This window comes from Pseudomonas sp. Van50, from assembly GCF_055390755.1.
Map to the genome: position 1 here is coordinate 3,322,704 of NZ_AP024343.1, position 56,374 is coordinate 3,379,077.

51 protein-coding genes and 3 pseudogenes (2 of these 54 only partly in view) are annotated in these 56,374 nt (G+C 61.6%); 24 read left to right on the forward strand and 30 right to left on the reverse strand.

All coding sequences use genetic code 11. The features are described from left to right. A protein-coding gene (locus ACZ5M5_RS14095; RefSeq protein ID WP_464739255.1) for an efflux RND transporter permease subunit crosses the window boundary here: on the forward strand, positions 1-115 show its 3' portion. The gene continues 2,306 nt to the left of window position 1, outside the view; the window shows 115 of its 2,421 coding nt (coding positions 2,307-2,421); the start codon falls outside the window, past its left edge; the stop codon is at positions 113-115. Positions 116-172: 57 nt separating this feature from the next. On the opposite strand, the gene mhpT is transcribed toward ACZ5M5_RS14095, so the two are convergent. Continuing rightward, positions 173-1,396, reverse strand: coding sequence for a 3-(3-hydroxy-phenyl)propionate transporter MhpT (gene mhpT, locus ACZ5M5_RS14100; protein ID WP_060742573.1), 1,224 nt, complete (start codon positions 1,394-1,396; stop codon positions 173-175). Positions 1,397-1,708: 312 nt separating this feature from the next. On the opposite strand from mhpT, the pseudogene ACZ5M5_RS14105 reads away from it, so the two are divergent. After that, positions 1,709-3,015 (forward strand): annotated as a pseudogene (locus ACZ5M5_RS14105) (OprD family porin). A gap of 109 nt (positions 3,016-3,124) precedes the next feature. Here ACZ5M5_RS14105 and ACZ5M5_RS14110 read toward each other — a convergent pair. Beyond that, the gene (locus ACZ5M5_RS14110; protein WP_060742571.1) at positions 3,125-3,610 is read right to left on the reverse strand and encodes a MarR family winged helix-turn-helix transcriptional regulator; all 486 of its coding nucleotides are present in this window, start codon (positions 3,608-3,610) and stop codon (positions 3,125-3,127) included. A 213-nt stretch (positions 3,611-3,823) separates the two neighbouring features. Here ACZ5M5_RS14110 and ACZ5M5_RS14115 point away from each other — a divergent pair, with 213 nt between their 5' ends. The 3 genes from ACZ5M5_RS14115 (at position 3,824) to ACZ5M5_RS14125 (ending at position 8,227) form a co-directional block, all read left to right on the forward strand. Beyond that, entirely contained in the window at positions 3,824-4,654 is an 831-nt protein-coding gene (locus ACZ5M5_RS14115; protein ID WP_003202420.1) for a p-hydroxycinnamoyl CoA hydratase/lyase, read from the forward strand. Positions 4,655-4,759: 105 nt separating this feature from the next. After that, positions 4,760-6,208, forward strand: a complete 1,449-nt coding sequence (locus ACZ5M5_RS14120; RefSeq protein WP_464739256.1) for an aldehyde dehydrogenase — start codon at positions 4,760-4,762, stop codon at positions 6,206-6,208. 141 nt (positions 6,209-6,349) lie between these two features. Then, positions 6,350-8,227 (forward strand): feruloyl-CoA synthase, encoded by a 1,878-nt coding sequence (locus ACZ5M5_RS14125; RefSeq protein ID WP_464739257.1) that lies wholly within the window; start codon positions 6,350-6,352, stop codon positions 8,225-8,227. A gap of 132 nt (positions 8,228-8,359) precedes the next feature. On the opposite strand, the gene ACZ5M5_RS14130 is transcribed toward ACZ5M5_RS14125, so the two are convergent. After that, positions 8,360-8,677, reverse strand: coding sequence for an ElaB/YgaM/YqjD family protein (locus ACZ5M5_RS14130; RefSeq protein WP_060742569.1), 318 nt, complete (start codon positions 8,675-8,677; stop codon positions 8,360-8,362). A 163-nt stretch (positions 8,678-8,840) separates the two neighbouring features. Between ACZ5M5_RS14130 and ACZ5M5_RS14135 the strand changes: the two genes are divergently transcribed. Next, complete coding sequence (locus ACZ5M5_RS14135; RefSeq protein WP_003181187.1) at positions 8,841-9,095, forward strand: hypothetical protein; 255 nt, start codon at positions 8,841-8,843, stop codon at positions 9,093-9,095. A gap of 3 nt (positions 9,096-9,098) precedes the next feature. On the opposite strand, the pseudogene ACZ5M5_RS14140 reads toward ACZ5M5_RS14135, so the two are convergent. Continuing rightward, positions 9,099-10,005, reverse strand: a pseudogene (locus ACZ5M5_RS14140) (LysR family transcriptional regulator). An 85-nt stretch (positions 10,006-10,090) separates the two neighbouring features. On the opposite strand from ACZ5M5_RS14140, the gene ACZ5M5_RS14145 reads away from it, so the two are divergent. Beyond that, positions 10,091-11,014: a carbon-nitrogen hydrolase family protein gene (locus ACZ5M5_RS14145; protein WP_464739258.1), complete on the forward strand. Its 924-nt coding sequence runs from the start codon at positions 10,091-10,093 to the stop codon at positions 11,012-11,014. Between the two features lies 1 nt (position 11,015). On the opposite strand, the gene ACZ5M5_RS14150 is transcribed toward ACZ5M5_RS14145, so the two are convergent. Next, a complete protein-coding gene (locus ACZ5M5_RS14150; RefSeq protein WP_464739259.1) occupies positions 11,016-11,486 on the reverse strand; it encodes an LEA/WHy family protein in 471 nt (156 codons plus the stop codon). Between the two features lie 293 nt (positions 11,487-11,779). Here ACZ5M5_RS14150 and ACZ5M5_RS14155 point away from each other — a divergent pair, with 293 nt between their 5' ends. The 4 genes from ACZ5M5_RS14155 (at position 11,780) to ACZ5M5_RS14170 (ending at position 14,822) form a co-directional block, all read left to right on the forward strand. Next, a complete protein-coding gene (locus ACZ5M5_RS14155; RefSeq protein ID WP_060742566.1) occupies positions 11,780-12,496 on the forward strand; it encodes a helix-turn-helix transcriptional regulator in 717 nt (238 codons plus the stop codon). A 51-nt stretch (positions 12,497-12,547) separates the two neighbouring features. Continuing rightward, positions 12,548-12,889 carry a nuclear transport factor 2 family protein gene (locus tag ACZ5M5_RS14160; protein WP_003202401.1) on the forward strand — a complete coding sequence of 114 codons (342 nt, stop codon included), beginning with the start codon at positions 12,548-12,550 and terminating at the stop codon, positions 12,887-12,889. A gap of 259 nt (positions 12,890-13,148) precedes the next feature. Further along, entirely contained in the window at positions 13,149-14,270 is a 1,122-nt protein-coding gene (gene zapE / locus ACZ5M5_RS14165; protein ID WP_464739260.1) for a cell division protein ZapE, read from the forward strand. A gap of 57 nt (positions 14,271-14,327) precedes the next feature. Further along, complete coding sequence (locus tag ACZ5M5_RS14170) at positions 14,328-14,822, forward strand: GNAT family N-acetyltransferase (protein WP_103308297.1); 495 nt, start codon at positions 14,328-14,330, stop codon at positions 14,820-14,822. Positions 14,823-14,846: 24 nt separating this feature from the next. Here ACZ5M5_RS14170 and ACZ5M5_RS14175 read toward each other — a convergent pair whose 3' ends face one another. Both ACZ5M5_RS14175 and ACZ5M5_RS14180 read right to left on the reverse strand, forming a co-directional pair. Next, positions 14,847-16,586, reverse strand: a complete 1,740-nt coding sequence (locus tag ACZ5M5_RS14175) for a phosphoethanolamine transferase CptA (protein ID WP_464739261.1) — start codon at positions 16,584-16,586, stop codon at positions 14,847-14,849. Positions 16,587-16,956: 370 nt separating this feature from the next. Beyond that, positions 16,957-17,130 carry a DUF6026 family protein gene (locus tag ACZ5M5_RS14180; RefSeq protein WP_013693491.1) on the reverse strand — a complete coding sequence of 58 codons (174 nt, stop codon included), beginning with the start codon at positions 17,128-17,130 and terminating at the stop codon, positions 16,957-16,959. Positions 17,131-17,380: 250 nt separating this feature from the next. Here ACZ5M5_RS14180 and gnd point away from each other — a divergent pair, with 250 nt between their 5' ends. From gnd to ACZ5M5_RS14195, 3 genes are read left to right on the forward strand one after another with little or no spacing between them, the layout of a single operon-like run. Beyond that, positions 17,381-18,385 carry a phosphogluconate dehydrogenase (NAD(+)-dependent, decarboxylating) gene (gene gnd, locus ACZ5M5_RS14185; RefSeq protein ID WP_464739374.1) on the forward strand — a complete coding sequence of 335 codons (1,005 nt, stop codon included), beginning with the start codon at positions 17,381-17,383 and terminating at the stop codon, positions 18,383-18,385. Next, complete coding sequence (gene zwf, locus ACZ5M5_RS14190) at positions 18,382-19,902, forward strand: glucose-6-phosphate dehydrogenase (protein WP_060742561.1); 1,521 nt, start codon at positions 18,382-18,384, stop codon at positions 19,900-19,902. Before gnd ends, zwf begins: the two co-directional genes overlap by 4 nt. Next, a complete protein-coding gene (locus ACZ5M5_RS14195) occupies positions 19,899-20,720 on the forward strand; it encodes an HAD family hydrolase (RefSeq protein WP_103308294.1) in 822 nt (273 codons plus the stop codon). Before zwf ends, ACZ5M5_RS14195 begins: the two co-directional genes overlap by 4 nt. 105 nt (positions 20,721-20,825) lie before the next feature. On the opposite strand, the gene nhaB is transcribed toward ACZ5M5_RS14195, so the two are convergent. The 3 genes from nhaB to ACZ5M5_RS14210 all read right to left on the reverse strand — a co-directional run bounded on the left by nhaB (position 20,826) and on the right by ACZ5M5_RS14210 (position 24,163). Then, a complete protein-coding gene (gene nhaB / locus ACZ5M5_RS14200; RefSeq protein WP_103308292.1) occupies positions 20,826-22,328 on the reverse strand; it encodes a sodium/proton antiporter NhaB in 1,503 nt (500 codons plus the stop codon). A 95-nt stretch (positions 22,329-22,423) separates the two neighbouring features. Continuing rightward, positions 22,424-23,677, reverse strand: coding sequence for a hypothetical protein (locus ACZ5M5_RS14205; protein WP_464739262.1), 1,254 nt, complete (start codon positions 23,675-23,677; stop codon positions 22,424-22,426). Positions 23,678-23,896: 219 nt separating this feature from the next. Beyond that, entirely contained in the window at positions 23,897-24,163 is a 267-nt protein-coding gene (locus ACZ5M5_RS14210) for a hypothetical protein (RefSeq protein ID WP_013693488.1), read from the reverse strand. A gap of 341 nt (positions 24,164-24,504) precedes the next feature. On the opposite strand from ACZ5M5_RS14210, the gene ACZ5M5_RS14215 reads away from it, so the two are divergent. After that, a complete protein-coding gene (locus ACZ5M5_RS14215) occupies positions 24,505-25,830 on the forward strand; it encodes a sigma-54 dependent transcriptional regulator (protein ID WP_060742557.1) in 1,326 nt (441 codons plus the stop codon). An 83-nt stretch (positions 25,831-25,913) separates the two neighbouring features. On the opposite strand, the gene ACZ5M5_RS14220 is transcribed toward ACZ5M5_RS14215, so the two are convergent. The 9 genes from ACZ5M5_RS14220 to ACZ5M5_RS14260 form a co-directional block, all read right to left on the reverse strand. Continuing rightward, positions 25,914-27,197 carry a transporter gene (locus ACZ5M5_RS14220; RefSeq protein WP_060742556.1) on the reverse strand — a complete coding sequence of 428 codons (1,284 nt, stop codon included), beginning with the start codon at positions 27,195-27,197 and terminating at the stop codon, positions 25,914-25,916. Between the two features lie 46 nt (positions 27,198-27,243). Then, complete coding sequence (locus ACZ5M5_RS14225) at positions 27,244-27,990, reverse strand: hypothetical protein (protein ID WP_060742555.1); 747 nt, start codon at positions 27,988-27,990, stop codon at positions 27,244-27,246. A gap of 58 nt (positions 27,991-28,048) precedes the next feature. Next, positions 28,049-28,729, reverse strand: coding sequence for a C39 family peptidase (locus tag ACZ5M5_RS14230; RefSeq protein ID WP_060742554.1), 681 nt, complete (start codon positions 28,727-28,729; stop codon positions 28,049-28,051). Between the two features lie 173 nt (positions 28,730-28,902). Continuing rightward, positions 28,903-29,886 (reverse strand): hypothetical protein, encoded by a 984-nt coding sequence (locus ACZ5M5_RS14235; protein WP_060742553.1) that lies wholly within the window; start codon positions 29,884-29,886, stop codon positions 28,903-28,905. 59 nt (positions 29,887-29,945) lie between these two features. Then, positions 29,946-30,539 carry an adhesin gene (locus ACZ5M5_RS14240; protein WP_464739263.1) on the reverse strand — a complete coding sequence of 198 codons (594 nt, stop codon included), beginning with the start codon at positions 30,537-30,539 and terminating at the stop codon, positions 29,946-29,948. Position 30,540: 1 nt separating this feature from the next. Continuing rightward, entirely contained in the window at positions 30,541-30,987 is a 447-nt protein-coding gene (locus ACZ5M5_RS14245; RefSeq protein WP_464739264.1) for a hypothetical protein, read from the reverse strand. A gap of 321 nt (positions 30,988-31,308) precedes the next feature. Continuing rightward, the gene (locus ACZ5M5_RS14250) at positions 31,309-31,833 is read right to left on the reverse strand and encodes an AAA family ATPase (RefSeq protein ID WP_464739376.1); all 525 of its coding nucleotides are present in this window, start codon (positions 31,831-31,833) and stop codon (positions 31,309-31,311) included. Then, positions 31,830-32,393 carry a nicotinamide riboside transporter PnuC gene (pnuC, locus tag ACZ5M5_RS14255; protein WP_060742550.1) on the reverse strand — a complete coding sequence of 188 codons (564 nt, stop codon included), beginning with the start codon at positions 32,391-32,393 and terminating at the stop codon, positions 31,830-31,832. The genes ACZ5M5_RS14250 and pnuC overlap by 4 nt, the downstream gene beginning before the upstream one ends. 311 nt (positions 32,394-32,704) lie before the next feature. Then, positions 32,705-34,339 (reverse strand): methyl-accepting chemotaxis protein, encoded by a 1,635-nt coding sequence (locus ACZ5M5_RS14260; RefSeq protein WP_060742549.1) that lies wholly within the window; start codon positions 34,337-34,339, stop codon positions 32,705-32,707. 273 nt (positions 34,340-34,612) lie between these two features. On the opposite strand from ACZ5M5_RS14260, the gene ACZ5M5_RS14265 reads away from it, so the two are divergent. Then, on the forward strand, positions 34,613-35,443 hold the full coding sequence (locus tag ACZ5M5_RS14265; protein ID WP_060742548.1) for an undecaprenyl-diphosphate phosphatase: 831 nt from the start codon (positions 34,613-34,615) through the stop codon (positions 35,441-35,443). After that, positions 35,440-35,868, forward strand: coding sequence for a DUF1294 domain-containing protein (locus tag ACZ5M5_RS14270; RefSeq protein ID WP_060742547.1), 429 nt, complete (start codon positions 35,440-35,442; stop codon positions 35,866-35,868). Before ACZ5M5_RS14265 ends, ACZ5M5_RS14270 begins: the two co-directional genes overlap by 4 nt. 70 nt (positions 35,869-35,938) lie before the next feature. Here ACZ5M5_RS14270 and ACZ5M5_RS14275 read toward each other — a convergent pair whose 3' ends face one another. Further along, positions 35,939-36,289: an MmcQ/YjbR family DNA-binding protein gene (locus ACZ5M5_RS14275; protein ID WP_464739265.1), complete on the reverse strand. Its 351-nt coding sequence runs from the start codon at positions 36,287-36,289 to the stop codon at positions 35,939-35,941. Then, positions 36,286-37,194: a LysR substrate-binding domain-containing protein gene (locus tag ACZ5M5_RS14280; protein ID WP_092164794.1), complete on the reverse strand. Its 909-nt coding sequence runs from the start codon at positions 37,192-37,194 to the stop codon at positions 36,286-36,288. Before ACZ5M5_RS14280 ends, ACZ5M5_RS14275 begins: the two co-directional genes overlap by 4 nt. Before the next feature lie 129 nt (positions 37,195-37,323). Here ACZ5M5_RS14280 and ACZ5M5_RS14285 point away from each other — a divergent pair, with 129 nt between their 5' ends. Next, positions 37,324-37,932 carry an FMN-dependent NADH-azoreductase gene (locus ACZ5M5_RS14285; protein WP_060742544.1) on the forward strand — a complete coding sequence of 203 codons (609 nt, stop codon included), beginning with the start codon at positions 37,324-37,326 and terminating at the stop codon, positions 37,930-37,932. A gap of 184 nt (positions 37,933-38,116) precedes the next feature. Continuing rightward, on the forward strand, positions 38,117-39,154 hold the full coding sequence (locus tag ACZ5M5_RS14290) for an alpha/beta hydrolase family protein (RefSeq protein WP_060742543.1): 1,038 nt from the start codon (positions 38,117-38,119) through the stop codon (positions 39,152-39,154). Here the strand turns inward: ACZ5M5_RS14290 and ACZ5M5_RS14295 are convergent. Further along, on the reverse strand, positions 39,148-40,341 hold the full coding sequence (locus tag ACZ5M5_RS14295; protein WP_060742542.1) for an MFS transporter: 1,194 nt from the start codon (positions 40,339-40,341) through the stop codon (positions 39,148-39,150). The genes ACZ5M5_RS14290 and ACZ5M5_RS14295 overlap by 7 nt on opposite strands. 377 nt (positions 40,342-40,718) lie before the next feature. Further along, entirely contained in the window at positions 40,719-42,308 is a 1,590-nt protein-coding gene (locus tag ACZ5M5_RS14300) for an ABC-F family ATPase (RefSeq protein WP_003181279.1), read from the reverse strand. Between the two features lie 404 nt (positions 42,309-42,712). Between ACZ5M5_RS14300 and lpxO the strand changes: the two genes are divergently transcribed. Next, positions 42,713-43,612, forward strand: a complete 900-nt coding sequence (lpxO, locus tag ACZ5M5_RS14305) for a lipid A hydroxylase LpxO (RefSeq protein ID WP_464739266.1) — start codon at positions 42,713-42,715, stop codon at positions 43,610-43,612. A gap of 127 nt (positions 43,613-43,739) precedes the next feature. On the opposite strand, the gene ligD is transcribed toward lpxO, so the two are convergent. Together ligD and ku are read right to left on the reverse strand one after the other, a co-directional pair. After that, positions 43,740-45,728, reverse strand: a complete 1,989-nt coding sequence (ligD, locus tag ACZ5M5_RS14310) for a DNA ligase D (RefSeq protein WP_464739267.1) — start codon at positions 45,726-45,728, stop codon at positions 43,740-43,742. A 33-nt stretch (positions 45,729-45,761) separates the two neighbouring features. Next, positions 45,762-46,652: a non-homologous end joining protein Ku gene (gene ku, locus ACZ5M5_RS14315; protein WP_464739268.1), complete on the reverse strand. Its 891-nt coding sequence runs from the start codon at positions 46,650-46,652 to the stop codon at positions 45,762-45,764. 199 nt (positions 46,653-46,851) lie between these two features. Here ku and ACZ5M5_RS14320 point away from each other — a divergent pair, with 199 nt between their 5' ends. From ACZ5M5_RS14320 to ACZ5M5_RS14335, 4 genes and pseudogenes are all read left to right on the forward strand, one after another. Next, positions 46,852-47,193 (forward strand): hypothetical protein, encoded by a 342-nt coding sequence (locus ACZ5M5_RS14320; protein ID WP_464739269.1) that lies wholly within the window; start codon positions 46,852-46,854, stop codon positions 47,191-47,193. Between the two features lie 47 nt (positions 47,194-47,240). Next, complete coding sequence (locus ACZ5M5_RS14325; RefSeq protein WP_464739270.1) at positions 47,241-48,389, forward strand: PQQ-dependent sugar dehydrogenase; 1,149 nt, start codon at positions 47,241-47,243, stop codon at positions 48,387-48,389. 342 nt (positions 48,390-48,731) lie between these two features. Beyond that, a pseudogene (gene ilvA / locus ACZ5M5_RS14330) lies at positions 48,732-49,736 on the forward strand (threonine ammonia-lyase, biosynthetic); the annotation flags it as partial. A gap of 389 nt (positions 49,737-50,125) precedes the next feature. Further along, positions 50,126-50,407: a DUF1652 domain-containing protein gene (locus tag ACZ5M5_RS14335; protein WP_060742536.1), complete on the forward strand. Its 282-nt coding sequence runs from the start codon at positions 50,126-50,128 to the stop codon at positions 50,405-50,407. 84 nt (positions 50,408-50,491) lie between these two features. On the opposite strand, the gene ACZ5M5_RS14340 is transcribed toward ACZ5M5_RS14335, so the two are convergent. The 5 genes from ACZ5M5_RS14340 to ACZ5M5_RS14360 all read right to left on the reverse strand — a co-directional run. Further along, positions 50,492-51,430 carry a carbohydrate kinase family protein gene (locus tag ACZ5M5_RS14340; protein WP_060742535.1) on the reverse strand — a complete coding sequence of 313 codons (939 nt, stop codon included), beginning with the start codon at positions 51,428-51,430 and terminating at the stop codon, positions 50,492-50,494. 12 nt (positions 51,431-51,442) lie between these two features. Beyond that, positions 51,443-52,930, reverse strand: coding sequence for a xylulokinase (xylB, locus tag ACZ5M5_RS14345; protein WP_464739271.1), 1,488 nt, complete (start codon positions 52,928-52,930; stop codon positions 51,443-51,445). A 101-nt stretch (positions 52,931-53,031) separates the two neighbouring features. After that, complete coding sequence (locus ACZ5M5_RS14350; protein WP_464739272.1) at positions 53,032-54,513, reverse strand: mannitol dehydrogenase family protein; 1,482 nt, start codon at positions 54,511-54,513, stop codon at positions 53,032-53,034. Positions 54,514-54,528: 15 nt separating this feature from the next. After that, positions 54,529-55,632, reverse strand: coding sequence for an ABC transporter ATP-binding protein (locus ACZ5M5_RS14355; protein WP_060742532.1), 1,104 nt, complete (start codon positions 55,630-55,632; stop codon positions 54,529-54,531). A 39-nt stretch (positions 55,633-55,671) separates the two neighbouring features. Then, positions 55,672-56,374 carry the 3' portion of a carbohydrate ABC transporter permease gene (locus ACZ5M5_RS14360; protein WP_060742531.1) on the reverse strand. The gene runs 128 nt beyond the window's last position, so only the last 703 of its 831 coding nucleotides appear in the window; the start codon falls outside the window, past its right edge; the stop codon is at positions 55,672-55,674.

A 56,374-nucleotide genomic window follows, 5' to 3' on the forward strand; every position in this document is an offset into this window, starting at 1 on the left:
GAACATGCTTGGGGCCTTGATCCTGTTGCCAGCCCTGGCCTGGTGGCTGCTGCCGCAGAGGGTCTTCGTAAAAAAGCCTGAGTCGAGTCGGCAGGCGGGGTGGGTGAGGGGCTGAGGGCGCTCTAGGATGGGGGCGCATATCCGTTACCTGATAACGGATATGCGCAGTGACTCAGGAATGCTCCACAACCGGATTCGTAGCCCTCAACCGCGGCCCCGCCGAATAACGAATCACACTGAGAACAGCCAACGTCGCAACCACCAATCCAGGAGAAGTCGCCAGCAATACAGCAGTGGTCCCACCCCCGGCCGCCAGGATCTGCCCGGCGGCCAAAGGTCCGGCCACCGAGCCCAGGCGCCCGATGGCCACCGCAGCACCAACCCCCGTTGCACGCACGGCCGTAGGGTAGGAGGGCGGTGCCAAGGCATAGAGAACCAGTTGCGCGGCCATGACGAACAACCCGGCAGCAAACCCGGCGATGCCCATGGGCACGATGCCGACCGACAAACCGACCCCGGCCAGGGCGCTCAGCAGGCCTGCATAGACAAACAGCACCACCTTGATGCCATTGCAGCGGTCCAGCAACAGGCCGCCCAGCAACGAACCAAGGGCGCCACCGATGTTGAACAGCATCTGCACCAGGCCCGCCTGGGGTTTGCTGAAGCCCTGTTCCAGCAACAACGATGGCAGCCAGTTGAGCAACATGTACATCACCGTCAGGGTGAAGAAATAGCTCAACCACAGGGCCAAGGTGGTACGGCCGCGACCTTCACCGAACAGCGCCTGGGCGGTGGAGCCGCGCGAGGAGCCGCCATCCTGCACCTGGCGAAAGGCGCTGGATTCGGGAAGCCACAGGAGCATCAGCGGCACCACCAGCAATGGCGCCAACCCACCGATGAAAAACGTCATCTGCCAGTGTTCGCCAAACAGCATGGCGACCACGGCGGCCAATGCGCCGCCCAACGGCACCCCCGCATACATCACGCTGATGGCCGTGCCCCGGCGCTGCTCACCCACGGCTTCGGCACACAGGGCAATGAGGTTGGGCAGGGCGGCGCCCAGGCCCAGGCCGGTCATGAAGCGCACCAGCAACAGGCTGGAGAAGTGTTCGACATAAGCGGTGCTGAGGGAAAACACGCCGAACAGCAAGACAGCGGCGATGAGGATTTTCTTGCGGCCGATGCGATCAGCGATCCAACCACCGAAGAAGGCCCCCGGCAGCAACCCGATGATTCCGGCGCTGAACACCCAGCCCATCATTTTCGGGTCAAGGGCAAACGTCTGCCGTAGTCCTGCGGCGGCGGTACCGGCTGACTGCAGGTCGAAACCCTCGATCAACGCAACAATGAAACACAAGGCAATGGTCAGCGTCGCACGACGCGCCGGACGGTCCATGGCAAATCCTCTTATTGTTTTTGTGAGGGGACACCGCTCGGAGGAAAACCGGCGGGTGTGTTTAAGATTAACAAAGCTAACTAAAAAATGAAGGGTGCCAGAAGGGCGTCCATAAGTGGCCAGTTCAGTATGCAAATCAGAGGCTTGGCAAGAATTCACGGGTGAATTGGTAAATTAGTTAATTACATTAATGTTCGATTATCGGACGCTAGCGATTGACGAAGCGCCCGTACGGTTTCCATTCTTTGTCCGCACGGCCCCCGTCGCCAAGCTCGGGCCGATCAAAACAACAACAATAAATGGACACCGAACATGCCAAACCTTGCTCGGGGCACGCTGACGGCGCGCCCTGTTTCATCTCTCGTCCCTCTGCTGGTCGGTCTCGGGCTGAGCCTCGGTTCTCCCGTATCGTGGGCGGAAGGTTTCATCGACGACAGCCACGGTACGCTGACCCTGCGCAACTACTACATGGACCGCGACTACAAGGACGACGGCGCCAAGACTGCAGCCCGGGAATGGGCTCAGGGTGTGTTCATGAACATGGAGTCGGGGTTTACCCCGGGTACGGTCGGATTCGGCCTGGATGTCAGGGGGTTGCTGGGCATCAAGCTTGACTCGTCGCCGGATCGCAGCGGCACTGAACTGTTGCCGGTGTCCAGCAGCGACAAGCGCGCGGCGGATGAGTATTCGCGCCTGGGCGTGACCGGAAAATTGCGTTTCGCTCAAACCACGGTGAAGACCGGCGATGTATCGATCTTCCTGCCGTTTGCCTTTGCCAGCCCGTCGCGGCTGCTGCCGCAGACCTTTCGCGGAACGACGCTCAGTTCCAAGGATCTCGACGGTTTGACGTTGAACACCGGGTATATCGATCGCATCGCTCGCCGCGATTCCACCGATTACCAGCCGATGAGCATCGCCTCGCCCAACCGCCGGTTCAACGGCGCGGCGACCTCTTCTCATATGGCGTATGTGGGGGGGACTACCAGGTCAACAAAGACCTCAGCCTGCGGGCTTACCACGCCGAAGTGGCGGATCTGTACCAGCAGAACACCCTGGCGTTGTTGCATAACCTGCCCCTGGGCGATGGCGTCCTGACCACCGACCTGCGCAGTTTTTTCAGTGACGACGACGGTGCGGCCAAGGCCGGAAAGGTGGACAACCGCAATGTCTCGGCGCTGGTCGGCTATCGCCTGGGCGGGCATCGCGTGAGCCTGGGCTACATGCACGCCAGTGGCGATACGGCCACGCCTTATGTGTCCGGCACCGAGTTGATGGGCTTGAGTGAAATGACCATGAGCTCGGACTTCCTCAATGCCAAGGAGCGCACCTGGCAGGCGATCCATGACTACGATTTCGCCGCCGTGGGCGTGCCGGGCCTGAGGACTCGACTGCGTTATGTGCGTGGCGATCACATCGAGCTGGCGGCCCTCAATGCCGAGGATCGCAAGGAGCGTGAGTTCCAGATGGAGTTGGGGTACGTGATCCAGGGCGGCCCATTGAAGAACGTCGGGTTGCTGGCGCGCAAATCGATCTATCGCAACAACTTTCCGGGTACGGCGGCGTTTCGCGACGAGAACCAGACCCGGTTCCTGGTGACGTACAGCGTGCCGATCTGGTGAGTTTCAAGTCGGTTGGCTAGCGCTTGTGGGAGCAAGCTTTGCTCCCACATAGCGGGGAGGTGCGACGATTCGCTAAACCCTCTCGCCGCAGGGACCCGCGCCAGGCTTGCTACTGGTAGACCTTCTTCAACAACCGCAGCAACTCCTCGCGCTCAGCCCCTGAGAGGGCAGCGGTGGAGTCAAGGTCGCTCTGGGCGGCGATTTGCTTGAGCTCCTTGAGCAGGGTTTCGCCGGTCTTGCTCAGGAAGATCCCATAGGAGCGCTTGTCCGGCTTGCAGCGCACGCGCACCGCCAGGGCCCGGCTTTCCAGCTTATTGAGCAGCGGCACCACTTGCGGCGGTTCGATCGCCAGGGCCTTGGCCAGGTCGGCCTGCATCAGGCCGGGATTCTGGTCGATGATTGCCAGGGCCGAGAACTGGGCGGGCCGCAGATCGTGGACGGCGAGCCGGCCAATCAGGTTCTGGAACAGCTTCAGCTGGGCGCGGCGCAGGGCGTAACCGATCAGGTCGTCCAACGCGGAGTCCAGCGGCACCTGTGCGTCGGTACCGGCGACCAGGGGCTCGGCGGGTTCGGCAAGCTTGGAAGACTTGGCCATCGAAGTGAGTGTCCTCAAGGTAAGTGGTTAACAAGGCTATCCAGTTTGCCGGGGTTGCGGCGCCCTGGCTACGGGCTTGTGCATATTCGAATTTTTTTACCTTCGATCTCGCCTCTGAAAAATACAGATAAACCGATTAATAGTTAATTGACATAACTAAATTTCCGGTTTAGTTTTTGATCATCTTCAGCCAAGAACAAGAGAGCACGCATCATGAGCAATTACGAAGGTCGCTGGAAAACCGTCAAGGTCGATATCGAGGAGGGCATCGCCTGGGTAACCCTCAATCGCCCGGAAAAACGCAACGCCATGAGCCCGACCCTCAACCGCGAGATGATCGACGTGCTCGAGACCCTGGAGCAGGATCCGGCCGCAGGGGTGCTGGTGCTGACCGGGGCCGGTGATGCCTGGACCGCTGGCATGGACCTCAAGGAATACTTCCGCGAAGTGGATGCCGGGCCGGAAATCCTCCAGGAAAAAATCCGTCGCGAAGCCTCGCAATGGCAGTGGAAATTACTGCGCATGTACGCCAAGCCAACCATCGCCATGGTCAATGGCTGGTGTTTCGGTGGTGGTTTCAGTCCGCTGGTGGCGTGCGACCTGGCGATCTGCGCCGACGAAGCGACCTTCGGTCTCTCGGAAATCAACTGGGGCATCCCGCCGGGCAACCTCGTCAGCAAGGCCATGGCCGACACCGTGGGCCATCGCCAATCGCTGTACTACATCATGACCGGCAAGACCTTCGGTGGGCAGAAAGCCGCCGAAATGGGCCTGGTCAATGAGAGCGTGCCCTTGGCGCAGTTGCGTGAAGTCACCGTGGAACTGGCCCGCAACCTGTTGGAAAAGAACCCGGTGGTGCTGCGGGCGGCCAAGCATGGCTTCAAGCGTTGCCGCGAACTGACCTGGGAGCAGAACGAAGACTACCTGTACGCCAAGCTCGACCAGTCGCGCCTGCTCGATACCGAGGGTGGCCGCGAGCAGGGGATGAAGCAATTCCTGGACGACAAGAGCATCAAGCCGGGCCTGCAGACCTACAAGCGCTGAGACAACCGCGCGGCGGGCGCCATCGTGCGCCCGCGGGCTGTTCGTCCAAGGCCCTCGGCGCTACTGTGAACGTGTTCCCGATAAAGACAATAAAGAGGAATCACCATGCTGGACGTGCCCCTGTTGATTGGCGGCCAGTCGTGCCCGGCCCGCGACGGCCGGACCTTCGAGCGCTGCAACCCGGTGACCGGTGAGGTGGTGTCTCGCGTGGCCGCCGCCACCCTGGAAGATGCCGATGCCGCCGTGGCCGCCGCCCAAGCGGCGTTTCCTGCCTGGGCCGCGCTGGCACCCAACGAACGCCGCACGCGTCTGCTGCGGGCTGCCGAGCAGTTGCAGGCCCGCAGTGGCGAGTTTATCGCCGCGGCCGGCGAGACTGGCGCCATGGCCAACTGGTACGGTTTCAATGTGCACCTGGCGGCGAACATGCTGCGCGAAGCGGCGTCCATGACCACCCAGATCAACGGCGAAATCATTCCATCCGACGTGCCAGGCAGTTTCGCCATGGCCCTGCGTCAGCCCTGTGGCGTGGTGTTGGGCATCGCGCCCTGGAACGCCCCGGTGATTCTCGCCACCCGCGCCATCGCCATGCCCCTGGCCTGCGGTAACACCGTGGTGCTCAAGGCTTCCGAGATCAGCCCGGCGGTGCACCGGTTGATCGGCCAGGTGTTGCAGGACGCCGGGCTGGGTGACGGTGTGGTCAATGTCATCTGTAACGCACCGGCGGATGCGCCGGCCATTGTCGAACGGTTGATCGCCAACCCGGCGGTGCGCCGGGTCAATTTCACCGGTTCGACCCACGTCGGACGCATCGTCGGCGAACTCTCGGCGCGCCATCTCAAACCAGCGTTGCTGGAACTGGGCGGCAAGGCGCCGTTGCTGGTGCTGGATGACGCCGACCTGGACGCCGCCGTGCAAGCGGCCGCCTTCGGAGCCTACTTCAACCAGGGCCAGATCTGCATGTCCACCGAGCGATTGATCGTCGACGCCCGCGTGGCGGATGCGTTCATCGCCAAGCTGACCGCCAAGATCGCCACCTTGCGTGCCGGTGATCCGGCGACTGGCGATTCGGTGCTGGGCTCGTTGGTCGATGCCAGTGCCGGCCAGCGCATCAAGGGACTGATCGACGATGCCTTGGCCAAAGGCGCAACGCTGGTCACCGGGGGGCAGTTGGAAGGCAGCATTCTGCAGCCGACCTTGCTCGACGGTGTCACTGCGCAGATGCGCCTGTACCGCGAGGAATCCTTCGGGCCAGTGGCGGTGCTGTTACGCGGTGAGGGCGATGAAGCGCTGTTGCGCCTGGCCAACGATTCCGAGTTCGGCCTGTCGGCTGCCATCTTCAGCCGCGACACCACCCGCGCGTTGGCCTTGGCCCAGCGGGTCGAGTCGGGTATTTGCCACATCAACGGGCCGACCGTGCACGACGAAGCGCAGATGCCCTTCGGCGGGGTCAAGTCCAGTGGTTATGGCAGCTTTGGCGGCAGGGCGTCCATCGAGCATTTCACCCAGTTGCGTTGGGTGACCTTGCAGAACGGTCCCCGGCATTACCCGATCTGAAACCCATCGCATCACGGGCGGCCGGGCCTCGAAAGCCGCCGCCTGGATGCAGGCCAGAATAACAATGACAAGGCCGCAGCCCCGCGCTGCCACGCTCCGCTCGCATTGCGACCCGAGCGTGCCTTGGTGGAGGAAATGTACGTGAGTTCCGAGTCCAGATCGTCCTCCCGACCCGAGGCCGGGCGTTATCGCCAGGTGTCGATTGGTCATCCAGCCGTCGAAGTCCGGGAAGAGCGCGGCATTTTGCACATGCGCTCCCTGGAATCCCTGGCCCCGTTGCCGGCGCGTTTACTCGAGCGCCTGGTGCACTGGGCCGAGGTGCGCCCGCAGCAGACGTTCATCGCGGCCCGTGAAGCGGGCGGTGACTGGCGTCGTGTCAGCTATGCGCAGATGCTCGACAGTGTCCGGGCCATCGCCCAAAGCCTGCTCAGCTATGGTTTGTCAGCGGAAAAACCCTTGGCGCTGCTCTCCGGCAACGACATCGAACACCTGCAAATGGCCCTCGGCGCGATGTACGCCGGCATTCCCTATTGCCCGGTGTCGCCGGCTTATTCATTGCTGTCCCAGGATTTCGCTAAGCTGCGCCATGTCTGCGATCTGTTGCAGCCGGGGTTGGTGTTTGTCAGCGAAGCCGCGCCGTTCGAACGAGCGATCAATGCCGTATTGCCGGCGAACGTTCCCTTGGTCACGGTGCGCGGCGAGATGGCGGGCCGCTCCAGGACAAGCTTCGCCAGCCTGTTGGCCCAACCCGGCGGCGCGGAGGCCGAGCAGGCGTTCGCCGCCACCGGCCCGGACAGCATCGCCAAGTTCCTGTTCACCTCGGGCTCCACCAAGCTGCCCAAGGCCGTGATCACCACCCAGCGTATGTTGTGCGCCAATCAGCAGATGCTGCTGCAAACCTTTCCGGTGTTCGGCGAGGCACCGCCGGTGCTGGTGGACTGGCTGCCGTGGAACCATACGTTCGGCGGCAGCCACAACGTCGGCATCGTGCTGTACAACGGCGGCACGTTCTACCTGGACGATGGCAAACCCACCGCCCAGGGCTTCGCCGAGACCCTGCGCAATCTCAAGGAAATTTCCCCCACCGCCTACCTGACCGTGCCCAAGGGTTGGGAAGAATTGGTCAGCGCCTTGGAGCAGGACGGTGAGTTGCGCGAGCGTTTCTTCAAGCGCATCAGCCTGTTCTTCTTTGCCGCGGCGGGCTTGTCCCAAAGTACCTGGGATCGGCTCGATAAGGTTGCCGAGCAGCATTGCGGAGAACGTATCCGCATGATGGCGGGCCTGGGCATGACCGAAGCGTCGCCGTCCTGCACCTTCACCACCGGGCCCTTGTCCATGGCCGGCTACATCGGTCTTCCGGCGCCCGGCTGCGAGGTCCGGCTGGTGCCGGTGGACGGCAAGTTCGAAGGACGTTTTCGCGGGCCGCACATCATGCCTGGCTACTGGCGTTCGCCGCAGCAGACCGCCGAAGTGTTCGACGAGGACGGTTTCTATTGCTCGGGGGATGCGATCAAACTGGCCGATGCCAGCAATCCGCAACTGGGGCTGATGTTCGACGGGCGGATTGCCGAGGACTTCAAATTGTCTTCCGGTGTCTTCGTCAGCGTCGGGCCGTTGCGTAACCGGGCTGTGCTGGAGGGCACACCCTACGTCCAGGATCTGGTGATCACCGCACCGGATCGTGAGTGCCTGGGTGCGCTGGTGTTTCCACGACTTGCTGAATGTCGGCGCCTGTCAGGCCTGGGCGCGAACGCCAGCGACGCCCAGGTCCTCGCCAGCCCGCCGGTACGCCAATGGTTTGCCGCCTGGCTGCAACGCCTGAACCGCGCAGCCAGCGGCAACGCCAGTCGCGTGGAGTGGATAGCCTTGCTCGATGAACCGGCGTCCATCGACCGTGGTGAAATCACCGACAAGGGATCGATCAACCAACGGGCGGTGTTGCAGTGGCGGGCGGGGAAGGTGGAGGCGTTGTACCGCGGGGAGGATGCGTCGATCCTGCGGGCGGGACCTGCCGCTTAAGGCAATAACAAGTCCCTGTGGGAGCGAGCTTGCTCGCGATGGCGGTGGTTCAGCGGCAGAGATGTTGCCTGACACACCGTCATCGCGAGCAAGCTCGCTCCCACATCAGGTCCGGGGGCTGGTTGCTATTGTTTAACGCCGTCCCAGCAGCAAACCCACCACCAGCCCGAACCCCGCGGAAATCGCCACGGTCTGCCAGGGGTGGCCGCCAATATAGACCTCAGTGGCATCGACCATTGGACGGGTACGCTCCCGGGCGCTGGTGACCGAGTCGAGCGCCTGTTGCAGTTTCTGGGATATCTGGCCTCGCAGGTCTTCGGCCTCTTCTCCCACCAGCGAGGCACTGCTTTTGAGCAGCTTTTCCGATTCTTCAATCAGCGCCGTCAATTCGCTGAAGGCTTGATCCTTGATTTGCTCTCCGTTCGCTTGCACGGTGCCTTTACGGGCCATGGAAGTACTCCTTGTGTGGATGATGGCATTGAACAATGGAGTGCTGCGCCGGTTAAAAAGTTGCAACGCCTAGGCCTTGGCAGGGCAGTCAATCGCAAATCGTGGTTAAGACGTTTCCCCGCAAGGTGTAAGATGGCGCCTATTTACGCAACAGGTAATTCCCATGAGCTTCAATCTGGCTGACAAGCCCCTGGCCGAGCGCGCCGCGCTGGAAGACGAAAAATCCCGACTCTTTGAACTGTGGCAAAACAACCTGGGCAAGGCCAAGGGCGATGCCGCCCGCCTGTTTGGCGAGCGCTCCAAGCGCAAGGGCAAGTGGGCCGAGTGGGTGCGTGCCGAACTGGACGGCATGTCGCCGCCGGAATACGCCAACATGGTGCGCAGTGAAGTCAATCGACTGATGGCCGCCAACAAGTAAACCTCAGGCAAACGTCGCGCTAATGGCCTCGCGCACCTTGAGCATTGCCGGATCCATTTGCGTGTGGGTCCGCCAGCCCAGTTCGATGGGGTAGCGAGGCAAGGCCAGGGGCAGGGCAGCAAGGCCAGGCCGCTGAGGTCGGCAATGGCCCGGGCAGCGTGGGCGGGAATCGTCGCTACGGCCTGGCTGCCCTTGAGCAGGAATGGCAGCGCGGCAAAGTGGGTGGTCGAGGCACAGACTCGCCGACTCAGGCCAAGCCCGGCCAATCCTTCGTCGGTGATGCCGATGAAGCCCCCGAAGACACCAGCAGATGCTCGCGGGCCACGAACGCCTCCAGGCTGAGGGATTGTTGGCCGTGTGTGAGGCTCGCCGCGTCCAACAGGCAGGCGTAATCGCCTTCACCCAATACCTGGCGGCTGAGCAACCGCTGCGCGAAACCACCCGCCGTGATCGCCAGGTCGAGATCGCGCTCCATCAAGGCCCGGCCGACGATCTGGCTGTGGGTCTGACGGAAAATCAAGCGCAGGCCCGGCGCACGTCGGGCCACTTCGTCGATCAGGCGCCGCCCATGGGCAATCTCGAAATCATCCGACAGGCCGACGATGACCGAGCGGCCGTCATAATGGCTGGCATCCGGGTCGACCATCGCCAGGCTCTGGCGACATTTGTCCAGTGCTTCGCTGATCACCGGTTTCAGCTGGTTGGCCCGCAGCGTCGGCGCCAGCCCCCGACCCGTGCGCACGAATAGTTGATCGTCATACAACCCGCGGAGCCTGCGCAATGCGGCGCTGATGGCCGACTGGGTCACGCCCAGGCGCAGGGCGGCGCGGCTGGCGCTGGATTCGTCATGCAGGGCTTCGAAAGTCTTGAGCAGATTGAGGTCGATGTCGGCGATATTCATGAGGCTCATATCATTTAGCAGCATTCAGGGCTTTATTCATGATCGGCCGCTCCTTGAGAATCAGCAACACCTGATGATCACGGAGTTGAAAACCATGCCCAAATCCATTGTGGCTGCCCTGCAGATCGGCTCGTTGCCTGGCGGCAAGGGCGAGACCCTGGCGCAGATCCTTTCCTACGAAGACGCCATTCGCCAGGCCGGCGCGCGCCTGGTGGTGATGCCTGAAGCGTTGCTCGGTGGTTATCCCAAGGGCGAGGGGTTCGGGACGCAACTGGGTTACCGGCTGCCGGAGGGGCGTGAAGCGTTCGCCCGCTATTTTGCCAATGCCATTGATGTGCCCGGCGTGGAAACCGAAGCGCTGGCCGGGCTGTCGGCGCGTACGGGGGCGAGCCTGGTGCTGGGCGTCATCGAGCGTGTCGGCAGCACCCTCTACTGCACTGCGCTGTATTTCGAGCCCGATGCGGGCCTGGTGGCCCGGCACCGCAAGTTGATGCCCACCGGTACCGAACGGCTGATCTGGGGCAAAGGCGATGGTTCGACCTTGCCGGTGATCGACAGCCAGGTTGGCCGGGTCGGCGCGGCGGTGTGCTGGGAAAACATGATGCCGCTGTTGCGCACCGCGATGTACGCCAAGGGGGTGGAGGTCTGGTGTGCGCCCACGGTGGATGAGCGGGAGATGTGGCAGGTGACCATGCGGCATATCGCCCACGAAGGGCGTTGTTTTGTGGTCAGTGCCTGTCAGGTCCAGGCTTCGCCGCAGGCGTTGGGTATCGACGTCGCGCACTGGCCGGTCGAGCGGCCGCTGATTGCCGGTGGCAGCGTGATTGTCGGGCCCATGGGCGATGTGCTCGCCGGACCACTGAAAGACACTGCCGGGCTACTGACCGCCGAAATCGACACCGATGACCTGGTGCGGGCGCGCTACGACTATGACGTGGTCGGGCACTACGCCAGGCCGGATGTGTTCGAGTTGGTGGTGGACGAGCGCGCCAAGCCTGGCGTGCGCTTTACGGCGTGATTCACCACGTCGCCGCGGAGCTCGGCAGTGCGAGGGTCCCGCGGTCGACGAAGCGCATGGTGCCGAACACGCCGCCGGCGAGTTTGCCCTTGAGCACATAGGGCAGGTTGTCCAGGCTTTGGGTCTGGCTCAGGCCCAGGGTCTGGCGCAGCACGGAAAACGCCGAAATGCTCACCGGGACGCTCACGATCGTTTCGGAAAAGCGCGGGATCGAGCCGGTCTGGTCACTGACCCCTGTCGCCAGCGTACGGCCGTTGACCTCCAGGTCCAGCGCCACGCCGTTGTAGTCGATGGCGGTTTCGTTGGGGTTCTGCACGCGCAGCTTCACGGCGAAGCGTACTTCCAGGCCCTGGTTGGGCAGCGGTTCGATGCCGACCACGTTGATGTTCAGCGGGTCACGGTTCGGGAAGAGGGCGCAGGCGCTGAGGCTGAGCAGGATCAGGAATACGGAAAGGCCGAGGATTCTGCGCATGGATTGACTCTCAAAGAATGAAAAAAACCGGAAGCGAGTGAGCACGATACCCCACAGGTGCCCAACGGCAACCCACGAACCCTTGGATAGGGCGATTTTGTGGCGAGGGAGCTTGCTCCCGCTCGGTTGCACAGCAACCGCAGAAGCTTGGGGCCGCTACGCAGCCCAGCGGGAGCAAGCTCCCTCGCCACAAAAGCCCATGCCACAGCGATTGGATAGTAAGGGGGCTCCTGACAGTTTCTGACACCAGCCTCTGCTAATCTGCGCCATCTTTTCTTTGCGGACAGTCCATCGTGTCGCGTACCACTCGGCTGCTCACTTTGCTGCAAGTCTTGCGGGGCAAGCGTTGCCCGGTCACCGCTGCGACGTTGGCGGGTGAACTGAATGTATCCGAGCGTACCTTGTACCGCGACATTGCCGAACTCACGGCCCTCGGCGCGCCGATCCAGGGCGAGGCGGGCATTGGTTATGTATTGCGCAGCGGCCTGTTCCTGCCGCCGCTGATGTTCACCGCCGATGAAATCGAAGCCATTGTGCTGGGTTTGCGCTACGTGGATCAGCGCGCCGACGAGGTGCTGGGCAAGGCGGCCGCCGACGCCCTGGCGAAGGTCGCCGCCGTGCTGGCCCCGGATGTGCGGGATGCGTTACGCAACCCGACGGTACTGCCTGGCCCGCCGGGTTATGGTTATCCGCAGAACACCGTGGAACTGAATGTCTACCGCCAGGCCATTCGTGCCCAGGCCAAACTGCACATCGACTACGCCGACGTGAACAAGACCCCGAGCCAACGCCTGATCTGGCCGCTGGCCCTGGGCTTTTTCAACGAGGCGCGGGTGGTGGTGGCCTGGTGCGAGTTGCGCGGCGCCTATCGGACCTTTCGCACCGACCGGATTGCCTCGGCCACCGAGCAGGGCGAGCGGTATCCGGGCCGGCGCAGCGATTTGTTGCGGGACTGGTTTGCGTTGATGAAGCTGGACGAAACCGGGCGGTTCACTCCTGACAAAAACTGACACAACGCTGTTCTAGCATGGTGCCAGATCGATAAAACAAGGAGCCATACCATGTCCAATCCCGTCTCTTCCCTGGCCCCGGCCATCGCCGGCTACATCGCGGCTGCCAATGCCCGTGACAGTTCGGCGGTGACGCGTTTCTTCGCCGAGGATGCCAACGTGTTCGATGAAGGCCAGCACCGCGTTGGCACCCAGGCCATCGCCCAATGGATGGAAGACACCGCCCAGCGATTCCAGCCGCGGGTGGAAGTCCTCAATGTGCAGCAGCGCACTGGCAAGGTGCTGGTGCAGAACCTGATTTCCGGAACATTCCCCGGCAGCCCGCTGGAGTTGCGTTATACCTTTCGGCTCGATGAGCAGGGCAAGATCAGTCGGTTGGATATCTCGATTTAAAGTTCCGTACCCAGGTCTGTGGGAGCAAGGCTTGCCCGCGATAGTCGCGCCGCGGTCCAACAGCCAAACCGCGTTATCGTTCATCGCGGGCAAGCCTTGCTCCCACAGGGCATGCTTCCACAAGACCTTGCTCCCACAGGGCATGCTTCCACAAGACTTTGCTCCCACAGATAAACCCCTTCGTCACGGCTCTGTGCAGGGTTCCTGCAATCGCCCGTCATGGCATACTCCCCACCTTCGTTTTCCGGACCCGGGCCGTATGACTTTCGACTCCCCCTTGACTGCCTGGCAGCATGCCATCGAACACCACGGCTTCGTCCAGGACGAGGCCCAGGAATTGGCCATCATGGCGCTGGAGCAATGCCACCAGGCGTTGCACGAAGGGCGCAAGTCGATCAAGGGCGTCTATCTCTGGGGCCCGGTGGGACGTGGCAAGACCTGGCTGATGGACCGCTTTTATGAAAGCCTCAAGGTGCCGGCCCGCCGTCAGCACTTCCATCATTTCATGGCGTGGGTGCACCAGCGCTCGTTCCAGCTCACCGGCACGCCGGATCCTTTGCAAGCCCTGGCCCGGGAGTTGAGCGCAGAAGTACGGGTGCTGTGTTTCGATGAGCTGTTCGTCAACGACATTGGTGACGCGATCATCCTCGGGCGCTTGTTCCAGGTGATGTTCGAGCTGGGCATGGTGATGGTGAGCACCTCCAACCTGCCACCGGAAGAACTCTATGTCAACGGCCATAACCGTGAGCGTTTCCTGCCGACCATCACCGCGATCAAGCAGCACATGCAGATCGTGCCGGTGAACGGCTGGCAAGACCATCGCCAGCACCCAGGCCAATTGCAGCAGCGTTATTGGCTGCGCGATCCCGGACAGCCCGATCCGCTGGGTGATGTCTTCAGCCTGTTGACCACAGGGCAGGTGTCGAGCCGCGTGCCGATTGACGTGGGCCATCGCCTGCTTGAACCGGTCCAGGCCAGCGATACGGTGCTCTGGAGCCGTTACGCCGACCTGTGTGAACAACCGTTCTCGGCGCTGGATTTCATGGCGCTGTGCGACCGCTTCAGCGTCATTCTACTCAGTGATGTGCCCTGCCTGAGCGCCGAACAGCGCGAGGGGCGCATCGCCCGTGGCACCGAGGACGGCGTTGCGCGGGTCGTGGCCGGTGACCGTGAGTTGCCGCAGTTGTCGGTCCACGACGACGGCGTGCGACGGTTCATCGCCCTGGTCGATGAATGCTACGACCGCAAGGTACCGTTGTGCCTTTCGGCTGCGGTGCCGATGGATGAGTTGTACACCGAGGGCTATCTGCAATTCCCGTTTCGCCGTACGCTCAGTCGCCTTCAGGAAATGCAAATGCAACGTTTTGGTCAGCCAGCCTGACCTGTATCCCGCCGACGGCATCGAGCCGCCGGTACTACCGAAGTGAGATGGAAGGTCATGGAAGAAGCCAAGGACATTCTTGTTCTGCAAGCCAGCTACACCAACCCGGTCCACGCCGAAGCGATCTGTCATGTGCTCAACGGTTATGCGCTGGACCCGATGGGCGGGGGACATCCGTTGCCGGCCGAGGTCCTGCTGCACCTGCCCGAGGAACTGGCCAAGCGTCCTCATGCCTTCAGCGTGCTGGCTTTCGTCAACGGCGAGCCAGCGGGGCTGGTCAATTGTTTCGAAGGTTTTTCAACCTTTGCCTGCCGACCGTTGGTGAACATCCACGACGTGGTGGTCATGCCGGAGTTTCGCGGCCTCGGGTTGAGCCAGAAGATGCTGCAGAAGGTCGAGGATATTTCCCGCCAGCGCGGTTGCTGCAAGATTACCCTGGAAGTGCTCCAGGAAAATGCCGTGGCACAGGGCAGCTACGCCAAGTTCGGCTTTGCCCCCGGCATGTTCGACCCCGCCCACGGCCCTATGCAGTTCTGGATCAAGCCCCTGTAAAAGCGGGCATCCGATCAGTTTCGATTATTCCTGCACGACTTCGGCCAAGGGCGCCTTGGGCTGCATCAGGCTGAAGTCGATCAGGGCCTTGCGTGGGGTTTGATACGGGTTGCCGATCAGCAGTGGACGGGCCTTGAAGTCATCGCTGACCAGGCTCTTGCTACGATCCAGTTCGTCAAAACTCAAGCCGGCCAGGTCCGCCCAGGTGTGGATCAGGTGTGAACTGCTGTAGGGGCGTGACAGGTCGCCGGCAAAGTTCCAGTCATGGTTTTCGCGCCACTTGGGCGAAGCCCAGGCCATGAAAGGAATGGTGTACATCGGTGCGGTCGGTTTGCCTTCGTTACGGCCCAACGTACCGTGACCCGGCGAGTCGAACACGTCTTCGCCGTGGTCCGAGAGGTACAGCAGGAAGCCGTTGGGATCAGTCTTGGCGTAATCCTTGATCAGGCTGGACACCACGAAGTCGTTGTACAGCACCGCGTTATCGTAGCTGTTGTAGGTCGGGACCTGGTCATCACGCAGGCCCGCCGGTACGCCCTGGCGGTCAGTGAATTTGTTGAACGTCGGCGGATACCGGTACTGATAGCTCATGTGGGTGCCGAGCAGGTGCACCACGATCAGCTTGCGCGGGGCGCTGTCGGCCAAGGCCTTGTTGAATGGCTCGATCACGTCGCCATCGTATTGCGCGGCATTCTGGTTGCGGTTGTTGTTCAGGTACACCTGTTCGTCGGCCTGTTGGGAAAAGGTCGTGAGCATGGTGTTGCGTTTGGTCATGGTCTGCTGGTTGGTGATCCAGAAGGTCTTGTAGCCGGCCTGCTTCATCATGCTGACCAACGATGGTGTGCTCAGGTACAGGTCTGGACTCTCCTCGTCGGCGAACGTCAGCACCTGCTGCAGCGCTTCGATGGTGTAGGGGCGCGGGGTGATGACATTGTCGAACACCGAAAGCTGGTCCTTGAGCTTGTCCAGCTCCGGCGTGGTTTCCCGCGGGTAACCGTACAGGCTCATGCGCTGGCGGTTGGTGGATTCGCCGATCACCAGCACCAGGGTGGCTGGCTGTTCTGCGGTGGCATCCTTGAGATTGCTCAGGGGAGCAATCTTGCTGGCGCTGTGGAGCATGCCTTGCATGTTTTCCAGCTGTTCACCGTAGCGACGATAGGCCACCAGCATCTGCCATGGCACGGCTGGCTCGATGCGATCTTCGAACTTCTCCAGGCCACCGGCGAAACTGCCGGTGCGCAGGGTTTGCTTGACCAGCGGATAACCGGCCACGGCGAGCACGATGACGGCTGCGGCGACCATGGCCTGGCCCCGAGGCAGGTACACCGGACGCAGACGGGTCCAGATCCAATAGCCAACCGCGGTGTGGGCCAGGAACGCCGCCACCATCCACCAGGCAAAATACTGGGTCAGGTACTCGCCGGCTTCAGACACGTTCGATTCGAACATGATGAAAATGACGCTCTGGGAAAATTCCTGCTGGTAAATGAAGAAGTAGCCCAGGCTGGCCATGGAGCAAGCCCACAGCACCACGCCGATCAATGCCGCGAGCACGCGTGTACGGGCGGGGAAGAGCAGCATGGGCGCCAGCCACACCGCACTCATCACGAACGCTTGGCGAAAGCCGGTAAAACCGGAGGTGTCGCTCAGCAGGATGAGCAGTTGGGTGATGCCCGAGAAATACCAGAAGAACAGAAACAGCCAGCCGAGTCCGGCCCAGTCGAAACCTTTCGCAGTCGTTTTGCTGCGTTTGAACAAGCTCATCAAGCGCTCCAGCCTTTATCGACGAAGCTGCCGGCACCGGATTGGTGACTGCAGGCCTGCGTCGAGCAACCCTAAAGGCGGGGAGTATTACGAGCCGGTTGTGAAAACTTTGTGAGTTTTTCGGATACAAAATGCACGTGAGGTGCGAATGCACCTGTGGCAAGGGGGGGCTCTAGGGGCGGGACCCGTGGGAGCAAGGCTTGCCCGCGATAGCCGCGCCGCGGTCGAACAGCTGAACCGCGTTATCGTTCATCGCGGGCAAGCCTTGCTCCCACAGATAAAATTCTCGCCTCAAGTGGACACGGCAGGACTTGCATGGAAGTGACCCTGTTTGACCAGCGTCACTTCTTCGACTGTGCCTCTGGAGCGGTTACCGAGCCAGGGACTGGCTCTGGTGGGACAGCTGTGCGTGCTGCAGCTGCATGCGCAACTGCGTCACTTCATCGAGCAGCAGATCGCGTTCTTCCTTGAGTAGGCGCAATTCATCGCGACGAATGGTCACATAAAGGGTTTGGGGAGGACGTGCGGTAACGACAGGGCCCATTGCTCACCTCGCAAATGGCGTACATCAACTATAGAGATGTCGCCATGATTTGGTCGACACCTCTACTATCGGCGCCGATTCTGATTTCTTTTGCTTGTGATTGGAACTTTTTTATTTTTCATGGTCGTTGTGTCTTCGGCCGGATCTTGAACGTTATCCCTTGTGGTCGCTCGAATTACCCGGAAACTATGCAGCAATGCTCTGGACTAACCTCCATTAGTCGATAGTGTTAAATCTTTGACACACCTTTATTTGTAGTAGGGAGCATCAGCACATGCAACTCGGGATCATTGGACTGGGCCGCATGGGCGGCAATATTGCGCGGCGCCTGATGCTCAATGGGCACACCACCGTCGTCTATGACCGCAATGCCGCTTTTGTCGAAAACCTGCGCCAGGAAGGCGCCACGGGCGTCGCAGACCTGCCGGCGCTGGTCGCCGGCCTCGAAAAACCACGGGCGGTCTGGGTCATGCTGCCGGCCGGAGCACCCACCGAAGACACCATCAACGTCCTCAGCGAACTGCTCGAGCCGGGCGACGTGATCATTGATGGCGGTAACACGTATTACAAGGACGACATCCGTCGCGCCCAGGCCCTGTCGGAAAAAGGCCTGAGCTACATCGATGTCGGCACCTCCGGTGGTGTTTGGGGCCTGGAGCGCGGTTACTGCATGATGATTGGCGGCGAGGCCGAGGTGGTGAAGCGCCTGGACCCGCTGTTCGACAGCCTGGCGCCGGGCATGGGCGACATCCCGCGCACCCGTGACCGCAAATCCGACGATGACCGTGCCGAGCGTGGCTATATCCACGCGGGCCCGGCGGGTTCGGGGCATTTCGTGAAGATGATCCACAACGGCATTGAATACGGCATGATGCAGGCCTTCGCCGAGGGCTTCGACATCCTCAAGACCAAATCCAGCGAAAGCCTGCCAGCGGAGCAGCGTTTCGACCTGAACGTGGCCGATATCGCCGAAGTCTGGCGTCGCGGCAGCGTGGTGTCGTCCTGGTTGCTGGACTTGACCGCCGACGCGTTGGCCAGCGATCCGAAACTGGATGGCTTTTCCGGTGAAGTCGCCGACAGTGGGGAAGGGCGCTGGACCATCGAGGCCGCCATCGAGCAAGCCGTGCCGGTTCCGGTCCTGTCCAGCTCGCTGTTCGCCCGTTTCCGCTCGCGCCAGCAAAGTACCTACGGCGACAAAATGCTCTCGGCCATGCGCTTCGGCTTTGGCGGCCACGTGGAGACGCCGAAGAAATGACCTCGATCGCCAGCAAATCCAAGGCAGAACCCGCGCCGCCGACCACGTTGTTCCTGTTCGGCGCCCATGGCGATCTGGTCAAGCGCCTGCTCATGCCGGCGCTTTACCACCTCAGTCGCGACGGTCTGCTGGACGATGGGCTGCGTATCGTCGGGGTTGACCACAACGCCATCAGCGATGTGGATTTTGCCAAGAAACTCGAAGATTTCATCCGTAACGAAGCGGCGAGCAAGGGCGGTGATGCCGACCGCGTGCTCGACCCGGCGCTGTGGGCCAAGCTGGCCCAAGGCATCAGCTACGTCCAGGGTGACTTCCTCGATGACGACACCTACCAGGCGCTGGCGGCGAAAATCGCTGCCAGCGGCACCGGCAACGCGGTCTTCTACCTGGCGACCGCGCCGCGCTTTTTCAGTGAAGTGGTCAGCCGCCTCGGTGCGGCCGGGCTGCTTCAGGAGCAGGAGGGGGCTTTCCGGCGGGTGGTGATCGAAAAACCGTTCGGTTCCGATCTGCAAACCGCCGAAGCGCTGAACGCCTGCCTGCTCAAGGTCATGAGCGAGAAACAGATCTATCGCATCGACCATTACCTGGGCAAGGAGACGGTGCAGAACATTCTGGTCAGTCGTTTTTCCAACAGCCTGTTCGAGGCGTTCTGGAACAACCACTACATCGACCACGTACAAATCACCGCCGCCGAAACCGTCGGCGTGGAAACCCGTGGCAGTTTTTATGAACACACCGGCGCCCTGCGGGACATGGTGCCCAACCACCTGTTCCAACTGCTGGCGATGGTGGCCATGGAGCCGCCAGCGGCGTTTGGGGCCGACGCCGTGCGTGGGGAAAAAGCCAAGGTCGTCGGGGCGATCCGGCCCTGGTCGGTGGAACAGGCCCGCGCCAACTCGATCCGCGGCCAGTACACCGCCGGTGAAGTCGCTGGCAAGGCAGTGACCGGTTATCGCCAGGAAGCCAACGTCGCCGCCGACAGCAACACCGAGACGTACGTGGCCCTCAAGGTCATGATCGATAACTGGCGTTGGGTGGGCGTACCGTTCTACCTGCGCACCGGCAAGCGCATGAGCGTGCGAGACACGGAGATCGTCATCTGCTTCAAACCGGCGCCTTACGCGCAGTTTCGCGACACTGAAGTCGACGAATTGCAACCCACGTACCTGAGAATCCAGATTCAGCCCAATGAAGGCATGTGGTTCGACCTGCTGGCCAAGCGGCCGGGGCCGGCGCTCGACATGGCCAATATCGAATTGGGCTTTGCCTATAAGGACTTCTTCGAAATGCAGCCGTCCACGGGTTACGAAACCCTGATCTACGATTGCCTGACCGGTGACCAGACGCTGTTCCAGCGCGCCGACAACATCGAAAACGGCTGGCGCGCCGTGCAGCCGTTCCTCGACGCCTGGCGGCAGGACGCAACGGTCCAGCCCTACAAGGCCGGTGAAGATGGCCCGGCGGCGGCCGATGACTTGCTGACCCGCGACAATCGCGTCTGGCATGGCCTGGGATGAGTGATCTGGTGAAGCACCCCATCCGGTTTTTACTCAGCGACATGGACGGCACACTGCTGCTGCCTGATCACAGTCTCAACCAGCGCACCATCGCCGCGGTTCGCGCATTGCGTGAGGCCGGTGTGCTGTTCAGCCTCGCCACCGGGCGGCCGCCGCGGGCCATGCTGCAGCAGATCGAGGCCCTGGGCGTCGACCTGCCCACGGCGGCGTTCAATGGCGGCACGCTGGTTCATCCCGACGGCAGTTTCCTCGCTGTCCACTACCTGCCGCCGGAGGCTGCACTGGCCACCCTGGCGCTGTACGCCGATCAGCCGGGCATCGAAGTCTGGGTATTCGCCGATGGCGACTGGCTGGTGCGCGACGCCCACGGGCCGATGGTGCCGGTGGAGACGCGGGGCCTGGGCTACCCGCCGGTCGAAGTCGAGAGTTTCGAGCCTTACCTGGAGCGGATCGACAAGATCGTCGCCACCAGCGCCAACACCGACCTGCTGGTGGAGCTGGAGGCTCGGCTGCATCCGCTGCTCAAGGGCCAGGCCCAGGTGTCGCGTTCGCAACCGATCTACCTGGATGTGACGGCGATGAAGGCGAACAAAGGGGAAGCGCTGTCGACCCTGGCCGCCTTCCTCGACGTGCCGCTGGAGCAGACCGCGGCCATGGGTGACGGTGGCAACGACCCGGCGATGTTTCACCGGGCGGGGTTGTCGATTGCCATGGGCCAGGCGGAGGAGGCGATCAGGCGCCAGGCGGATGTAGTGACCTCCGCCGTGACCGAAGACGGCGCAGCCCTGGCGATCGAGCGGTACATCCTGCCGCGATAGACCGCCTGACCTCTTGTGGGAGCGAGCTTGCTCGCGATAGCGGTCTGTCATTCAACATGAATGCTGGCTGAAACCTCATCGCGAGCAAGCTCGCTCCCACAAGGGTTACAGCCAGTAAGTCACCGCATACCAGCCCAAACCGCCCATCACCACGGTGTAGGGCAGGGCCATCCAGACCATCCGGCCATAGGACAGGCGAATCAGCGGCGCAATCGCCGAGGTCAGCAGAAACAGGAACGCAGCCTGGCCGTTCGGTGTCGCGACACTCGGCAGGTTGGTGCCGGTGTTGATGGCCACCGCCAGGGTCTCGAACTGTTCGCGGCTGATGTGGCCGGAGACGAAGGCCTGCTTGACCTCGGTGATGTAGATGGTCGCCACGAACACGTTGTCGCTGATGGCCGAGAGCAGGCCGTTGGCAATGAACAGCATGCCGGGCTGCTGGTCGGCGGGCAGGGCCAGGACCCACTGGATCAGCGGCGTGAACAACTGCTGGTCGTGAATGACCGCCACCACTGCAAAGAACACCACCAGCAGCGACGTGAACGGCATGGCGTCCTTGAACGCATTGCCCAGCCGATGCTCGTCGGTGATGCCGGTGAAGGCGGTAATCAAGACAATGACCATCAAGCCGATCAGGCCGACTTCGGCAATGTGCAAGGCCAGGCAGACGATCAGGATAAGCGCGGCAAGACCCTGGACGATCAGGGCTGCGCGCTGGCGTGCGGTGCGTTCGCGATTGTCCTGCTCGGCGTAGTCGGCCAGTACCGCGCGCACGTTTTGGGGCAGGAGCGTGCCGTACCCGAACCAGCGCAATTTCTCCAGCGCCACGCAGGTCAGCAGCCCGGCAACCAGCACTGGCAGCGACACTGGAGCGACTTTCACGAAGAAATCAGCGAAATGCCAGCCCATCTCATGGCCGATCAGCAGGTTCTGCGGTTCGCCCACCAGGGTGCAGACACCGCCCAGCGCCGTGCCGACGGCACCATGCATCAGCAGGCTGCGCAGGAATGCCCGGAACTGTTCCAGGTCGCCATGGTGCAGCGACGGCAGGTCGTGGTCTTCATCGACGCTGCTGTCCTGGCGCGGATCGTTGCCCGATGCCACGCGGTGGTACACCGAATAAAAGCCCACCGCGGCGCTGATGATCACCGCCGTGACGGTCAAGGCATCGAGGAATGCCGACAGAAATGCCGAGAGAAAGCAGAACATCAAGGCCAACAGTGCCTTGGAGCGCACACCCAGGAGCAGGCGTGAGAACAGGAACAGCAGCAGGTCCTTCATGAAGTAGATTCCGGCCACCATGAACATCAGCAGCAGGATGACCGGGAAGTTGTGCAGCAATTCATCGTACAGCGCCTTGGGGCTGGTCATGCCCAACAGCAGGGCTTCGACCAGTAGCAGCCCACCGGGCATCAGGGGGTAGCATTTGAGGGCCATGGCGAGGGTGAAGATGAACTCCACGACCAGCATCCAGCCGGCGACCACCGGGCCGAGGGTCCACAGCACCAAGGCATTGAGAATCAGGAACGTGATGATGCACGCCTTGTACCAGCGCGGGGAATGCCCAAGAAAGTTGTGCGCGAAAGCTTGAGCCATCGAACCGGACATCGGCTGCTCCTTTTAATTAGAAGCGCGCAACTTGCCGTAACAAATGGGGAATATCAAGCCTAGGCATGAATACCGTTCGCCCACGACGATCTGACTCAGGCCCAATACCGCGCAACCACCGCCCGATAATGCCCCTGGAGCGAGTAGCCGCCCACCAGGATTCTGCCATCAGCCTGCAGCGCCAGGGCGGTGGCGGTGTCCAGGCTGTAACCGAGTCGAGTGCGAACCCAGCCTTTGCCTTCACCGAAATCCGGATCGAGGCTGGCATCCGGCAAATGCCGGGCGAGCACGAAGTCGGCTTCGATGCCGCCAATGGTCGCGCCAGCGGTCACGAGCTTGCCGTCCGGTTGAAGCTGGGCCGCCGTCCACTGGCTGGCGTTGCGCCCGATTGCCATGAGCTGGCACTGGCCTTGGTTGCAATGACGGTCCGGCGTGCCGTCCAGGCGCACTTTCAGGGACAGGCTATGCATCGGATCGCGGCTGCTGCCAAAGGCTTGTAGATTGCCGCTCGCATCCTGAACGATCTGGCTGACCATCACGCTATGACCCTGCGCCAGGATGGACAGGAAGCCCTCTTCGCCGAAGCTGTCATCGAGCTTGCCGCTGCTGTCATAACGGGCGATCAAGCCATGCTGGGGCAAGTCAATGGCGCCGCCGACGACGATATGGCCGTCAGCCTGGAGCATCAGGCAGCCGAGCCAGGTATTTTTCAATGCCCGTCGGACCATCACGAAACCGCGACCGTTGAACGAGGTATCCAGGGCCCCGTCCGGCAGGAGTCGGATCAATACACCGACATGGTCGGACAATTGATAGTGATGGTTGGCGAGCAAGAGAATCCGGCCATCGGCCTGCACTTGCATGTCGCAGGCCTCGAGGCCTGGCACGCCGGGCGGCAGCCAGGGATCGCGCAGGCCTTGGGAGAGGTGGCCGCAGAGCCGGATGAGGTGTCGGCCAGCATTGCCGAAGCTCTGGACGGCATGGCCCTGCTGATCGAACAGCGCCAGGGCGGGAAGGGTGTGTTCGTTGTTTTCATAGTGCAGGCCGGACAGCAGGATGTGCCCGTCGGGCAGCTCGATCACTTTGCCCGCCGTCGCTTCGAAGCCCTGTTCGAATGCGCCGATCACGCAGCCGTGGCTGCCGAAACCGGGATCGGTGGAGCCGTCATGGTTGAGTCGCGCCAGCCCGAACCGGCTGCCATGGGCGGTCTCGATCCTGGCCGCGACGAGGATTCGGCCGGCACGGTCGAGGGTCAAGCCGGTGATCAGGCTCGAGGTGCTGCCTTCGAAATGAACCCAGGCTTTGCCGTTGGCGGCAAAGCCTGGGTCAAGTTGCCCGGCGTGGGTCATGGCCGGGGGAGTTCAAACGCGAACTGATCGAGCATGCCTGCCTCTCCTTGCGTGTCGACCGGCCCGAAGGGGCGATGACTGCATGAGGGCAACATTCAATCCCTGAATGTGACAATGCACAACTGTCAGGTACAGCAGTTACAGGGGCGATGCGTGCCATAACAATGGCTTTACAACCCAATGCCAAGCCTGCAATCGATAACAGGCTCTACCGGCGGTTTATTCGGGCATCGACCAGGATTGCAAGGTATAGCCTTCCTGGCTCAATTCGGCACGGGCCTGTTTCAACAGATCGGCCAGTTGGACCGGGTCGGTATAGGCGCTGCTTGGAATCTGAGTGCGGCCAATATGGGTATTGGTACGGTCGATGACGGTCAGGCTAAGTTCGCCGTTACCGTCTTGTGGAGCCCAGGCCACGCATTGGAAAGGACGGAATGCGCGGTCGGCAATCAAAAGAGCTTCGTTGATACGGAGCGGGGCGTTCATGGCATTTTCTCTCAAGTGTGCCCAAACAAATGATGTGCCGTCGGTTGGGCGTACCGTGCGGCTGGTTACTTGTACTGATGTCCCGAACCGGTAGGCGGGTCACACATTATTTAAATAAATTTCGATTTTCTTTCAGACCAGGCTTTTGCTCTTTTGTTTGAAAGCCTCCTGAAAGAAAAGCGCCCATAACAACTAACGAAACGCTCGCTTATAACCAGTTTGAGGCGATCTCGATAATCAATTGATACAAGGGTGCGTCAACTTCTTGCTACTGTTACATGCAGGTCAGCCAAACGACTGTTTCTAATCATATTTCTTTATTTTGGCGCCAAGGATCAGTCATGGTCGAAGCCAGTACGTCACGTCGTCTGCTCGTGGTTGATCCCTGCGACGATTGCCATCGCCTGTTGCCAGCTCTGCGCACCATTGGTTGGGACGTGGACAGCTGCGCCCTCGAACACGCCGGCGATCGAACCTGTGACGTCGGCCTGTTGCGCTTGCAGCCTTTTCACCTGGAGCGTCCGGAAGCGGTCAAGGAGTTGATCAGCCGGAGCGGCACCGAATGGATCGCCGTGCTCAGCCAGGAAGTATTGCGCCTGCAAAACGTCGGTGATTTTGTCTGCGAATGGTTTTTTGACTTCCATACCTTGCCGTTCGACGTGTCCAGGGTCCAAGTAACACTGGGCCGGGCGTTTGGCATGGCGCGCTTGCGGGGGCAGGGCTCGATTCACATCGAACGGCCCGAACATGAACTGCTGGGCGACAGCAAGCCGATCCGCGAACTGCGCAAGTTATTGAGCAAGTTGGCGCCTGCCGAGTCGCCGGTGTTGATTCGCGGCGAGAGCGGCACCGGCAAGGAACTGGTGGCGCGCACCCTGCATTGTCAGTCTCATCGGCGCAACAAGCCGTTCATCGCCATCAACTGCGGCGCCATTCCTGAACACCTGATCCAATCGGAGCTGTTCGGGCATGAAAAGGGCGCGTTTACCGGCGCTCACCAACGCAAGATCGGACGGATCGAGGCGGCCCACGGGGGCACGCTGTTTCTCGATGAAATTGGCGACCTGCCGTTGGAATTGCAGGCCAACCTGTTGCGTTTCCTGCAGGAAAAACACATTGAACGGGTCGGTGGCAGCCAGCCGATTGCGGTCGATGTGCGGGTCTTGGCGGCCACCCATGTGGACCTTGAGGCGGCCATCGAGCAAAAGCGTTTTCGCGAGGATCTCTACTACCGCCTGAACGTGCTGCAAGTGGCGATGGCGCCCTTGCGCGAACGCCATGGCGACCTGGCGATGCTCGCCAGCCACTTTTCCCATTTCTACAGCCAGGAAACCGGCCGCCGCCCCCGCAGTTTCAGCGAGGATGCATTGGTGGCGATGGGCATGCACGACTGGCCCGGGAATGTGCGGGAGCTGGCCAACCGCGTCCGTCGCGGGCTGGTGCTGGCTGAAGGGCGGCAAATCGAAGCCCGGGACCTCGGCCTGGCCAGCCACCAGGGCGTCGCGGCACCGATGGGCACGCTGGAGGATTACAAGACTCGCGCCGAGCGCCAGGCCTTGAGCGATGTGCTCAACCGGCACAGCGACAACCTGAGCGTGGCCGCCCGGGTACTGGGCGTATCCCGGCCGACGTTCTACCGTCTGCTGCACAAGCATCAGATTCGCTAGAGCAGCCTACACACAACCCATTGCTCCCACAGTAGTTGTGCAGTGCCCTTGGGATAGGTGTCCATCACATATCCCTGAGCGCATCAGAAGTAATACGGGAATTTCAGGCTAAAGGTGAAGTCCGGCGCATCGTCGGTCAGCCCGATGGACAGGTTGGGCACGATGGTCAGGTTGTCGGACGCGGCGACGGTCATGCCGATGTTGAAGTAACCGGCGTTGGCGTCGCTGGAGGTCACCGACTCCCAGTCGCCACCGTCCTGTTTGAGCTTGCTTTTCTTTTGGATCAGGTCGGAGACCGAGAACGACATGCTCATCTTCTCGTTCAAGGCAAAGGCAATGCCCGCACCGAGCTGGAAGCTGTCGCCGATCCGCACTTTGCCCGGTACCTTCTGGTTGACTGTGGAACTGATGTCGTCGAACGATTCTTCGAAGTTATGGGTGTAGGACAGGGTACCGAACAGGACCGCCGGGTCGAAGGTCTTGACCAGCGAGAGCCCAGGCGTGATCGACCACACGCCATTGCCGGTGGGCAGGTCGTCAGGTACGAACAGGTTGGTGTTGGCCTGGGATTGGCGCAGCTTGATGCCAAACGGGTCCTTGCCGGTGGGCGCCTTGACTCGCAGGGTGACCACCGCGTCTGGAGAGTTGATCGACTCATCCATGAACTTGTAGGCGATGCCGAAGTTGACGTCGCCGATGGTCGGGTCGCGGGTCACGGTTTCTTCGCTGGTGACCCCGGCCGCGCCGTTGTTCGCGCCGCCTGACTGATACGTGGATTCGCGGTAGACCACCGGCACATTGAGGTCGAACTGCCAGCGATTATCGAAGTTATAGCGACCGGTGAGGTCCAGCGTCCAGGTGTCGGCCTTGATCCGGTCGAGGTTGATGTTGCCCAGGAAAATCGAATCCAGGGCCAGGAAGCCGTTGAGGATCAGTTGCCGCGTGTCGTAGCGCGAATAGGTCACGCCGGTCTCGAAACTGAACTTGCCGCCGCCGAAGAAGCCGCTGGCCTCGTCATAGAGATTGGAGACACTCTGGGCCGGCTGGGAGTCATCGGCCAGGGATTGCCCGTAGCCGCTGCCGCCGGCCGTTGTCGCGCCACCGCCGGCCACGGTCTGGTTGCCTTTCATGTCGGCCGGGGATTTGGCCAGGCGCTTGGGCTGCGGCGCGGAGGGTTGGTCCTCTACCTGGCGGACCCGCTGTTCGAGCACCGCCAGGGCTTTCTGCTGGACCTCGTATCGCTGCTTGAGCTCAAGAAGTTCCTGTTTCAGGGCCTCGATGTCGGCGTCCGGGGCCGCCTGCAACACGGCTGCCGGGAACAACGTGCTTAAACAGATCACAGCGCGCAACGATACGGATCGATACATGAAATATGTCGTCCCTATTTGCCCAATGGTCGGAAAACAGCGTAGTTCAATAACCGAGGTTACGGAGGCCGCGCAGTTGGGTCAGGTTGCAGTCCAATGCCCCGGCACTGGGGCCGTTGTTGTTCAGCACCACGTTGAGCTGCGTCATGTTGTTGACCAGGTTGCTATTGCCCAGCAGGCGAGTGTTCTGCAGCAAGCCGCCCTGGGCCACCTGTTGCAGGGTGCCGCCCTGGTTGTGGCTGGCCTGGATCGCCATTTGCACGCCGTTGCCGGTGGCGGTGACCGCGACGCTGCCGGCGGCGTTGCTGCCGCTGATGGTCTGGCCCTTGGTCAGCAGTTGGCCCTGGGAAGGCACGAGCGCCGGCGCCTGGTTGCTCTCTTTCACATTGATGTTGACGTTGTTGTAGGCCGTGTTGCCGTCTCCGGCGGCACGCACGCTCTGGGTCACGCCCTGGCTCGTGCCAAGGCCGGCGCCACCGGTAATGTTGCCGCTGCCCTGTTCCGGGACGCTGCCATTGCCGGTCTGCTTGATGGTGGAGACATAGAACTCGGGTTTGACGGTGGCGGCCTGGATCTGCATGGTGCTGGTAGCGCCGATCAAGTCGCCGCTGGCGTTGCGCCAGGTACTGCTCATGACGATGCCGAAGCTGATGACGCGGCCGGGCATGACATAACGACCGCGCAGCTCGGCAAGCTCCTGGTCCTTGACTTCGATGGGTTTGAAGCCGGCATGGGCATAGCCCGAGGCAGTCGCGAGCAGGCAGGCCAGCGACAGCCAGTGTGACGTTTTCATGTGCTGCTCCCGGAGCGTCCTGCTCCTTTTTGTACTTATTGTTGGCAGTGGTCGGCGATTAGAAAAAGTCGCTCTGTATGAAGCCGAAGTCCATCAGTTCCGCATCCCTGACCGGGTTGAAACCGTCCAGCTTGTTACGGGCTGTCAGGGGTTGAGGAGGGCTGCGTAGTGCATTGGTCTTGTCGTAGCCTGGGCCGACGATCGCAAAGACGATGCCGTTCCAGCCTTTGACGAACTCATCGTGGGTGTAACGCTTGTGCCCCAGCACCGGGTCGCCGATGTAGACCCATTGCTTGTCGGCCCGCTGCAACACCACGAAGTGCTTGTAGCCGCGTATTTCCATCAGGACTACCACCGGAATCGTCACCGCTTCGAGTTTCTCTGGCGGTATGCGGTAGCCTCGGGCACGCATGCCGATGGTCTCCACGTAGCGCTTCATGTCCAGCATGGAAAACCCCTGGGTGCGAACCAGGTTCTGGTCGGCATTGACCAGCATGCCTTTGATGACGTGCTCTTCATCGACGTCAAGCCAATAGGCCTGGCGCAGCACCGTGGCCAGCGCGGCGGCGCCGCAACTGAAGTCGGTTTTCTGCTCGACGATGTCGCTGAATTTACGCTCGCGTACGCTTTGCACCGGTTTGTAGACCAGCATGCCGCCAGGCAGGGCGGCGACCGGCATCTGCGCCGCTTCAGCCATACACGTCAGGCAGAGCAGCAGGGAAACGGCAGTGACACGCATGATCAATACGCCTAGTGGACGTCCAGGAAAAAGCCCCCTGTGGGAGCGAGCCTGTGGGAGCAAAGCTTGCTTGCGATAGCGGTTTTAAAGCCAGCAGAGGGGCCGTACGTGACGACCTCGATCGCGAGCAAGCTGTGCTCCCACAGAGCTACTACCCCCACAGTGGTACTTTTTTACATGCAAGCCTTGCAGCCGGCTGCGATGGACAGCGAGTTGCTTTGCTGGTTGCCCACGCCTGCCGACACGTTGGCGCCGCCGTTACCGGAGAAGCCGTTCATGGAGTTGGTCATGGTGGCGTTGTTGATCACAGGGTTTTTCCAACCGTCGCGGGTCAGCACCTGCTGGGTGTTGCTGCCGGCCAGTTCGAAAGTCCCCACGGCGGAGAACTTGAACTTGTCGTCATCATGACCGCCGCCGTAGCCGCCTTTGTTGCCCCAGCCGCCATGGTCGTTGTCTTCGGCGGTACCGGTACCTTTTGCCTTGAACGTGCCTGAGGCGCTGTAGGTGCTGGTGAGGGTGTCGGTCTTGTAGGTCCGCACGCCTTTGTTGTCGACCACAAGGCCGGTGGAGGACTGGTCAGCCGAGGCCGAGGCCTGGGCGACACGGCCCCCGGATACGGCAATGGCCAGGTTGTTTTTCTGCTGGTTGAAGTTCCCGGCGGTCACGTTGATACCGATGTTGCCGGAGCCGTTGTTGCCCGCATTGGTGAGCGAGGCGTTGTTTTGCGTGGAGTTGTTCTTGACGTAGTTGTTGTTATTGACCTGCGTGGCGCTGGAGGCGGCGACAGCCGAGCCGAAGATGAAGCTTTCGTCGGCGGTGGCCAGGGCGGCGGCGTTGTCCTGCTGGTTGCCGTCGCCACCGGCAATGTTGGCGCCCATGTTGCCGTTGCTGCCATTGAGCGAGTCAGTGGCTTCAGCGGTGTTGCGGGTGGCTTGGTTGGTCACGACGTTGCCGTCGCTGTTTTGCTCATCCAGCACGGTCGCGCCAGCCCCGGCGCTGATAGAGAGCAGTTGCTCGAGCGACGGACCTCTTGGGCCTTGATTGCCGTGGCCGTTACCGTGGCCGTTGCCACGCCCGTTACCATCGGCCTGTGCAGCCATTGCCATGACCGCGGCGAGAGCGAAAACCAATGGTTTGAGTGCCATTGTAGGTTTCATGGTGTTTCTCCTTGCGTGTCGTTGGTTAAGTGTCGGTACTTTCTTATGTAGCCCCCAGGTCAATCAGCGACCCGGATGCTCAGGGTGTTAGCCATTCGGTTCCCCACCCCGGCGCTCTGGTTCACCTGGATTACCCCTCGGCTGCCGGTGAAGGCCTGGTCGCTGGTAACGACCTGGCGACTGCCGGTTGGGGCGCCAGTTGCTCCTGAGTTCGGTAACAACGCCACGTTCTGTTGGGACAGGGCGCTGTCGTCCATGCTCTGCGGATGAGCACTGATGCCCACCCGCATGACATTGGCCATCTGGTTGTTGGCCCCGGCGGACTGGTTGACGCCCAGCACGCCGTTGCCGTTGCTGAAGGAATGGCCACCGATGCGGGCGGTGGCGTTCATGGAAGGGTTGGCCTGGGTGTCGATACGTTGCCGCACGTGGGTGCTTGCCTGGGCGTGGTCGCCAATGGCGATGGCCCGGGTGTTGGTTTGTTGGATCTGGTCGCCGGCCGCCTGGTTGACGTTGAAGTTGCCGGTGTAATGGCTGCCGGAATCCTGCAGGTTGGCGCTGCTGACCACCGCAACACCCGAATCGGCAAATACGGTGAAAGAGCTGAGCAGGGAAAGCATGATCAGGGCGAGTAGAAACAGCACGGGTTTCATGTCACTGACCTCCCGCCAGCCGACCCAGCGGGGCCAGGCCGGAACTCAACGAGCGGTTGATGGTGCCGGAGATCGCTCCACCACTACCGCCACCGTGACCGGCATTCATGCCCGGCATGCCGTTGGGGTTGGTGACCACGTTCAAACCCTGCACGCCGGTATTGGGGGTGACGATGTTGCGGATCGACGAGCCGCTGGCCACGCTGGCGAATTCGCCATCGCTCAGTTCGATGCTGGCGGTCGCTTGGTTGATTCGTTCGGAGGGGTTGGCATTGACGGTGGTCGGGTAGGGGTCTTTGCCGCCGTTGCGACCGATTGCGATGGGTTGTACGTCACGGCTGAGTACGATGACGCCGTTGCCCTCGGCCTGTACTGGCAGGCTGAGCGTTGCGCTGGCGGCGCAGCCGATCACGAGCAGACAGGTCAAACTTCTTTCGAAAGTCCCCACGGCATCGATTCCTTCTTCGGTGGGCTGGCCCTGGTCCAGCGTTGCGAAGTGAGGAAGAGCAGGTGTTGTGCCGTGTTTTGAAATATCTGCCAATTCAATGGGTTGGATTAAGGCAGGGAGCCCCGGGAAGGGATACTGTTTCAGCGTTGAGACAGGCGCCTGGCGGCCAAATGGCCATCAGCCGTTCCAGGGCTCTGGATCCAGGCTTTCAGGCGAGTGTTTCAGCAGCTTGACAGTCTTGATGACAAGGACATGAAACGGGGTTGAATCAGGGTTTGGTACGCGTGCGCTGTTTCAGAAGTGAAACAAATCCAGCGGTGCTCAGGCTTCAAGCAGTCGGGTAACGGCTGCAAACACTTGCTGGCGGCGTTGCACCCAGTTGCCCTGAATGACCTGGAAAGGTTGCCGATGTCGCCTCAGCCAAGTCTCGATCGCCTGGAAAAACGCCAGCCGTTCCGTCAACTCGGGCTGGCAACGCAAACCGTCGCCCGTCCATTCGACCTGCTCAGGGCTCAACAACAGGTGCAGGTCGTAATGACGGGCCAGCAGCGCCGGTTCGAGCCACTCCGGGCAATCGCCGAACAGGGTCTGGCTCCAGAGGATGTTACTCAACAGGTGAGTGTCGAGGATCAGCAGCGCCGGCCGATGGGCACGCGCCTGGTCTTCCCAGGCCAGTTGGCCGGAGGCGATGTCGGTGATGTCGGCCAGGCAGGTATCGCGTTGGGTCTGCTCCATGAAATGGCGCACGTACTCATCCACCCGCACGCCACCGAAGTGTTCCTGCAATTGCGCCGCCAGCCAGCTTTTGCCGCTGGATTCCGGGCCGGTCAGGACCACCACCTTCATGCGCGCAGGGCCGGGTCGGCGCGCCATTCGCGCCAGCCTTGCACGGCCAGCAGGGTGAACAGGGCATAGAGTGCGGCGGTCAGGTGCAAGCCCTTGTAGATGAACAAGCCAACGAAAATCACGTCCAGGGCGATCCACAGCGGCCAGCATTGCACGCGTTTTTGCGCCATCCACCACTGGGCCACGAGGCTGAACCCCGTGAGCGCGGCGTCGAGCCAGGGCTGGGCGGCGTCCGTCCAGTGGGCCATGGCGGCCCCCAACAGCAAGCTGCCCGCCGCGCCGATGGCCAGGCCGAGCAACACCGATGGCCCACCGAGGCGGCTGACCTGGCGCCCATCATGATTGCGCCCGGCACGGGTCCATTGCCACCAGCCGTAGAGTTGCAGCACCGCGTAGACAACCTGCAGCAGCATGTCCGAGTACAACTTCACCTCGAAAAAAATCCAGCTGTACAGCAGCACCATGACCAGGCCGATGGGCCAGCACCAGGGGTTCTGCTTGACGGTCAACCAGACGGCGATCACGCCGAGGGCTGCGGCAAACAGTTCAAGCCCGGACATGGCGATTCCTTGGGAAAGAGGAGAGGGCGGCGATTGTAAACGCTATGGCGTGGAGAGCTCCAATACCAATGTCGGATGGGCTGCCGCTATCGCGAGCAAGCTCGCTCCCACAAGGGATTTGTGGTTGACACCCAACCAGAGACCCATGCCAAACCAATGTGGGAGCTGTGAATACCAAGCTTGGAACCAACACCAAACCAATGTGGGAGCGAGCTTGCTCGCGATAGCGGTGGGTCAGCTTGCATCAATGCTGAATGTGCGACCGCTATCGCGAGCAAGCCCGCTCCCACACAGGGATCATCCACCGATCGTTAGACCCGGAATTGCTTGAGCAACCCGTTCAACTGTTCACTCAGTGCCTTGAGGCGGCTGCTTGCCTGGCTGGATTGTTCGGCGGCCATGGCGGTGCTGTGGGACAGTCCGGCGGCCTGGGTGACGTTTTGGTTGATGTCTTCCACCACATGGGCCTGTTGCAGGGTGGCGCTGGCAATGGAGGCGTTCAGGCTGTTGAGGTTGCGCAGGGCCTGGCCGATGGCGTTGAGGCTGGCACCGGCGAGGCCGGCCTGTTCGATGGTCAGTTGCGAGGCACGGCTGCTGTCGCCGATGACTTTCACGGCGGCTTCGGAATGGGTTTGCAGGCGCTCGATCATCGCCTGGATCTCGGCGGTGGATTTCTGTGTACGCTGGGCCAGCAACCGCACTTCATCGGCGACCACCGCAAAGCCTCGGCCTTGCTCGCCGGCGCGGGCGGCCTCGATCGCGGCGTTGAGGGCCAACAGGTTGGTTTGTTCGGCGATGGAGCGAATCACCTCCAGCACACTGCCGATCTGGGTGCTTTCACTGGCCAGGGTGCGAATCACTTCCACGGCTTGATCGATGGTCTGGGACAGGCGGTCGATCTGCTGCAAGCTGCCATCGATGTTGACCTGGCCTTGCTGGGCCTGGGATTCGGCGTCGCGCATCTCACTGGCCGCGTGCTCGGCATTCTTGGCCACATCCTGCACGCCATAGGTCACTTCGTTGATCGCGGTGGCCACCAGTTCCATTTGCTGCGACTGCTGTTGGCTGCGTTCCTGGGCTTGAGCCGCGTCGTTGCCCAATTCGCTGGAAGATTGCCCCAGTGCACTGGCCGACTCCTGCAACTGGCTCACCACCTGGCGCAATTTGGCGGTAAAGGCGTTGAAGTGCCGGGCCAGTTGGGTGACTTCGTCCTGGCCGTGGGTGTCGAGGGTGCGGGTCAGGTCGCTCTCGCCGCTGGCGATATTGGCCATGGCGTTGACGGTCTCTTGAAGCGGGCGGACGATGCTGCGTACGATCAGGGTCAGCAGCAGGCCCATGACCAGGGTGATCGCCAACCCAATCAACGAAGCCTTGATCAACTGGGACCGGAATTCTGTCTGGACGTCGTCCACGTACACACCGGAACCGATGATCCAGCCCCACGGTTCGAACAGTTTGACGTAGGAGGTCTTGCCGACTGGCGCTTCGGCGCCCGGCTTGGGCCAGAGATAGTCGATGATCCCTGCACCCTTGGCCTTGGCGATGGCGACCATTTCGTTGAACAGCGCAAAACCGTTCGGGTCGCGGATCGCCGAGAGATTCTGGCCTTCGAGTTTCGGGTTGGTCGGGTGCATGACCATGACCGGCGTCAGATCGTTGATCCAGAAATAGTCGCTCTGGTCATAGCGCAGGCCTCGTACCGCGCTGAGGGCTTGCTTCTGCGCCGCCTCGCGGGTCAGGGTCCCAGCGGTTTCCAGGCCATGGTAGTAGCTCAGTACACCACTGGCGGTCTGCACCACATGCTGGGTCTTCTGCACCTTGGCCTGATACAGGTCCGTGTGGATCTGCTTGAGCATGAAGGCGCCGAGCGTGAACAACATCACGATGGCCACGATCAGGATGAGCCACAAGCGTCGGCTGATCGACACACTGCGCAAGCTATTCATACGCTGTCACTCCGGGTTCTTATTCTTGTCATTAACGACGGCCGGCACTTTAGCGCCCGGCGGCTATCCATGATTGATCTGGGTCATAACGCGGCAGCGTTATCAGGGCTTGTCTGATAGGATTTCGGCCCCGCAGCGCAAAACCTGAGCCTGTTCTGATTTTTCATTGGTTTTTTTTGAAAGGTCGCGGTTATCGTGCAGCCGCTGCGTGTACCTGCATGACACTTGAATATTGATAAGACCTGCATGAACAGCGTCTTTTTTGGGGGATGAATGGATTTGTGGACCGCCTTTTCGGCACTGATTCTTGGCGTAGTGGAAGGTTTGACGGAATTTCTGCCGATTTCCAGCACGGGACACCAGATCATTGTCGCCGACTTGCTCGAGTTCGGTGGCGAACGAGCGATGGCATTCAACATCATCATCCAGCTTGGCGCGATCCTCGCGGTGGTCTGGGAGTTTCGGCGCAAGATCTTCGACGTGGTGCTGGGCCTGCCGACGCAACCCGGCGCCCGCCGGTTTACCGCCAACCTGCTGATCGCCTTCCTGCCTGCCGTAGTCCTGGGCGTGCTGTTTGCAGACTGGATTCACCACTATCTGTTCAACCCGATCACCGTAGCCGCCGCGCTGGTGGTGGGTGGTGTGGTGATGCTCTGGGCCGAGAAGCGCCAGCACCAGGTGCATGCCGAAACGGTGGACGAGATCTCCTGGAAGGATGCGTTGAAGGTCGGCCTGGCCCAGTGCATTGCGATGATCCCGGGCACCTCCCGTTCCGGCGCGACCATCATTGGTGGCTTGCTGTTTGGCCTGTCGCGTAAAACCGCTACCGAGTTCTCGTTCTTCCTGGCGATGCCCACCATGGTCGGCGCAGCCGTCTACTCGGGCTACAAGTACCGCGAACTGTTCGTCCCGGCGGATTTCCCGGTGTTCGCCATTGGTTTTGTCACGGCGTTCATTTTCGCCATGATCGCGGTCAAGGGCCTGCTGCGGTTCATCGCCAGCCACAGCTACGCCGTGTTCGCCTGGTATCGCATCGCCTTTGGCCTGTTGATCCTGGCCACCTGGCAGTTCGGCTGGGTGGATTGGACCGCCGCCAAGCCATGAACGATTCAGGCGCCCGTAAACGCGCAGGGGGCAATGCCGGCGGCGCTGTGCAGCACCTGCGGCTCAAGCTGATGGTCTTTGCGCTGCTCTGCGCCTTGCCGCTGTTCGGCTCGCTGCTGTTCGGGCTGCGGGCGGTGTCGTGGGTGCCGATGGCAGCCTACGGTGTCGTCAGTGTGGTGGCGTTCCTGCTGTACTGGAGCGACAAGCGCAAGGCGCGCGCCGAGGCCTGGCGCACCCCGGAGAACGTGCTGCATGCACTGGAGCTGGCCGGCGGTTGGCCTGGAGCCTTGCTGGCCCAGCAGCTGTTTCGCCACAAGACCCGCAAAGTCTCGTTCCAGGTGGTGTTCTGGTTCATCGTACTGTTGCACCAGGTGTTCTGGATCGACCAGTTGTTCCTGGGTGGTTATCTGTTGGCGTTGTCCTAGACAACCAGCTTGACTTCAAACCTGTGGGAGCGAGCTTGCTCGCGATGGCGGCGGGTCAGTCGCGCCGCCACTACAGCAACAACCCGACCTGGGTACGCTTCGGTAACTTGCCGACCACCAATTGGTGCGAGCGTTGCAGCAGGCCACGCAGTTCTTCGGCCCCCAGCGGGTAGGGTAGCTGCATGATGACCCACTGGGCCCGTGCCAGGTAAGGCGCGGGGTGAATGCCTGGCCGGTCGCAGTGACCCAGGAACAGATCCTTGTCGACCTTGAACGCCAACGAGTCGCCCCGCAGGCCCTGGAGGGCGAACATCTTGTTCCCGGCGATGGAAAACACCCGCACGCCGCCCCATTTGTAGTCTTCCCTGGCACCGGGCAAACCCAGGCAAAACTGCGCGACATCCTCTTCGCTCAACCTCATAGTGTTCTATCTCCACAGCCCTCGAAGGCTTCCACCAAATGATCGATCCAGGCGCGGACCGCTGGCAACATGCCGCGCCGATGCGGGTAGACCGCCTGTAGCCAGCCGTCGGGCAACGACCATCCCGGCAGCAGTTCCACCAGTGTGCCGTCCCGCAATTCCTGCTCGCAATACATGCTCGGCAATAAAGTGAAGCCCAGGCCGGCGAGGGTGCAGGCTCGACGCACAATGAAGTCATCGATGCCCAGACGAGCCTCCAGGCTCAGTTCCACACGCTGTCCATCGCTCTTGACCAGACGCAGATGCACCAGGCGATCGGCTTCCAACGCCCCCAGCACCGGCAACGCCTCCAGATCGTTCGGGGTCTCGATCCGCCGTCCTTCGACGAAGGCCGGGCTGGCCACCAGCATCAGTCGTGCCCGGCGCAAACGCCGGGTCATCAACAGCGGGTCTTCGTCCCCCAGGTCACGCACGCGCAACGCCACGTCGATGCCTTCGCCGATCAGGTCAACCCGGCGGTTGAGCAGGGTCATGTCCAGTTGCACCAAGGGGTACTTCACCAGGAAGGTTTCGATTACCACCGGCAGGAACTGGTGAGCCAGGCCCACGGGGCTGGACACCCGCAATCGGCCGCGGGGCTCGCTGGACATGCTCGCCACCGCTTCGTCGGCCATCTCAGCCTCCAGCAACATGGCCTGGCAATGGCGCAAATAACGTTCGCCAACCGCCGTCAATTTCAACTGGCGGGTGGTGCGCTGGAGCAACCGGGCGCCGAGGCGTTCTTCCAGCTCGGCGATACGCCGCGACAGTCGCGATTTGGGAATGCCCAGCAAGCGCCCGGCCGCCGCGAAGCCACCGGCTTCGACGACTTTGGCGAAGTAGTACAAGTCATTGAGGTCTTGCATGGCGAGTCCGATTGTCCTGTCAGTGGGACAAACTATCGCATTTATGCTGACTTATCGATCATTGGCTTCATCGATAGGATGGTCGCCAATTGATCGCCTGGTTGCGGTCCTCATTTGGAGAGCATTGATATGAAACTGCTGCACATCGATTCGAGCATCCTCGGCGACAACTCCGCTTCCCGCCAATTGAGCCGTGAAGTGGTTGAAGCCTGGAAAGCTGCCGAGCCAGGCATCACCGTCACCTACCGTGACCTGGCCGCCGATGCCATCAGCCATTTTTCCGCCCAGACCCTGGTCGCTGCCGGTACCAGCGCCGAATTGCGCGACGCTGCGCTCAAGTACGAAGCCGACCTTAGCAGCGAGACAATGGCAGAGTTCCAGGCGGCGGATGCGCTGGTCATCGCCGCGCCGATGTACAACTTCAGCATTCCGACCCAACTCAAGGCCTGGATCGACCGTATTGCCGTGGCCGGCCAGACGTTCCGCTACACCGAAGCGGGCTTCGAAGGCCTGTGCGGTGGCAAGAAGCTGGTGATCGTTTCCACCGCCGGTGGTGTGCACACCGGGCAGCCGAGTGGTGCAGGCCATGAGGATTACCTGAAAGTGATGTTCGGTTTTCTGGGCATCACCGACATCGAATTCGTCCGTGCGGAAGGGCTGGCCAAGGGCGATGACATGCGCAATAAGGGCATGAACGAAGCCCAGGCGCAGATCGGCGAACAGTTCGCCGCTGCGTAAAACCTGCGTAAAGGCAGCAAGCGCTTCGGGCAACCTTCGCAAAACCCTGTATTCTCGTCGTCATTGGATGGCCGGGATGCAGGGTTTTGCTGCATTCGGCGCCGGGGATTCTGGCGCAGGTTATGCACGGCCAAGTGTGCGAGCGACGGGGCCTTCCCGGGCGCTGGTGAAGGTGGAAGATTCGATGACACGTTTTGGTGCAGCGCTGCTGCTTTGCTGGTTAGCCAGTCTCGGTTCCGTGCAGGCCGCTCCAGGGCCGCATCCGCATTGGAGCGCGGGTTTCCATGAGCTGAGTTTTCTCGATCCGCTGGATCAGCAGCCGATGCACGCCATCGCCTTCTATCCGTCCACCGACCGGGAACAATCCAGCCTGCTGGGTGGCTACCAGATCGATGCCGCGCCGGACGCCCAGATCGCCATCGGCCGCTTCCCGCTATTGATGTTGTCCCATGGCAACACTGGCACGCCGTTGGCCCTGCATGACCTGGCCACCTCGCTGGCGCGCAAGGGGTTTGTCGTGGTGGCGGTGATTCATCCCGGCGACAACGCCCAGGATCACAGCCGGCTTGGTACCCTGAGCAACCTGTACGGGCGGCCGATCCAGATTTCCGAAGCCATCACCGCAACGCTCAATGATCCGATGCTGTCGCCGTTCGTCAACGCCGGGCAGGTCGGGGTGATCGGCTATTCGGCCGGTGGCGAAACCGCGCTGATCCTGTCCGGTGCGACGCCGGACCTCAATCGTCTGCGCCGCTACTGCGCGGAGCGGCCGGACGACCATGACGCCTGTAACACCCAGGGTGAACTGATCGCCGACCGCGATGACCTGCAACCCGTGGCCGACCCCAGGGTCCGGGCGCTGCTGTTGATGGCGCCGTTGAGCCTGAAATTCGGTCGTCATACGTTGGCCGATGTCCATGTGCCGGTGCTGCTGTACAGCGGCGATGGCGACAAATTGGTGGCTTTCGACAAGAATGCCGCCGCCTTGGCCCGTAAGCTGCCCACCGCACCGGATTTCAAGACCTTGGCCGGCGCGGGCCACTTTGTTTTCCTGGCGCCGTGCACCGACGAGCAGATCGCCGCGATGCCCGCGCTCTGCACGGATGCCGACGGTGTCGATCGCAAGGACATCCACCGCACCATGATTTCCGAGGCCGGCCGCTTCTTCGGCGAGGCCTTGGGCAAGCCGACCCGGGCAGGGCTGAAGACGGCCGATCAATAAAGGGCGTTTGTCGCTCGACGACGCAGCAGCAGGGTCAGGCCCAGGCCGGTGACCGACAGCAAGGCGGCACAGAAGAAAATCGACGAATAGCCCAGGTTCAATGCCACCGCGCCCATCAACGGGCCGGCAATCGCCAGTGCCAGGTCAAAGAACACCGCGTAGGCGCTCAGGCCCGCGCCACGGCTGGTGTTGGGCACTTGCTTGATAGCCTCCACCCCGAGCGCGGGATACACCAGCGACAACCCGAAGCCGGCCAGCCCGGCACCGACCAGGGCGAACGGGGTGGACGGCGCCAGCCACAGCAATGCCAGCCCGAGGGTTTCGATGCTCATGCAGGCAATGGCCGAGTTGAAGCCACCGAAGCGGGCAATGCTTGAAATGAACAGTAACCGCGCGAGAATGAAGCAGATGCCAAATACCGTCAGGCACCACGCCGCGCCGGTCCAGCCGCGGCTGATGTAAAACAGTGTGATGAACGTGGTGAGCGTGCCGTAGCCGATCGACGCCAGGCTCAGGCCCGCTCCGTACGGCGCAATGCGCGCAAACACCGCCCAGAAAGGCAAGCGCTCGCCGCGAATGACCGGCACCGACGGCTTGTTGCGAATCATCAACAGCGCGGCGCCTGCCAGCAACGACAACGCAATACCCAGGCTGGCGAAACCCAGCTCACCGACCATCACCACCCCCAACGGCGCGCCAATAGCGATGGCCCCGTACGAAGCGATACCGTTCCAGGAAATCGAGCGGGCAGTGTGCTCCACTCCCACCTGGCCCATGCACCAACTGATGGTGCCCACGCCAATCAGCCCCTGTGCCACGCCGAGCAGCAAGCGACCGGCGATCAGAATCAACAGGCTGGGTAGCGCAAAGCTTTGCAGCAAGGTCGAGATCAGCGTTAGCACGCCGCTGAGCACAATCCCCGACAACCCATAGACAATCGCCCGCTTGGTGCCGACGCTGTCCGACAACCGCCCGGCCATGGGGCGGCTGAGCAGGGTCGCCAGATACTGTGAACCGATGGTCAGGCCGGCCACCACCGCGCTGAAGCCCAATTGTTCATGGACATACCCGGGCAGCACGGCAATCGGCAGACCGATGCAGAGGAAAGCGATGAAGGTGTAGAACACGATGGAGACGATCTGCAGGGTGATCGACAGGGAACTGGGGGCAGAGGAGGGCGTGGGCATGGGGCTCGTTCGCGGGCAGCGGTAAGAGAGCCTCATCATGGCGCGAGGTGGGAATAAAAGAAAGCAGGCTAACTAAATGTGTTGGGGAGACTGGGTGTTCAGGCGGGATTGATGGGGTATGTGCTGCCGCCATCGCGAGCAAGCTCGCTCCCACAAAGAGGTGGGCCCGAACAAAAATGGAGGAGCGCCACAGACCCAATGTGGGAGCGAGCTTGCTCGCGATGGCGGCGGGTCAGGTAATACGGTGCGACTGTCAGGGCCTCATCGCGAGCAAGCTCGCTCCCACAGGTTTTTACCCCGCTGAAATACAAAAAAGCCCTGTCACAGTGGACAGGGCTTTTCACTTGCCGCTTGAAGCTTACAACTCGGAGCGGGGCTTAGAACACCACACCCTGGCTGCGCAGGTAGTCGTCATAGGTGCCGCTGAAGTCGACCACGCCGTCGGCGCTCAGTTCGATGATGCGGGTAGCCAGGGACGATACGAACTCTCGGTCATGGCTGACGAAGATCAAGGTGCCCGGGTAGTTTTCCAGCGCCAGGTTCAGCGCTTCGATGGATTCCATGTCCAAGTGGTTGGTCGGTTCGTCCATCACCAGTACGTTTGGCTTCTGCAGGATCAGCTTGCCGAACAGCATGCGGCCCTGTTCACCACCGGAAATGACCTTGACCGACTTGAGGATCTCGTCGTTGGAGAACAGCATGCGCCCCAATGTGCCACGCACCAATTGTTCGCCGCCCTGGGTCCATTGGCCCATCCAGTCGAACAGGTTGACGTCGTCTTCGAAGTCATGGGCATGGTCCTGGGCGTAGTAGCCCAGTTCCGCGGCGTCGGTCCACTTCACGGTACCGGCATCCGGTTCCAATTCATTGACCAGGGTGCGCAGCAAGGTGGTCTTGCCGATACCGTTCGGGCCAATGATCGCCACGCGCTCGCCGGCTTCGACGGTGAAGCTGAAGTCCTTGAACAGCGGCTTGCCGTCGAAGCCCTTGGCCATGCGTTCGACAATGACCGCCTGGCGGTGCAGTTTCTTGGTCTGCTCGAAACGGATGAACGGGCTGACGCGGCTCGATGGCTTGACCTCGGCCAGCTGGATCTTGTCGATCTGCTTGGCACGGGAGGTGGCCTGCTTGGCTTTCGAGGCGTTGGCCGAGAAACGGCTGACGAACGACTGCAGTTCGGAAATCTGCGCTTTCTTCTTGGCGTTGTCCGACAGCAGTTGCTCGCGGGACTGGGTCGCCACGGTCATGTACTCGTCATAGTTGCCCGGGAACAGGCGCAGCTCGCCGTAGTCCAGGTCCGCCATGTGGGTGCAGACGCTGTTCAGGAAGTGACGGTCGTGAGAGATGATGATCATCAGGCTCGAACGCTGGGTCAGCACGTTTTCCAGCCAGCGGATGGTGTTGATATCCAGGTGGTTGGTCGGCTCGTCGAGCAGCAGCACTTCCGGGTCGGAGAACAACGCCTGGGCCAGCAGCACACGCAGTTTCCAGCCTGGCGACACTTCGCTCATCGGGCCGAAATGCTGCTCGATGCCAATCCCCAGGCCCAACAGCAGTTCACCGGCGCGGGATTCGGCGGTGTAGCCGTCCATCTCGGCAAACTCGGTTTCCAGCTCGGCCACGGCCATGCCGTCTTCTTCGGTCATTTCCGGCAGCGAATAGATGCGGTCGCGCTCGGCCTTGACCTTCCACAGCTCTTCGTGACCCATGATCACGGTGTCGATCACGGTGAATTCTTCGTAGGCGAACTGATCCTGGCGAAGTTTACCCAGGCGCACGTTCGGTTCGAGCATGACCTGGCCGCCGGACGGCTCGAGGTCGCCGCCGAGGATTTTCATGAAGGTCGACTTGCCGCAACCGTTGGCACCGATCAGGCCGTAGCGGTTACCCGCGCCGAACTTGACAGAGACGTTTTCGAACAGTGGCTTGGCGCCGAACTGCATCGTGATGTTAGCTGTAGAGATCAAAGGTTTATCCTGCGGAGCATTCAGAGTAGCTAAGGGTGCGGCAGTACCTGTTCAGTACCTGTTTGCGCACGTTCCGACCGCGCAAAGGCGTCGAGGTCGCAAGCGCAAGGGTCCATCCGGCATAAGAGGACAGCAGCATACGGAGCGCCTGGCCCGGGTAGACGTACGCCGAAGCCGCGGTTTGCGGTATCGGCCAAAGGGGGCGCGTGATAATTGGCGGCGATTGTACTGATCTGGCCGCATAAACGATAGGGGATTGCCCGGGCAAGACAGTTTTTCACAACTTTGGGATAACTTTTGCTTACAACCTGTGGCTAAAATGCCATCTCACCCGATGCCATCTCCTTTGCCGCTTGGCTGGCCTGGAGACGCAACCTGTTCACTCCTGCATGTGACGGACTTTCGTGAAACTCATCATTGTCGCGATCTACCTCCTCTCCATTGGTTACGTTCACCTGCGCGGACGCGTGCGGCATAAGATCGGGCGCCAGTTGAGCGATCATTCGTCTTTTCTGGCGCCGATCAATTGCCTGCTTTACCTGTGCTCGAAACTGCCGAACAAGCCTTTCCTGAGCCCGGCGCAATTCCCCGACCTGAGCCCGTTGCAGGCCCATTGGGAAGAGATCCGGGCCGAAGGCCAGAGCCTGCTGCGCGCCGGGGAGATCAAGCGTTCCAATCAGTATGACGACGTGGGCTTCAATTCATTCTTCAAGACCGGCTGGAAGCGTTTCTACCTCAAGTGGTACGGCGACAGCCATCCCTCGGCCATGAAGCTGTGCCCTCGCACCACGGAACTGGTGCAAAGCATCGGTTCGATCAAGGCAGCGATGTTTGCCGAGTTGCCGCCGGGGTCGAAGCTGGTCCGCCACCGCGACCCTTACGCCGGGTCCTATCGGTATCACCTGGGCCTGGAAACGCCCAACGATGCCGGCTGCTACATCAATGTCGATGGCGAGCCTTATCATTGGCGTGATGGCGAAGCGGTGATTTTCGACGAAACGTTCATCCATTACGCCGAGAACACCACCGCCCATAATCGCATCATCCTGTTCTGCGACGTGGAACGGCCGATGAGGTTTCGCTGGGCCACCGCCTTCAACCGCTGGTTCAGCCGTACCGTGATGGCGGCGGCCGGCGCGCCCAACGACGCGGGCGACAGGACGGGCGGCCTGAACCGGGCGTTCTCCAGGCTCTACAAGATCCGGTTGCAAGGCAAGGCCCTGAAGAAGCGCAATCGCACGTTGTATTACCTGCAGAAGTGGGCCTTCTTCGGTGGGCTGTTGGCGATTTTCATCTGGATCTAAGTGTGCGTCCCGGCGCGTAGGAGCTGGCGAAGCCTGCGATCTTTTGATCTTGATCTTTCGCTCTCGATTCAATGGGCTGTGGAAAGATCGCAGCCTCGCTTCGCTCGGCAGCTCCTACGGGGGGTTTTCAATCGTTGGGCTTTTGCGCATCCAGTTGCTCCCACATCCTGGCGGTAATCCGCTGGCGGTGGTTGTAGCCCTCCCAAGGATCGGCGTCCAAGCTTCTGGCCCGTTCCAGCGCGGTATACATGTCCCATTGCTGGGCGTTGCGCAGGGTCGACAGCTCGGCCCGGGCAATCGGCACCGAGACCGGCAGGCCTGGCCTGGCACGTACCGAATAGGCGGCTACGGTGCTGGCTCCACGGGCGTTGCGCAGGTAATCGACGAATATTTTCCCGACGCGGTTCTTCGGTCCCATGGTGGCGGTGATGCGCTCGGGCATTTGCCGGGTCAGGAACTGAGAGATGGCTTTGGCGAACGCCTTGGTGGTGTCCCAGCCTTCGTTTCTCGCCAATGGCACGATCACATGCATGCCTTTGCCACCGCTGGTCTTGAGGAAGGCCTGCAAGCCCAGCTCGTCGAGCACCGCCAAGGTCATGCGGGTCGCCTCGATCATGGCGCTCCAGGGCAGTGACGGGTCCGGGTCCAAGTCCAGGACAAACAGGTCAGGCGTCTCGATCCGGTCGTGGGTCGCGGCCCACGTGTGCAGTTCCACCGTGCCCATCTGCGCCGCGCCGACCAGCGCGTGGATATCATCGATCTCCATCAGGGCTGCATGGCCCGGGTCCAGTTGCGGATCCAGCTGCCTGATGTGGGGAATCTCCAGGCGATCGGCGTGTTTTTGAAAGAACAGTTCTTCGCCGATACCGTCCGGTGCCCGCAGCAGCGCGACCGGGCGCAACTTGAGGTGCGGCAGGATCCAAGGGGCGATATCCAGGTAATACTGCGCCAGCTCGGCCTTTTGCACGCCGCTGACACTGTCGATGACCCGCTCGGGGTGGGTGATCGTCACCCCGTCGACTTTGGCGGTGCTGGCTTTTTTACGACGCTGAGGGGGTGGCGTGGAGGGTTTTATCGGCAGCGGCTGCTCCCGAACCACTTTGTTGGCGGGCGTATGGAGCGGCAAACCGAGGAAAATGGCTTGCCGCACCTGGTTATCGCGGGTCCACTCGGTGAATTCGACTTCACAAGTCAGGGTCGGCTCGACCCATTGCACGCCGCGTCCCTGCGTACCGTTGAGCGGCTCAGCCAGTGGCGAGGTCTCGCGCTGCTGGGTACACAATTGCTCATGCAATTGCTTGATTTGTACCTGGCTGAACCCTGTGCCGACCCGGCCGGCATACACCAGCCCCGTTGCTCCGTTGACGGCCAGCAGCAGCGCGCCGAAACCGCTGCGCTTGCCTTGGGGGCGGGTGAATCCGACGATGACGAAGGCTTGGCGCAATCGGCACTTGAGCTTTACCCAATCGGCGCTTCGGCGGGACATATAAGGGCTGCCCAGGCGCTTGCCGACCACGCTGTCCAGTGAGAGCGCGATGGCGCTTTCGAACATGTCGTGCTGGCTGGCGGAAAACCACTCGGAAAAGCGCAGGCGCTTGCTGGCGTTGTTGCCGAGGGCTTTTTTCAGTGCGGCACGGCGTTCTTCCACTGGGGCCTGGCGCAGGTCGACACCATTGAGAAAGGGCGCGTCGAACAGGAAATACACCATGTCAACGGTGCGGCTGATTTCGAAGGCCTCGCGCAGGGCGGCGAAATCGCTATGGCCGGTTTCATCGAGCAGGACCAGTTCGCCATCCAGCCAACTGTCCCCCAGGTCCAACCCGGCCAGGGCGTCGGCATGCAGTTTTAGCCGATCGGTCCAGTCTTGGTGATTGCGGTTGTACAGCCGCACTTCACCTTGTTCGATGCGGGTCAGCAGGCGATAACCGTGGAACTGGACTTCGTAGCGCCATTCACCGGTGGGTGGCTCCTCCACGGGCGTGGCCAACTGCGGCGACAGGCGCTCGGGCAGGCGGGTGCCCGGAGCTGTCTTGCCCCCTCGGCCAGGGTCGCGGGGCGTCGTTGCGTCCGACTCGGCATTGGACAAACGAGCAGATTCACTCTCGGCGTTGGCCATGACAGATTCCCTTGTATTGCACACGCCAGGGTTTTAGCCCCGGGAGGCCTTGGTGGCTTTTTTGGCAGGAGCGGATTTGCCGGTTTTCGCAGATTTTGCCGGGGGCTTCCCGGCAGATTTGTCGCTGGCCTTGCCCTTGCCGCCCAGGCTGCGCTTGAGCAACTCGGTCAGGTCGATGACATCGGCGGTCTTGCGTTGTTCTTCGCCCGGATCGGTCTCCACGGCTTCGAGGCGGCCTTCGTTGGCCTTTTTCTCCACCAGTTCCATGATCTTGTCTGCAAAACTGTCCCGGTATTCTTGCGGCTCCCAGTCAGCACTCATGTCCTCCACAAGGCGCTTGGCCATTTCCAGCTCGCCCTTGGCCAGGGTCGGGTTCGTGACCTCGTCGCCCAGTTCCAGGACATCCAGCTCGCGCACCTCCGCGGGCCAGCGCAGCATCACCAGCACCAGGGCCGATTCAAGGGGCATGAGGGCGGCCAGGTGCTGGCGGGTATGCAGCACGACGTAGGCCAGGGCCACCTTGTTGGTCTTGACCAGGGTTTCGCGCAACAGGGCGTAGACTTTGCCGCCACGTTTGTCGGGGGCGAGAAAGTAGGGCGTGTCGATGTTTTGCAGGGGGATCGTCTCGCTGCCGACAAAAGAAAAGATATCGATGGTCTGGGTGGACTTGGGGTGAGCGGAGCGGATTTCCTCTTCGCTGAGCAGCACGTACTGGCCTTTCTGGTACTGCACGCCCTTGACAATGTTTTCCTTGGTCACTTCCTTGCCCGTCGCCTTGTTGACCCGCTTGTAGCCCACCGGGTCCATGCTGCGTTTGTCCAGCCAGTCAAAATCCACACCCTGTGAAGAGGTGGCCGACACCAGCGCGACGGGGATGTGGACCAGCCCGAAACTGATTGCGCCTTTCCAGATTGCCCGAGCCATGGTGGTGTTTTCCTTGCCGGTGGATGTCTCTCTGGTGACCTTCGCGCCTCGGGAAAAGTTTCCACTGTGGTGGGGGCGAGCCTGCTCCCACCTGCGTTTTGAGACGCTTCGTTACATCTTCACCGGGATATTTCGCTTAACAAGGGCGAACCTGCGGCGTAGCGTGCTTTCGATATGCCTGAACCCAAGAGGTGCCCCAATGAACAGGCCGATGCTCGTCATCATGACGCTATTACTGACTGCCGCTGCCCAGGCCGCCACGCCCAGCGCAGGCCCAACGGTCCTGGCCCAGAACCTGCCGGGCAACAACAATCCCTATAACAGCCCGACACGCCGGGTCAATCCCAACAGCATGCAGGGCACCCGGCCCAACGTGCCGACGATTCATAACAACCCGACAGTGCCGGTGCCACGGCCACCGACCCTGGAAAATGGCGGCATCGGCAATGGCTACCCCCGTTCCGGCCAGCCGTCGGGTTCGCCGCGACCCACCATCGAGTCTCCTGCGCCACCGCGCAACAGCCAGAATGGCAATCGCTAGGCGCTGGCGCCCGTTGTTCTCTTTCAACACCGCAGAAGGAAATGTGCATGTTGCGTAAAACACTCCTGGCCGCATTCTGCGCCAGCGCTGTCCTGACCCTCGCCACCCCGGCCAGTGCCGCGCCAACCCAGTCATTCAAGAGCGAGGAGGGCACGCTGGAAGTGACCACCGTGGTCAAGGGACTGGAGCACCCTTGGTCCGTTGCGTTCCTGCCGGGCCAACAGGGCATGCTGGTGACGGAGCGAGGGGGCAACCTGCGCGTGGTCAGCTCCGACGGCCAATTGTCCGCCCCCTTGAGCGGCGTGCCCGAAGTGTGGGCCAAGGGCCAGGGCGGCCTGCTGGACGTGGTGCTGTCGCCGGACTTCAAGCAGGATCGCACCGTCTACCTGTCCTATGCCGAGGTGGGTGCAGACGGCAAGGCCGGCACCGCCGTGGGGCGCGGGCAACTGGCTGAAGACCTCAAGAGCCTGAAGAACTTCGACGTGGTCTTCCGCCAGCAACCCAAACTGTCCACGGGCAACCACTTCGGCTCGCGACTGGTCTTCGACCGCGACGGCTATCTGTTCATTACCCTGGGGGAAAACAACGACCGGCCCACCGCCCAGGACCTGGACAAACTGCAAGGCAAGGTCGTGCGCATCTACCCCGACGGCAAGGTGCCTGACGATAACCCTTTCGTCGGCCAGAACGGCGTGCGTCCCGAGATCTGGTCCTACGGCATGCGTAACCCCCAGGGCGCTGCGCTCAATCCTTGGAGTGGCACCCTCTGGGAGAACGAACACGGGCCCCGGGGCGGCGATGAATTGAACATCATCGAGCGCGGCAAGAACTACGGCTGGCCACTGGCGACCCACGGCATCAACTACTCCGGCGCCCCGATTCCCGAGGCCCAGGGCAAGACCGTCGAAGGCGCCCTTGACCCTCACCACGTCTGGCAGGTCTCACCGGGACTCAGCGGCATGGCGTTCTACGACCAGGGGCGCTTCAAGGCCTGGCAACATAATGTGTTCATCGGCGCCTTGGTGCCGGGGGAACTGATCCGCCTGCAATTGCAAGGCGACAAGGTCGTCCATGAAGAGCGCCTGTTGGGCGAGCTCAAGGCGCGAATCCGTGATGTTCGCCAGGGGCCGGATGGGTATCTCTATGTGTTGACGGATGAGGACGACGGAGCGTTGTACAAAGTCGGCCTCAAATAACTGAAGAAAACTGTGGGAGCGAGCTTGCTCGCGATTGCTATGGATCAGTTGACATTGATGCTGACTGATACTCCGCTATCGCGAGCAAGCTCGCTCCCACAGGTGATGCTGTTCACTTGAGGTCATTGCGGCGAATGTCGGCGGGCACTTGATATTGCCCATTGACTTGCCGCCAACGCACCGCTAATTTCCAGGCATGAACTCAACCGTATTGCGCAGCCAGCCAAGCATTATTACCGCCATTCCTTATTTGGCGGGCTAGCTGACGGCTGCACCGAACCCGCCCTCGAGGCGGGTTTTTTCTTTCTGTCTCCTGGGCTCCGAGCGAACCAGGAGATCGTCATGACCATGACCGCTGCCCACACCGAGCAAACCCTGCTTGAGCACTATGTAAAGAAAATCCTCGCCGCGCCGGTCTACGAACTGGCCGTGCGCACGCCACTGCAAGCGGCGCCCGCACTGTCCGAGGCCCTGGGCAACCGGATCCTGCTCAAGCGCGAAGACCTGCAACCGACTTTTTCCTTCAAGATCCGCGGTGCCTACAACAAGCTCGTACACCTGACCCCGGAGCAGAGGGCCCGGGGCGTCATCACCGCGTCAGCCGGCAATCACGCCCAGGGCGTCGCGCTGGCGGCACGGGAGCTGGGTATTTCGGCCCGCATCGTCATGCCCGTGACCACCCCGCAACTGAAAGTGCTGGGCGTGCGCAACCGCGGTGCCGAGGCGCTGCTGCACGGCGACAGCTTTCCGTTTGCCCTGGCCCATGCGCTGGAGTTGGCCGAGCAGACCGGGCGGGAATTCGTCTCGCCTTTCGACGACCCGGACGTGATTGCCGGGCAAGGCACTGTCGCCATGGAAATCCTGCGCCAGCATCCTGGCCGGCTGGACGCGATTTTCGTTCCGGTCGGAGGCGGGGGGCTGATCGCCGGAATCGCGGCCTACGTCAAATACCTGCGCCCGGAAGTTCGCATCATTGGCGTCGAGTCGCAGCATTCTGCCTGTCTCCAGGCTGCGCTGGCCGCCGGGGAACGGGTGACCTTGCCCGAGGTGGGAACCTTCGCCGACGGCGTGGCCGTGGCGCAGATCGGCGCCCATGGCTTGGATATCTGCCGTTTCTGTGTCGATGAGGTGATGACCGTGAGCAACGACCAACTGTGCGCCGCGATCAAGGACATCTATGACGACACCCGATCAATTACAGAACCGTCAGGGGCCTTGGCGGTGGCGGGCATCAAGCAATACGTGGCGCGCACGGGCGCGCGAGGCGAGACCTTGGTAGCGATCGATTCGGGTGCCAACATCAATTTCGACAGTTTGCGTCACGTGGCGGAGCGGGCGGCGGTGGGAGCTCTTTGAGTTTTTTACGCTACGTCACACTTTTTTCATACCAGGCGACGGATGCCCACTTTCTCCTTCGAAATAGGGGCTAATCTAGGTTGCGAACAGGATAAAAGTGATTGCAGTTTGCATGGAAAAAACAACCTTTCCTTGCACTTTGCACGAGCCCTCTGGCGCGGGACGAAGCTAAACGCTTGATTCATATCAATCTGGAAGGTCGTCAATACAGGCATATTTTTTGCGGGATGGTTCAGGAGTTCGCTTGACGAACTTGTTAACTGAAAATGCCAAGAAAGAGAACGGCACGGTATTCATAGTCCCAGTCCGCAGGGAAGAAAACGGACGAAGGTACCGCCGTCGTGAACATAAATTGGCCGCCTCAACAGGAGAGAGTCGCCATGTTTTTATCTGCCCTCGAAATGCGAAACATCATTGAAAGCAGCTTGCTGCCCAAGCGCTCGCAATGCACGTTGTCACCTGAGCTGACGATGACGATCAAGATCTTCGATGACCACAGGACCGACCATGTGGCCTTGCTCAAAACGAATATCGATGCCAGGAAACTCACCGGGTGCCGAGCCATCAACGACCTGATTGCCGAGTTGCGTACGGAGCTTGACCACAACCCTGCCGCAGGCAATCACTTTCATCAGCAACACCATCGAATGACCGGGCGCTGATTACGGCCTTGTCATTTTCCCTCTGACGCTCGGGTCCGGTGATGTCCGAACCCGGCGTCCAGCTTTTCAGTTGTAACGCGCAAGTCAGGCCAGTTGCTGCCGATAGGGCAGGTCCGGCCCGGTTTTGCCGCACGTCAGTGCTGCGGCGCGAATGGCGAACTCAAGCATGGCGCTGACCTGCTCGCGGGTCAGTGTCTGCAGGCCCTCGATCGAATCCAATTGTTGTTCAGTCAGCCAGGCAATCAGGGCGGCCTGGAAGGTGTCGCCTGCACCCACGGTGTCGGCGATCTTCACCGGGCATGCTGGCAGCGACCATGTGCCGTGCTGGCGACTGAAGACGGTCGCCCCCTGGCCGCCACGGGTCAGGAAGACCACTTGGCAACGGTGCTTCAGCCAGCCTTCGATGACCGCCTGGGGCTCGATCCCTGGGTAGAGCAGGCCCAGATCCTCGTCACTGACCTTGATCAGGTCGGCATATTGCACCAGTGTCGCAATCCGCGAACGCCACAGTTCGATGTCCGGCTGCGGGTTGAGCCGCACGTTCGGGTCGAGACTGATCAGGCGCCTGCCGCTTTCCCGTTGCACCAGGGCCAGGAGCGTGTCGGCAACGGGCTGGACCACCAGCGAGAACGAGCCGACATGCAAGCCACGCACTTCAGGGCCCAGCTCCGGTAGATGGTCCAGGCTCAGTTGCCGGTCGGCACACCCTTCGCCGCGAAAGCTGTAGTGGGGCGAACCATTGGCGCCTACGGCAACCATCGCCAGGGTGGTCGGCGCGTCGAAGTCCAGCAGGTATCGGGTGCTGACACCTTCGTTGAGCAGCACCTGCTGCAAGCGACGGCCCAGGTAGTCGGTGGACAATCCGCTAAACAGCGCCGATTCAATACCCAGGCGGCGCAACCCCACCGCCACGTTGAATGGCGAGCCACCGGCAATCGCCTTGTAGTTCACCTGCGAGGCCGGGCCATCCGCCTCGGCTTCACTGAAAAAATCAAACAGCGCTTCACCACACACCAGATACATAGTTGCCCGCTCTCAAAGGGTTGCGACGTGTTGTCGATAACGTTCATAGGCCTGCTGGGACGCCGTGACATGGGCGGCGACTGGCCGGGTTTCGCTGGCCGGGTCGAGCTTGACGCAGCGCTCGCACAGTTCGGCGAGGCTGTCTTGCGCGCCTGAATGGCACCACGCCGCCTGGATCGCCGCACCCAACGCAGCCGCTTCGCTTTGTTCAGTGCAAATGACCGTGGTGTCCATGATGTCGGCGACGATCTGCCGCCATACCGGGCTCTTCGAGCCGCCACCGATCAGGCGAATGCTCTGGGCCTTGAGCCCGTTGGCCCGCAACAGGTCCAGGCCATAGCGCAAACCGAAGGTCGTGCCTTCGACCACGGCGCGGCACAGGTTGGCCCGGGTCAGGTTGGTGGTGGTCAGGCCCAGCAGGCTAGCGGTGGCATGGGGCAGGGCAGGCACCCGCTCGCCGTTGAGGAACGGCAGCATGCAGACCCCCTCGGCGCCAATCGGGGCCTGGACGACCAGGGCGTTGAAGGCGTCGATGTCCAGGTCCAGCAGCTCGCGAATCGCCCCGGTGGCGTTGGTCAGGTTCATGGTGCAAATCAATGGCAGCCAGCCACCGCTGGATGAGCAAAACGTCGCCACTGACGGTTGCGGACTGACCGCAGGTTCGGCGGCATAGGCATAGACCGTGCCGGAGGAACCGAGACTCATGGTGATCACGCCGGGCTGGATGTTGCCGGTGCCGATGGCGCCCATCATGTTGTCGCCGCCACCGCTGGCCACCACCGCGTCGGGGTTGATGCCCAGGTGCGCGGCAATGGCCGGCAGGATGCGTCCGACGGGCTGGTGGGCCTCGATCAGCTCCGGCAGCGCCGCTTGCAAGCGTGCGCTGGGGTCGATGTGTTGCAGCAACTGCACGTCCCATTGGCGGGTGCGCACGTTGAAATAGCCGGTCCCCGAGGCATCGCCATATTCGCTGCAATGGCGGCCGGTGAGCCAGTAGTTGAGGAAGTCGTGGGGCAGCAGGACGCTGGCGATGCGTTCGAATACCTGGGGATGCTGTTCCCGCGTCCAGAGCAGTTTGGAGACCGTGTAGCCCGGCGCGATCACTACGCCGAGGCGTTCGAGGCTGCCGTCTTCTCCGCCCAGGTACGCCAGGAGCCGATCGTTTTCCGGCGTCGTCTCGGTGTCGCACCACAGCTTGGCCGGGCGCAAGACCTGGCCCTGGTCGTCAAGCAGCACCAAGCCGTGTTGCTGGCCGGACACGCCGATACCGAGGATCGCCTGGCCATCGACCCCGGCGGCGGCCAAGGCCTGATGCGTCGCCTGGGTGAATGCATCGAGCCATTGTTGGGTGTCTTGTTCACGACGCCCGTTGGCCCCGCTGATCATGCTGTGGGCAGCCGCGCCCTGGCCGAGTACCTGGCCGCTGATCGTATCCAGGATCAACGCCTTGGTGCCTTGGGTGCCGCAGTCGATGCCCAGGAACAGTTGTTGGTTTGCCATAGAAATCCTTGGTCGTCAGATCAATATCCGCAGGGAATAACCGCTCGGTCAGCAAACACCCGTGGCGAGGGAGCAAGCTCCCTCGCCACAAAAGCAGACCGTTAGTCTGCGTCAGCCAATACCCGCTCAAGTGTTCGTGTTACCCCGTGCTCGCGCAAGCTGTTGCAGCACCATTCGAATGCTGCCACGAACTCCGGCGAGCGGGGGATCGCCGTGCCAAAGATTTCTTCGACTTCCAACATCCGCTGGGTCACCAGCGCATCGTCAGCCACCAATGCCTGGCAGAACGCTGCCCGCGGGTCCGGGATCGAATACGTCACGCCATTCTCGTCCACGCCCTTCAGGTACACGGCCCAGGCGGCCACGACCAGTGCCGCACGGCGGGTTTCGCCGCCGTCGGCAATCAAGCGGTTGATGGTCGGGACGGTGAATTTTGGAAACTTCGACGAGCCGTCCGAACAGACCCGCTCCAACTGGTCGGCAATCGCCTGGTTGGAAAAGCGTTCCACCAGGGTGTTCTTGTAGTCGGTCAGGTCGATGCCTGGTACCGGTGCCAGTTGCGGTGTCACGTCCAGGTCCATGTAGGCGCGTATGTAACGCACGAACAACGGGTCGTTCATGGTTTCGTGGACGAAGCGATAACCCTTGAGAAAGCCCAGGTAGGTCAACGCCAGGTGGCTGCCGTTGAGCAACTTGATTTTCATCTCCTCATAAGGAGAAACGTCATCGGTGAACTGTACGCCGACCTTTTCCCAGGCCGGGCGACCGTTGACGAATTTGTCTTCCAGCACCCATTGCACGAACGGTTCGCAGACCACCGGCCAAGCGTCGTCGATGCCATGTTCGTCATGCAGTTGCAGGCGATGGGTCACGCTGGTCATGGGCGTGATGCGATCGACCATGGCGTTGGGGAAGCTGACGTTGCGGTCGATCCACTGCCCCAGCTCCGCGTCGCGCAATGCGGCGAAGGCCAGCAATGCCTTGCGGGTCACGGCGCCGTTGTGGGGCAGGTTATCGCAAGACATCAACGTGAACGCCGGGATACCAGCGGCGCGACGCTTGGCCAGGGCGGCGCAGAGGAAGCCGAAGACGGTTTTCGGTGCCTCGGGATGGCTCAGGTCGTGCTGGATCTGCGGCAGGTGGGCCATGAATTCGCCATTGCTGTCGTCGATGCAATAGCCACCTTCGGTAATGGTCAGCGAAACGATGCGGATCTGCGGATCGGCCAGCTTGTCGATCAGCGCCTGGGCGCCGTCTTCGGCCAGCAACATGTCATTGATCGCGCCAATCACCCGGACTTCGGTGTCATCGGTGTCGCCCAGTTCGTACAGGGTGAACAGGTAATCCTGGCTGGCCAAGTCATCCCGGGCACGGCGATCCTCGGCCCGCAGGCCCACGCCGCAGATGGCCCAGTCCAGGTCGACACCGGTGTTCATCAGCGCATCGGTGTAGTAGGCCTGGTGAGCCCTATGGAAACCGCCGACGCCGATATGGGCGATGCCCTGGCGGATGTCGCCCAACGGGTAGGCGGGCAGGGCTACGTCAGGGTTGAGGTTGTGCAGGTTTTGTCGGTTGAGTTTCATCGCAAGTCTCGGTAATCAGGCGGCGGCGCGCAGCGCGCGGCTTACCGCTACGCCCTCGGCATCGAATAAGTGGCAGTGTTCGGCGTCCAGGTGCAGGTTCAGTTGCTCGCCGAAACGGCTCGCCAGGTCGCCGCGAACCCGCATGGTCAAAGCTTCACCGGACGTCGTGACGACATGGCAGAAGGTGTCGCTGCCCAGCCGCTCGCTGACGTCGGCGGTGACTTGCAATGTGCAATCGCCCGGTTGCGCCAGGTTCAGGTGTTCCGGACGAATCCCCAGGGTCACCGCGCCGCCGACGCTCAGGTTGGCACCGCTGCGCGGCAGGTTGATGCGCGTGCCGGCGTCCAGCAGCACCTCGCAGCCCTGGCTGTCCAGGGCGGTGACCTTGCCTTTGAGGAAGCCCATTTTCGGTGTACCGAGGAACCCGGCGACAAACAGGTTGGCCGGCTGGTGATACAGCTCCAGCGGCGAGCCGACCTGTTCGATGCGCCCGCCATTGAGCACAACCACCTTGTCGGCCAGGGTCATGGCTTCGACCTGGTCGTGAGTCACGTAGATCATGGTCGCCTGCAGTTCCTTGTGCAGGCGTGCCAGTTCCAGGCGCATCTGCACTCGCAGGGCGGCGTCGAGGTTGGACAGCGGTTCGTCGAACAGGAAGATTTTCGGGTTGCGCACGATGGCCCGACCGATCGCCACGCGCTGGCGCTGGCCGCCGGACAGTTGCTTGGGCTTGCGCTCGAGCATCGGGCCCAGCTCAAGGATGCGCGCCGCTTCGTTGACCTTCTTCTCGACTTCGGCCTTGGGTACACCGGCCAGGTCGAGGGCGAAGGACATGTTCTTGCGTACGCTCATGTGCGGATACAAGGCGTAGGTCTGGAACACCATGGCCAGGTCGCGCTTGGCCGGGCTGACTTCGGTAATGTCCCGGCCATCCAGTTCGATGGTGCCGTCGCTGACCTCTTCCAGACCAGCGATCAGCCGCAACAGTGTGGATTTGCCACAGCCCGACGGGCCGACGAAGACCACGAACTCGCGGTCGTTCACCTCAAGGTCGATGCCCTTGATGATGGAGAAGCCTTCGAAACCCTTTTGCAAATTCTTGATTTTCAGGTTGGCCATGATGATGGGCCTCCACTTCTGATAATGGTGTAGGGCGCGTTACTTCACCGCGCCGAAGGACAAACCGCGCACCAGCTGTTTCTGGCTGATCCAGCCAAAGATCAGGATCGGCGCGCAGGCCAGGGTCGAGACGGCCGACAATTTGGCCCAGAACAAACCTTCCGGGCTGGAGTAGGAAGCGATCAGCGCCGTCAGGGGCGCGGCCTTGGAGGAGGTGAGGTTCAGCGACCAGAACGCCTCGTTCCAGCACAGGATCAGCGACAGCAGCACGGTGGACGCCAGGCCGCCCTTGGCAATCGGCAGCAGCACACGGACCATTTCCTGCCAGAGCGTGGCGCCATCCAGGCGCGCGGCCTCGAGGATGTCGCGAGGAATGTCCTTGAAGTAGGTGTAAATCATCCAGACCACGATGGGCAGGTTGATCAGCGTGTAGATGATGATCAGCGCGATACGCGTGTCCAGCAGGCCAAATTGCTTGGCCAGCAGGTAGATCGGCATCAGCACGCCCACCGGTGGCAGCATTTTGGTGGAGAGCATCCACAACAACGTGCCTTTGGTGCGCTGGGTTTCATAGAACGCCATGGAATAGGCTGCCGGTACCGCGATCAGCAGGCAAAGGGCGGTGGCGCTGAAGGAAATCACCACGGAGTTCCAGGCGAAGCTGAAGTAATTGCTGCGCTCGTTGATGTGCAGGTAGTTTTCCAGGGTCGGCGTGAAGATGAACTGCGGCGGCGTGGCGAAC

Coding starts and splice junctions, on each gene's coding strand:
- mhpT (WP_060742573.1), bottom strand. CDS start 1,396: ATGGACCGTCCGGCGCGTCGTGCGACGCTGACCATTGCCTTGTGTTTC.
- ACZ5M5_RS14110 (WP_060742571.1), bottom strand. CDS start 3,610: ATGGCCAAGTCTTCCAAGCTTGCCGAACCCGCCGAGCCCCTGGTCGCC.
- ACZ5M5_RS14115 (WP_003202420.1), top strand. CDS start 3,824: ATGAGCAATTACGAAGGTCGCTGGAAAACCGTCAAGGTCGATATCGAG.
- ACZ5M5_RS14120 (WP_464739256.1), top strand. CDS start 4,760: ATGCTGGACGTGCCCCTGTTGATTGGCGGCCAGTCGTGCCCGGCCCGC.
- ACZ5M5_RS14130 (WP_060742569.1), bottom strand. CDS start 8,677: ATGGCCCGTAAAGGCACCGTGCAAGCGAACGGAGAGCAAATCAAGGAT.
- ACZ5M5_RS14135 (WP_003181187.1), top strand. CDS start 8,841: ATGAGCTTCAATCTGGCTGACAAGCCCCTGGCCGAGCGCGCCGCGCTG.
- ACZ5M5_RS14145 (WP_464739258.1), top strand. CDS start 10,091: ATGCCCAAATCCATTGTGGCTGCCCTGCAGATCGGCTCGTTGCCTGGC.
- ACZ5M5_RS14150 (WP_464739259.1), bottom strand. CDS start 11,486: ATGCGCAGAATCCTCGGCCTTTCCGTATTCCTGATCCTGCTCAGCCTC.
- ACZ5M5_RS14160 (WP_003202401.1), top strand. CDS start 12,548: ATGTCCAATCCCGTCTCTTCCCTGGCCCCGGCCATCGCCGGCTACATC.
- zapE (WP_464739260.1), top strand. CDS start 13,149: ATGACTTTCGACTCCCCCTTGACTGCCTGGCAGCATGCCATCGAACAC.
- ACZ5M5_RS14170 (WP_103308297.1), top strand. CDS start 14,328: ATGGAAGAAGCCAAGGACATTCTTGTTCTGCAAGCCAGCTACACCAAC.
- ACZ5M5_RS14175 (WP_464739261.1), bottom strand. CDS start 16,586: ATGAGCTTGTTCAAACGCAGCAAAACGACTGCGAAAGGTTTCGACTGG.
- ACZ5M5_RS14180 (WP_013693491.1), bottom strand. CDS start 17,130: ATGGGCCCTGTCGTTACCGCACGTCCTCCCCAAACCCTTTATGTGACC.
- zwf (WP_060742561.1), top strand. CDS start 18,382: ATGACCTCGATCGCCAGCAAATCCAAGGCAGAACCCGCGCCGCCGACC.
- ACZ5M5_RS14195 (WP_103308294.1), top strand. CDS start 19,899: ATGAGTGATCTGGTGAAGCACCCCATCCGGTTTTTACTCAGCGACATG.
- nhaB (WP_103308292.1), bottom strand. CDS start 22,328: ATGTCCGGTTCGATGGCTCAAGCTTTCGCGCACAACTTTCTTGGGCAT.
- ACZ5M5_RS14205 (WP_464739262.1), bottom strand. CDS start 23,677: ATGACCCACGCCGGGCAACTTGACCCAGGCTTTGCCGCCAACGGCAAA.
- ACZ5M5_RS14210 (WP_013693488.1), bottom strand. CDS start 24,163: ATGAACGCCCCGCTCCGTATCAACGAAGCTCTTTTGATTGCCGACCGC.
- ACZ5M5_RS14215 (WP_060742557.1), top strand. CDS start 24,505: ATGGTCGAAGCCAGTACGTCACGTCGTCTGCTCGTGGTTGATCCCTGC.
- ACZ5M5_RS14220 (WP_060742556.1), bottom strand. CDS start 27,197: ATGTATCGATCCGTATCGTTGCGCGCTGTGATCTGTTTAAGCACGTTG.
- ACZ5M5_RS14225 (WP_060742555.1), bottom strand. CDS start 27,990: ATGAAAACGTCACACTGGCTGTCGCTGGCCTGCCTGCTCGCGACTGCC.
- ACZ5M5_RS14230 (WP_060742554.1), bottom strand. CDS start 28,729: ATGCGTGTCACTGCCGTTTCCCTGCTGCTCTGCCTGACGTGTATGGCT.
- ACZ5M5_RS14235 (WP_060742553.1), bottom strand. CDS start 29,886: ATGAAACCTACAATGGCACTCAAACCATTGGTTTTCGCTCTCGCCGCG.
- ACZ5M5_RS14240 (WP_464739263.1), bottom strand. CDS start 30,539: ATGAAACCCGTGCTGTTTCTACTCGCCCTGATCATGCTTTCCCTGCTC.
- ACZ5M5_RS14250 (WP_464739376.1), bottom strand. CDS start 31,833: ATGAAGGTGGTGGTCCTGACCGGCCCGGAATCCAGCGGCAAAAGCTGG.
- pnuC (WP_060742550.1), bottom strand. CDS start 32,393: ATGTCCGGGCTTGAACTGTTTGCCGCAGCCCTCGGCGTGATCGCCGTC.
- ACZ5M5_RS14260 (WP_060742549.1), bottom strand. CDS start 34,339: ATGAATAGCTTGCGCAGTGTGTCGATCAGCCGACGCTTGTGGCTCATC.
- ACZ5M5_RS14265 (WP_060742548.1), top strand. CDS start 34,613: ATGGATTTGTGGACCGCCTTTTCGGCACTGATTCTTGGCGTAGTGGAA.
- ACZ5M5_RS14270 (WP_060742547.1), top strand. CDS start 35,440: ATGAACGATTCAGGCGCCCGTAAACGCGCAGGGGGCAATGCCGGCGGC.
- ACZ5M5_RS14275 (WP_464739265.1), bottom strand. CDS start 36,289: ATGAGGTTGAGCGAAGAGGATGTCGCGCAGTTTTGCCTGGGTTTGCCC.
- ACZ5M5_RS14280 (WP_092164794.1), bottom strand. CDS start 37,194: ATGCAAGACCTCAATGACTTGTACTACTTCGCCAAAGTCGTCGAAGCC.
- ACZ5M5_RS14285 (WP_060742544.1), top strand. CDS start 37,324: ATGAAACTGCTGCACATCGATTCGAGCATCCTCGGCGACAACTCCGCT.
- ACZ5M5_RS14290 (WP_060742543.1), top strand. CDS start 38,117: ATGACACGTTTTGGTGCAGCGCTGCTGCTTTGCTGGTTAGCCAGTCTC.
- ACZ5M5_RS14295 (WP_060742542.1), bottom strand. CDS start 40,341: ATGCCCACGCCCTCCTCTGCCCCCAGTTCCCTGTCGATCACCCTGCAG.
- ligD (WP_464739267.1), bottom strand. CDS start 45,728: ATGGCCAACGCCGAGAGTGAATCTGCTCGTTTGTCCAATGCCGAGTCG.
- ku (WP_464739268.1), bottom strand. CDS start 46,652: ATGGCTCGGGCAATCTGGAAAGGCGCAATCAGTTTCGGGCTGGTCCAC.
- ACZ5M5_RS14320 (WP_464739269.1), top strand. CDS start 46,852: ATGAACAGGCCGATGCTCGTCATCATGACGCTATTACTGACTGCCGCT.
- ACZ5M5_RS14325 (WP_464739270.1), top strand. CDS start 47,241: ATGTTGCGTAAAACACTCCTGGCCGCATTCTGCGCCAGCGCTGTCCTG.
- ACZ5M5_RS14335 (WP_060742536.1), top strand. CDS start 50,126: ATGTTTTTATCTGCCCTCGAAATGCGAAACATCATTGAAAGCAGCTTG.
- ACZ5M5_RS14340 (WP_060742535.1), bottom strand. CDS start 51,430: ATGTATCTGGTGTGTGGTGAAGCGCTGTTTGATTTTTTCAGTGAAGCC.
- xylB (WP_464739271.1), bottom strand. CDS start 52,930: ATGGCAAACCAACAACTGTTCCTGGGCATCGACTGCGGCACCCAAGGC.
- ACZ5M5_RS14350 (WP_464739272.1), bottom strand. CDS start 54,513: ATGAAACTCAACCGACAAAACCTGCACAACCTCAACCCTGACGTAGCC.
- ACZ5M5_RS14355 (WP_060742532.1), bottom strand. CDS start 55,632: ATGGCCAACCTGAAAATCAAGAATTTGCAAAAGGGTTTCGAAGGCTTC.